The 56,137-nt window shown below is 64.2% G+C and carries 51 protein-coding genes, 1 rRNA gene, 1 pseudogene and 1 riboswitch (1 of these 54 running past the window's edge); of the genes and pseudogenes, 29 read left to right on the top strand and 24 right to left on the bottom strand.

What is annotated here, in order from left to right:
• The first annotated feature begins 58 nt into the window (after positions 1-58).
• The 5 genes from YUA_RS0110450 to YUA_RS0110430 are packed head-to-tail and all read left to right on the top strand — an operon-like array spanning position 59 to position 5,681.
• Positions 59-1,849 (top strand): peptide ABC transporter substrate-binding protein, encoded by a 1,791-nt coding sequence (locus YUA_RS0110450; RefSeq protein WP_027530635.1) that lies wholly within the window; start codon positions 59-61, stop codon positions 1,847-1,849.
• Positions 1,850-1,878: 29 nt separating this feature from the next.
• A complete protein-coding gene (locus YUA_RS0110445; protein ID WP_027530634.1) occupies positions 1,879-2,838 on the top strand; it encodes an ABC transporter permease in 960 nt (319 codons plus the stop codon).
• Positions 2,804-3,721, top strand: coding sequence for an ABC transporter permease (locus tag YUA_RS0110440; protein WP_027530633.1), 918 nt, complete (start codon positions 2,804-2,806; stop codon positions 3,719-3,721). Before YUA_RS0110445 ends, YUA_RS0110440 begins: the two co-directional genes overlap by 35 nt.
• Entirely contained in the window at positions 3,721-4,716 is a 996-nt protein-coding gene (locus tag YUA_RS0110435) for an ABC transporter ATP-binding protein (protein ID WP_027530632.1), read from the top strand. The genes YUA_RS0110440 and YUA_RS0110435 overlap by 1 nt, the downstream gene beginning before the upstream one ends.
• Entirely contained in the window at positions 4,713-5,681 is a 969-nt protein-coding gene (locus tag YUA_RS0110430) for an ABC transporter ATP-binding protein (RefSeq protein WP_027530631.1), read from the top strand. Before YUA_RS0110435 ends, YUA_RS0110430 begins: the two co-directional genes overlap by 4 nt.
• 66 nt (positions 5,682-5,747) lie before the next feature.
• Here the strand turns inward: YUA_RS0110430 and YUA_RS0110425 are convergent, their stop codons facing one another.
• The 3 genes from YUA_RS0110425 to YUA_RS0110415 form a co-directional block, all read right to left on the bottom strand.
• A complete protein-coding gene (locus YUA_RS0110425) occupies positions 5,748-7,655 on the bottom strand; it encodes a diguanylate cyclase domain-containing protein (RefSeq protein WP_027530630.1) in 1,908 nt (635 codons plus the stop codon).
• Between the two features lie 175 nt (positions 7,656-7,830).
• Positions 7,831-8,052: a dodecin gene (locus tag YUA_RS0110420; RefSeq protein WP_027530629.1), complete on the bottom strand. Its 222-nt coding sequence runs from the start codon at positions 8,050-8,052 to the stop codon at positions 7,831-7,833.
• Between the two features lie 148 nt (positions 8,053-8,200).
• Positions 8,201-9,451, bottom strand: a complete 1,251-nt coding sequence (locus tag YUA_RS0110415) for a glycosyltransferase family 87 protein (protein ID WP_027530628.1) — start codon at positions 9,449-9,451, stop codon at positions 8,201-8,203.
• Between the two features lie 551 nt (positions 9,452-10,002).
• Between YUA_RS0110415 and YUA_RS0110410 the strand changes: the two genes are divergently transcribed.
• Positions 10,003-10,407, top strand: coding sequence for a hypothetical protein (locus tag YUA_RS0110410; RefSeq protein WP_027530627.1), 405 nt, complete (start codon positions 10,003-10,005; stop codon positions 10,405-10,407).
• A gap of 28 nt (positions 10,408-10,435) precedes the next feature.
• Here the strand turns inward: YUA_RS0110410 and YUA_RS0110405 are convergent, their stop codons facing one another.
• From YUA_RS0110405 to YUA_RS0110390, 5 genes and pseudogenes are all read right to left on the bottom strand, one after another.
• On the bottom strand, positions 10,436-10,993 hold the full coding sequence (locus tag YUA_RS0110405; RefSeq protein ID WP_018316280.1) for an HNH endonuclease: 558 nt from the start codon (positions 10,991-10,993) through the stop codon (positions 10,436-10,438).
• Positions 10,994-11,232: 239 nt separating this feature from the next.
• Complete coding sequence (locus YUA_RS0110400) at positions 11,233-12,195, bottom strand: peptidyl-alpha-hydroxyglycine alpha-amidating lyase family protein (RefSeq protein ID WP_027530626.1); 963 nt, start codon at positions 12,193-12,195, stop codon at positions 11,233-11,235.
• 39 nt (positions 12,196-12,234) lie between these two features.
• Positions 12,235-12,501: pseudogene (locus YUA_RS48045) on the bottom strand (monooxygenase); the annotation flags it as partial.
• 221 nt (positions 12,502-12,722) lie between these two features.
• Positions 12,723-13,808, bottom strand: a complete 1,086-nt coding sequence (locus tag YUA_RS0110395) for a DUF2855 family protein (RefSeq protein WP_027530625.1) — start codon at positions 13,806-13,808, stop codon at positions 12,723-12,725.
• 76 nt (positions 13,809-13,884) lie between these two features.
• The gene (locus tag YUA_RS0110390) at positions 13,885-14,550 is read right to left on the bottom strand and encodes a DNA-3-methyladenine glycosylase (protein WP_027530624.1); all 666 of its coding nucleotides are present in this window, start codon (positions 14,548-14,550) and stop codon (positions 13,885-13,887) included.
• A 228-nt stretch (positions 14,551-14,778) separates the two neighbouring features.
• Between YUA_RS0110390 and gluQRS the strand changes: the two genes are divergently transcribed.
• A complete protein-coding gene (gene gluQRS, locus YUA_RS0110385) occupies positions 14,779-15,651 on the top strand; it encodes a tRNA glutamyl-Q(34) synthetase GluQRS (RefSeq protein WP_027530623.1) in 873 nt (290 codons plus the stop codon).
• Between the two features lie 104 nt (positions 15,652-15,755).
• Positions 15,756-17,027: an ATP-binding protein gene (locus YUA_RS0110380; protein WP_027530622.1), complete on the top strand. Its 1,272-nt coding sequence runs from the start codon at positions 15,756-15,758 to the stop codon at positions 17,025-17,027.
• Here the strand turns inward: YUA_RS0110380 and YUA_RS0110375 are convergent.
• Positions 16,954-17,847, bottom strand: coding sequence for a YihY/virulence factor BrkB family protein (locus tag YUA_RS0110375; RefSeq protein ID WP_027530621.1), 894 nt, complete (start codon positions 17,845-17,847; stop codon positions 16,954-16,956). The two genes, YUA_RS0110380 and YUA_RS0110375, sit on opposite strands and share 74 nt — an antisense overlap.
• A 164-nt stretch (positions 17,848-18,011) precedes the next feature.
• On the opposite strand from YUA_RS0110375, the gene YUA_RS0110370 reads away from it, so the two are divergent.
• The 6 genes from YUA_RS0110370 (at position 18,012) to YUA_RS0110345 (ending at position 22,011) form a co-directional block, all read left to right on the top strand.
• Entirely contained in the window at positions 18,012-18,206 is a 195-nt protein-coding gene (locus tag YUA_RS0110370) for a twin transmembrane helix small protein (protein ID WP_027530620.1), read from the top strand.
• 67 nt (positions 18,207-18,273) lie between these two features.
• Positions 18,274-18,855, top strand: a complete 582-nt coding sequence (locus YUA_RS0110365) for a cob(I)yrinic acid a,c-diamide adenosyltransferase (RefSeq protein WP_027530619.1) — start codon at positions 18,274-18,276, stop codon at positions 18,853-18,855.
• A 125-nt stretch (positions 18,856-18,980) separates the two neighbouring features.
• Positions 18,981-19,730 carry an electron transfer flavoprotein subunit beta/FixA family protein gene (locus tag YUA_RS0110360; RefSeq protein WP_027530618.1) on the top strand — a complete coding sequence of 250 codons (750 nt, stop codon included), beginning with the start codon at positions 18,981-18,983 and terminating at the stop codon, positions 19,728-19,730.
• Positions 19,730-20,680: an electron transfer flavoprotein subunit alpha/FixB family protein gene (locus YUA_RS0110355; protein WP_027530617.1), complete on the top strand. Its 951-nt coding sequence runs from the start codon at positions 19,730-19,732 to the stop codon at positions 20,678-20,680. Before YUA_RS0110360 ends, YUA_RS0110355 begins: the two co-directional genes overlap by 1 nt.
• Before the next feature lie 178 nt (positions 20,681-20,858).
• Entirely contained in the window at positions 20,859-21,740 is an 882-nt protein-coding gene (locus YUA_RS0110350; RefSeq protein ID WP_027530616.1) for a 3-hydroxybutyryl-CoA dehydrogenase, read from the top strand.
• 76 nt (positions 21,741-21,816) lie between these two features.
• Entirely contained in the window at positions 21,817-22,011 is a 195-nt protein-coding gene (locus YUA_RS0110345; protein WP_027530615.1) for a hypothetical protein, read from the top strand.
• Here the strand turns inward: YUA_RS0110345 and YUA_RS0110340 are convergent.
• A complete protein-coding gene (locus YUA_RS0110340) occupies positions 22,008-22,673 on the bottom strand; it encodes a TlpA disulfide reductase family protein (protein ID WP_027530614.1) in 666 nt (221 codons plus the stop codon). The two genes, YUA_RS0110345 and YUA_RS0110340, sit on opposite strands and share 4 nt — an antisense overlap.
• A gap of 100 nt (positions 22,674-22,773) precedes the next feature.
• On the opposite strand from YUA_RS0110340, the gene argH reads away from it, so the two are divergent.
• The 3 genes from argH to lysA all read left to right on the top strand — a co-directional run bounded on the left by argH (position 22,774) and on the right by lysA (position 25,844).
• Complete coding sequence (gene argH, locus YUA_RS0110335; protein ID WP_027530613.1) at positions 22,774-24,171, top strand: argininosuccinate lyase; 1,398 nt, start codon at positions 22,774-22,776, stop codon at positions 24,169-24,171.
• Positions 24,172-24,264: 93 nt separating this feature from the next.
• The gene (locus YUA_RS0110330; protein ID WP_027530612.1) at positions 24,265-24,555 is read left to right on the top strand and encodes a lipoprotein; all 291 of its coding nucleotides are present in this window, start codon (positions 24,265-24,267) and stop codon (positions 24,553-24,555) included.
• A gap of 23 nt (positions 24,556-24,578) precedes the next feature.
• Entirely contained in the window at positions 24,579-25,844 is a 1,266-nt protein-coding gene (gene lysA, locus YUA_RS0110325; protein ID WP_027530611.1) for a diaminopimelate decarboxylase, read from the top strand.
• Positions 25,845-25,883: 39 nt separating this feature from the next.
• Here the strand turns inward: lysA and YUA_RS43770 are convergent, their stop codons facing one another.
• The 3 genes from YUA_RS43770 to YUA_RS0110310 all read right to left on the bottom strand — a co-directional run bounded on the left by YUA_RS43770 (position 25,884) and on the right by YUA_RS0110310 (position 29,378).
• The gene (locus tag YUA_RS43770) at positions 25,884-27,632 is read right to left on the bottom strand and encodes a tannase/feruloyl esterase family alpha/beta hydrolase (RefSeq protein ID WP_198029396.1); all 1,749 of its coding nucleotides are present in this window, start codon (positions 27,630-27,632) and stop codon (positions 25,884-25,886) included.
• 219 nt (positions 27,633-27,851) lie between these two features.
• Entirely contained in the window at positions 27,852-28,760 is a 909-nt protein-coding gene (locus YUA_RS0110315; protein WP_027530610.1) for an NAD(P)-dependent oxidoreductase, read from the bottom strand.
• A 234-nt stretch (positions 28,761-28,994) separates the two neighbouring features.
• Entirely contained in the window at positions 28,995-29,378 is a 384-nt protein-coding gene (locus YUA_RS0110310) for a carboxymuconolactone decarboxylase family protein (protein WP_027530609.1), read from the bottom strand.
• A gap of 178 nt (positions 29,379-29,556) precedes the next feature.
• On the opposite strand from YUA_RS0110310, the gene YUA_RS0110305 reads away from it, so the two are divergent.
• Positions 29,557-32,157, top strand: coding sequence for a TIGR02302 family protein (locus YUA_RS0110305; RefSeq protein WP_027530608.1), 2,601 nt, complete (start codon positions 29,557-29,559; stop codon positions 32,155-32,157).
• Between the two features lie 227 nt (positions 32,158-32,384).
• Here the strand turns inward: YUA_RS0110305 and YUA_RS0110300 are convergent, their stop codons facing one another.
• Positions 32,385-32,759, bottom strand: coding sequence for a response regulator (locus YUA_RS0110300; protein ID WP_027530607.1), 375 nt, complete (start codon positions 32,757-32,759; stop codon positions 32,385-32,387).
• A 47-nt stretch (positions 32,760-32,806) separates the two neighbouring features.
• Positions 32,807-33,685: an MJ0042-type zinc finger domain-containing protein gene (locus tag YUA_RS0110295; protein WP_027530606.1), complete on the bottom strand. Its 879-nt coding sequence runs from the start codon at positions 33,683-33,685 to the stop codon at positions 32,807-32,809.
• A gap of 203 nt (positions 33,686-33,888) precedes the next feature.
• Here YUA_RS0110295 and ftsE point away from each other — a divergent pair, with 203 nt between their 5' ends.
• The 4 genes from ftsE (at position 33,889) to YUA_RS0110270 (ending at position 37,071) form a co-directional block, all read left to right on the top strand.
• Positions 33,889-34,548 (top strand): cell division ATP-binding protein FtsE, encoded by a 660-nt coding sequence (gene ftsE, locus YUA_RS0110285; protein WP_027530605.1) that lies wholly within the window; start codon positions 33,889-33,891, stop codon positions 34,546-34,548.
• A complete protein-coding gene (locus YUA_RS0110280) occupies positions 34,541-35,509 on the top strand; it encodes an ABC transporter permease (protein WP_027530604.1) in 969 nt (322 codons plus the stop codon). The genes ftsE and YUA_RS0110280 overlap by 8 nt, the downstream gene beginning before the upstream one ends.
• 72 nt (positions 35,510-35,581) lie before the next feature.
• Positions 35,582-36,286 carry a YdcF family protein gene (locus tag YUA_RS0110275; protein ID WP_027530603.1) on the top strand — a complete coding sequence of 235 codons (705 nt, stop codon included), beginning with the start codon at positions 35,582-35,584 and terminating at the stop codon, positions 36,284-36,286.
• An 11-nt stretch (positions 36,287-36,297) separates the two neighbouring features.
• A complete protein-coding gene (locus tag YUA_RS0110270) occupies positions 36,298-37,071 on the top strand; it encodes a 1-acyl-sn-glycerol-3-phosphate acyltransferase (RefSeq protein ID WP_027530602.1) in 774 nt (257 codons plus the stop codon).
• Here YUA_RS0110270 and YUA_RS0110265 read toward each other — a convergent pair.
• A complete protein-coding gene (locus tag YUA_RS0110265) occupies positions 37,068-37,679 on the bottom strand; it encodes a gamma-glutamylcyclotransferase (RefSeq protein ID WP_027530601.1) in 612 nt (203 codons plus the stop codon). The two genes, YUA_RS0110270 and YUA_RS0110265, sit on opposite strands and share 4 nt — an antisense overlap.
• A gap of 110 nt (positions 37,680-37,789) precedes the next feature.
• Between YUA_RS0110265 and YUA_RS0110260 the strand changes: the two genes are divergently transcribed.
• Complete coding sequence (locus tag YUA_RS0110260) at positions 37,790-38,974, top strand: DUF2125 domain-containing protein (RefSeq protein ID WP_027530600.1); 1,185 nt, start codon at positions 37,790-37,792, stop codon at positions 38,972-38,974.
• A 68-nt stretch (positions 38,975-39,042) separates the two neighbouring features.
• Here YUA_RS0110260 and YUA_RS0110255 read toward each other — a convergent pair whose 3' ends face one another.
• Genes YUA_RS0110255 through YUA_RS0110245 form a run of 3 tightly spaced genes read right to left on the bottom strand, consistent with a single transcriptional unit; the run spans position 39,043 to position 41,952 of the window.
• Positions 39,043-39,978, bottom strand: coding sequence for a prephenate/arogenate dehydrogenase family protein (locus YUA_RS0110255; RefSeq protein ID WP_027530599.1), 936 nt, complete (start codon positions 39,976-39,978; stop codon positions 39,043-39,045).
• Positions 39,975-41,069: a histidinol-phosphate transaminase gene (gene hisC, locus YUA_RS0110250; protein ID WP_027530598.1), complete on the bottom strand. Its 1,095-nt coding sequence runs from the start codon at positions 41,067-41,069 to the stop codon at positions 39,975-39,977. Before hisC ends, YUA_RS0110255 begins: the two co-directional genes overlap by 4 nt.
• Positions 41,070-41,103: 34 nt before the next feature.
• Positions 41,104-41,952: a chorismate mutase gene (locus YUA_RS0110245; RefSeq protein ID WP_027530597.1), complete on the bottom strand. Its 849-nt coding sequence runs from the start codon at positions 41,950-41,952 to the stop codon at positions 41,104-41,106.
• 205 nt (positions 41,953-42,157) lie between these two features.
• Positions 42,158-42,237, top strand: a riboswitch (SAM riboswitch).
• Between the two features lie 93 nt (positions 42,238-42,330).
• Here YUA_RS0110245 and YUA_RS0110240 point away from each other — a divergent pair.
• Entirely contained in the window at positions 42,331-43,533 is a 1,203-nt protein-coding gene (locus YUA_RS0110240) for a homoserine O-acetyltransferase (protein WP_027530596.1), read from the top strand.
• Positions 43,534-43,548: 15 nt separating this feature from the next.
• Positions 43,549-44,211, top strand: a complete 663-nt coding sequence (gene metW, locus YUA_RS0110235) for a methionine biosynthesis protein MetW (protein ID WP_027530595.1) — start codon at positions 43,549-43,551, stop codon at positions 44,209-44,211.
• A gap of 115 nt (positions 44,212-44,326) precedes the next feature.
• Here metW and YUA_RS0110230 read toward each other — a convergent pair whose 3' ends face one another.
• Positions 44,327-45,190: an alpha/beta fold hydrolase gene (locus YUA_RS0110230; protein ID WP_027530594.1), complete on the bottom strand. Its 864-nt coding sequence runs from the start codon at positions 45,188-45,190 to the stop codon at positions 44,327-44,329.
• Positions 45,191-45,404: 214 nt separating this feature from the next.
• On the opposite strand from YUA_RS0110230, the gene YUA_RS0110225 reads away from it, so the two are divergent.
• The gene (locus YUA_RS0110225; protein ID WP_027530593.1) at positions 45,405-46,073 is read left to right on the top strand and encodes a TIGR02594 family protein; all 669 of its coding nucleotides are present in this window, start codon (positions 45,405-45,407) and stop codon (positions 46,071-46,073) included.
• A 176-nt stretch (positions 46,074-46,249) separates the two neighbouring features.
• On the opposite strand, the gene YUA_RS0110220 is transcribed toward YUA_RS0110225, so the two are convergent.
• On the bottom strand, positions 46,250-47,038 hold the full coding sequence (locus YUA_RS0110220) for an MOSC domain-containing protein (protein WP_027530592.1): 789 nt from the start codon (positions 47,036-47,038) through the stop codon (positions 46,250-46,252).
• Between the two features lie 243 nt (positions 47,039-47,281).
• Here YUA_RS0110220 and clpB point away from each other — a divergent pair, with 243 nt between their 5' ends.
• Entirely contained in the window at positions 47,282-49,921 is a 2,640-nt protein-coding gene (gene clpB, locus YUA_RS0110215; protein WP_027530591.1) for an ATP-dependent chaperone ClpB, read from the top strand.
• Between the two features lie 80 nt (positions 49,922-50,001).
• Here the strand turns inward: clpB and YUA_RS0110210 are convergent, their stop codons facing one another.
• Positions 50,002-50,268 carry a hypothetical protein gene (locus tag YUA_RS0110210; protein WP_027530590.1) on the bottom strand — a complete coding sequence of 89 codons (267 nt, stop codon included), beginning with the start codon at positions 50,266-50,268 and terminating at the stop codon, positions 50,002-50,004.
• Positions 50,269-50,524: 256 nt separating this feature from the next.
• Between YUA_RS0110210 and YUA_RS0110205 the strand changes: the two genes are divergently transcribed.
• A complete protein-coding gene (locus YUA_RS0110205) occupies positions 50,525-50,938 on the top strand; it encodes a hypothetical protein (RefSeq protein WP_027530589.1) in 414 nt (137 codons plus the stop codon).
• 221 nt (positions 50,939-51,159) lie between these two features.
• Here YUA_RS0110205 and YUA_RS0110200 read toward each other — a convergent pair whose 3' ends face one another.
• Both YUA_RS0110200 and YUA_RS0110195 read right to left on the bottom strand, forming a co-directional pair.
• The gene (locus YUA_RS0110200; RefSeq protein WP_027530588.1) at positions 51,160-51,522 is read right to left on the bottom strand and encodes an SPW repeat protein; all 363 of its coding nucleotides are present in this window, start codon (positions 51,520-51,522) and stop codon (positions 51,160-51,162) included.
• A 127-nt stretch (positions 51,523-51,649) separates the two neighbouring features.
• On the bottom strand, positions 51,650-53,713 hold the full coding sequence (locus tag YUA_RS0110195) for a M23 family metallopeptidase (protein ID WP_027530587.1): 2,064 nt from the start codon (positions 53,711-53,713) through the stop codon (positions 51,650-51,652).
• A 1,011-nt stretch (positions 53,714-54,724) separates the two neighbouring features.
• Here YUA_RS0110195 and YUA_RS0110190 point away from each other — a divergent pair.
• A 16S ribosomal RNA gene (locus tag YUA_RS0110190) occupies positions 54,725-56,137 on the top strand (it continues 76 nt past the right edge of the window).

Below are 56,137 nucleotides of genomic sequence, written 5' to 3'. Positions count from 1 at the left end.
AACCCGGCGGCCGTCCCGCGGCCGCCTGCATCCATACGGGAACCAGACGGGGACAACCATGCTGGATAAAGAACTGCGTTCGATGATTGGTGACGTGAAGGACGGGCGGATGGATCGCCGCGCCTTCATCCAGCGCCTGGCCGCCGTCGGCCTCACCGCGCCCATGGCAAACCAGATCCTCGCCATCGGCGGCGTCGCCATGGCGCAGAGCCCGAATCCGTATCCTCCGACCAAGCGCGGCGGCGGCGGTCCGCTGAAGCTGTTGTGGTGGCAGGGGCCGACTTTGCTCAATCCGCATTTCGCCACCGGCACCAAGGATCAGGACGGCTCGCGCATCTTCTACGAGCCGCTCGCGAGCTGGGATGTTAACGGCCATCTCAATCCGATCCTCGCCGCTGAAATTCCGTCGATCAAGAATGGCGGCCTTTCGGAAGACGCCAAATCGGTCGTCTGGAAACTCAAGCCCGGCGTCAAATGGCACGACGGAAAGCCGGTTACCGCCGACGATCTCGTCTTCACCTGGGAATATGCCAGCGACCCCGCCACGGCATGCGTCTCGATCAGCACCTATAGCGGCCTCACCGTCGAGAAGGTCGACGACCTTACCATCCGCATCAAGTTCAACGACCCGACCCCGTTTTGGGCGAATGCCTTTGTCGGGGCCTACGGCTGCATCATCCCGAAACATCTGTTCGCCGAATATAAGGGTGGCAAGTCCCGCGAGGCCCCGAACAACCTGAAGCCGGTCGGCACCGGCCCCTACAAGTTCGTCGAGTTCAAGCCGGGCGACCTGGTGCGCGGCGAGATCAATCCCGACTACCACATGGCCAATCGGCCGTATTTCGACAGCGTTGAAATGAAGGGTGGCGGTGACGCGGTCTCGGCGGCGCGCGCCGTCATCCAGACCGGCGAATATGATTTCGCCTGGAACATGCAGGTGGAGGACGAAGTTCTGCTGCGCCTGGAAAAGGGCGGCAAGGGCAAGACTCTCTACGCCGTCGGCGGCGACATCGAGTTCATCGCCATCAACTTCACCGATCCCAACACCGAGATCGACGGCGAACGCTCCTCATTGAAGACCAGGCATCCGATCCTGTCGGACCCCAGGGTGCGCCAGGCGCTCGCGCTTTTGGTTGATCGCGATTCCGTCAAGAAGGCGATCTACGGCCGCGCCGGCCGCACCACCGCGAACTACCTCAATGGCCCCGAGGAGTTCGTGTCCAAGAACACCAAATGGGAATTCAGCGTCGAGAAGGCGAGCGCACTGCTCGATGAGGCCGGATGGAAAACCGGCGCAGACGGCGTCCGCGAAAAGGACGGCAAGAAGCTGAAGCTCCTGTTCCAGACCTCGATCAACGGTCCGCGCCAGAAGACCCAGGCGATCATCAAGCAGGCCTGCCAGAAGGCCGGCATCGACGTCGAGCTGAAATCGGTCGTGGCCTCGGTGTTCTTCTCCTCCGACGTCGCCAACCCCGACACTTATTCCAAGTTCTTCGCCGACATCGAGATGTTCCAGATTCCGATGACGCAGCCGGATCCGGCCCTGCACATGCGCCGCTACCATTCGCGCAACGTGGCCACCAAGGAGAACAAATGGCAGGGGCCGAACTTCCCGCGCTGGATCAACAAGGACTTCGACGCGGCGATCGACGCTGCCGAGACGGAGACCGACCCGGTCAAGCGGGCAGGCCTTTACATCAAGTGCAACGATTTGATCTGGCAGGACACGGCCTTCATTCCCGTGATGCACCGTCTCGCCGTGGAGGCCAGCAGCAACACCCTTCGGCCGGCGCTGTCCGGCTGGGCCAACCAAACCGACAATCTCCAGGATTGGTACCGAGAGGGCTGAGTACGGGCGTCTAGGCGGATTATTCGCTCATGAGTCAGTACGTCCTGCGTCGTCTGATGATCGCGATTCCGAGCCTGCTCGGAATCTCGCTCGTCCTGTTCGTCGTCCTGGCGCTTGCGCCAGGCGACCCCTTCAGCGAGCTTGCGACCAACCCGAATGTGCCGCCTGAAGTGCAAGCCGCGCTTCGGGCCAGGTTCGGTCTCGACGATCCGATCTACCTTCGCTATTTGCACTGGCTCAACGCCATGCTGCATGGCGACTGGGGCTTTTCCTTTGTTAGCCGGATGAACGTCGATACGCTCATCCTTCAGCGCCTGCCGACCACGCTCTACGTGATCGGCTCGGCGCAGATCCTGGCGCTCCTGATCGCGATTCCCGTCGGCGTTTATGCGGCGACGAAGCCCTATTCGCTGTTCGACCGAATCGCGAACACGCTCGCCTTCGTCGGCTTTTCGCTGCCGACCTTCTTCACTGGCATCCTGTTCATCCTGATCTTCTCGGTCACGCTGGATTGGCTGCCCTTCGTCTACACCACCGACATCAGGGCCACCGGCATCCGCTATGTGCTGGAAATGATCCGGCAGGCGATCATGCCGGTGGCGGTGCTCGGCCTGTTCCAGGCGGCGTCGATGACGCGCTTCGTGCGCTCGGCGATGCTCGATGTGATCCGGCTCGACTACGTCACCACGGCGCGCGCCAAGGGTCTCGGCCAGGCCAAGGTCATCGTCAAGCATGTGATGCGCAACGCCATGATCCCGGTCGTTACGCTGATCGCGCTGCAGTTGCCTGCCGTGTTCGGCGGCGCCATCGTCACCGAGCAGATCTTCCGTATCCCGGGCATCGGCTCGCTCTTGATCTCCTCCATCCTTTCCAACGACACGCCCGTGGTGATGGCCGTCACCTTCGTCTTCGCGTGCCTCGTGGTGCTGTTCAATCTCATCGCGGACGTCCTTTATGGCTGGCTTGACCCTCGCATCTCCCTCCGCTGAGCGGCGCGTCTACTCGCCCTGGCGCGAGACGTGGCGGCGCTTCAGCCGCCACAAGCTTGCCGTGGTTAGTGCGTTCCTGCTCCTCATCTTGATTCTGGCGGTGGTGGCCGGCCCCTTCATCTGGCGGGTCAAGATCGACGACATCGATATCGTTGCGGGCCTGCAGGGGCCGTCGCTCGCCCATCCCTTCGGCACCGACGATCTTGGGCAGGACATCCTCGCCCGCATGATCTATGGCGGCCGCATCTCGCTCGCGGTCGGGCTCGCCGCGATGCTGGTCTCGGTGTTCATCGGCACGCTGATTGGTTCGCTCGCCGGCATGTCGCGCGGCGCGCTCGGGCACGGATTGATGTGGCTCACCGATCTCTTTTTGTCGCTGCCGCAACTGCCGCTGCTCCTGTTGCTGATCTATCTCTTCCGCGACGGGCTGAAGCAGGTGTTCGGCCCCGAGGGCGGCATCTTCATCCTGATCGTGCTCGTGATCGGCGGCTTGCGCTGGATGCCGGTGGCGCGCCTCGTGCGTGCGCAGTTCCTGTCGATCCGCGAAAAGGAATTCGTCGAGGCCGCGCGTGCGCTCGGTGCGAGCCCGGCGCGGCAGGTGGTGAAGCACATCCTGCCCAATGCGCTCGGTCCGGTGATCATCGCCGGCACCATCGACGTTGCCGCCGCGATCATCGCGGAATCGACGCTGTCCTTCCTCGGCCTCGGCTTTCCGCCCGATACCCCGACCTGGGGCCGGCTGCTGTACGATGCCAAGGACTTCCTCGACATCGGCCCGCACTGGGCCTTGTTTCCGGGCGGCGCGATCTTCATCGCGGTGGTCGCCATCAACTTCATCGGCGACGGTCTGCGTGACGCGCTCGATGCGCGACGGGTGATCTGATGGCGCCGCTGCTCGAGATCAAGGGACTCAAGACCCACTTCTCCACCGATGACGGCATCCTGCAGGCCGTCGACGGCGTCGACATCACCATCAACAGGGGCGAGACGCTCTGCGTCGTCGGCGAGTCCGGCTGCGGCAAGACCGTCACCGCGATGTCGATCCTGAAGCTGATCGCAATGCCGCCGGGCCGCATCGCGGCCGGCGAGATCATCTTCGAGGGCCGCGATCTGGTGCCGCTGACGAGCGATCAACTCGACGAGATCCGCGCCAAGGAGATCGGCTTCATCTTCCAGGAGCCGATGACATCGCTCAATCCGGTGCTCACGGTCGGCGAGCAGATCGCCGAGAGCCTGCGTCGGCACGAGGCTGTGACCAGGAAGCAGGCGCTCGAGCGCACCATCGAGATGCTGAAGCTGGTGCAGATCCCGAACGCCGAAGGCCGTGTGCACAACTATCCGCACCAGTTCTCCGGCGGCATGCGCCAGCGCGTGATGATCGCGATGGCGCTGGCCTGCAAGCCCAAGCTGATCATCGCCGACGAGCCGACCACCGCCCTCGATGTCACCATCCAGGCGCAGATCCTCGACCTGCTCCAAGACATGAAGGAGCGCTTCGGCATGGCGGTGATGTTGATCACCCATGCCATGGGCGTCGTAGCCGAAACCGCGCAGCGTGTCGTCGTAATGTATGCGGGCAAGGTGGTGGAGGAGGCGGATGTCGACGCTCTCTTCGCCGATCCGGGTCATCCCTACACGCAAGGCCTGATCCGTTCGATCCCGCGCATCGATCTCGACAGCGAGCACAAGACGCGGCTCGAGGCGATCGGCGGCTCGGTGCCGATCCTGATCAATCCGCCGATCGGCTGCCGCTTCGCGCCGCGCTGCAAGTTTGCCATGAACGTCTGCACCGAGAAGGAGCCGCTGCTGCGCGAGATCGCGCCCGGCCACCGCATGGCCTGTCATCTGGGAGATACGCAGTTGGGAGACGCGGCATGAGCGAGCCCCTGCTCCGCGTCAGCGGCCTGAAGAAATATTTCCCCGTGCTCGGCGGCCTGTTGTCGCGCCAGGTCGGCAGTGTTTACGCGGTCGATGGCGTGTCGTTCTCGGTCAATCGTGGTGAGACGCTTGGTCTCGTCGGCGAATCCGGCTGCGGCAAGTCGACGACCGGGCGCTGCGTGCTGCGCCTGATCGAGCCGACCGACGGCGAAGTCATGTTCGACGGCCAGGACGTCGGCAAGCTCGGCGGCAACGATCTGCGCGCGATGCGGCGGAACATGCAGCTCGTGTTCCAGGATCCGTTCGCCTCACTCAATCCACGCATGACGGTCGGCTCCATCCTTGGCGAGGCCTTCACGATCCACAATCTCGCATCCAACACCAAGGAGCGCGAGGAGCGCGTCGCAGGCCTGCTGGTCAAGGTCGGCCTCAAGGCCGAGCATATGCGCCGCTATCCGCACGAATTCTCCGGCGGCCAGCGTCAGCGCATCGTGATCGCACGTGCGCTCGCGGTCGAACCAAAACTGATCGTCTGCGACGAGCCGGTGTCCGCGCTCGACGTCTCGATCCAGGCCCAGGTCATCAACCTCCTGGAAGATCTCCAGGCGGAGCTGAACCTCACCTATCTCTTCGTCGCGCACGACCTCTCGGTGGTCGAGCACATCTCGGACCGCGTCGCGGTGATGTATCTCGGCCGCATCGTCGAGCTGGCGAAGGCGAGCGACCTCTATCGCAATCCGCAGCATCCCTATACCAAGGCACTGCTCTCCGCGGTGCCGGTGCCGGATCCCAGGCTCAAGCGCAACCGCATCCGCCTCAAGGGCGACGTGCCGAGTCCGATGAAGCCGCCGTCGGGCTGCCACTTCCACACCCGTTGCCCGATCGCCCAGCCGCGCTGCGCGGAAAGCGCGCCGGAGCTGAAGGAAGGCGCCGGCGAGCACTTCGTGGCGTGCCATCTGGCCTGACACTGCAAGTTCGAGGGCGAATTTCGGAGGTCACGCGCAGCTACGCCTGGTGAGCGGCTGATCTCCTCACGCGCGTTTCGCGGGCCACGGCACGATCTGGCCCGACATCGCCAGCCGGTCGCGTCCGCCGTCCTTGGCGGCGTAAAGCGCGCGATCGGCCGCCGCCACCAGCGCGTTGCAGTCGGTCGTAACCTGCGATGGCATCCCGGTGGCGCCGCCAAGGCTGACCGTTACCAGGCGGGATGGCGGGTTCTGTGCGTGCAGCATTGCAAGCTCACGCATCGCCTCGCGGACGCGTTCGCCGATCTCGGCGCAGCCGTTCGCATCGGTGCTCGGCAACAGCAGGGCAAATTCCTCGCCGCCATATCGTGCCGCCAGGTCAGCAGGGCGCTTGGCCTGCGCGGACAGGACCCTTCCCAGCGCGCGCAAGCATCCGTCGCCGGCCTGATGGCCATAATGGTCGTTGAACTTCTTGAATTGATCGACATCGATCAGCAGCAGCGAGAGCGGTGTGTCGTCGCGTCTGGCGCGGGCCCATTCTTCCGCAAGGCGCTCATCGAAATGCCGCCGGTTGGCGAGTCCCGTCAGTCCGTCGGTGGTCGCCTGCGAGGCGAGCTTGTCCTGCAAGTCCTTCTGCTCGGTCATGTCGCGCAGGACTGCCACGACGCCGTCGATCTCGCCCGTATCGGACGCCCTGGTCACGTGCAGGGTCGACTCGGCCCAGATGTCCCCCTTTTCGCGATGGCGTTGGCGATACACGAACCTGGCCTCCTCGGCCTCGCCGTTTCTCAGAGCCGCCATCGTCTGCTCGACCCGCTCCAGGTCGTCTGGATGGACGCCGGCCACCGCCGACGTGCCCAACAGCTCATCGGGACTCCAGCCGATGATGCGCGCGCACGATGGAGACACGTAGAGCAGCCGGTTATCGCGCCCGACCCGGGTCACCATATCGCTGGACTGTTCGGCGAGCAGGCGGAAATGAGCCTCACTGGCGGCCAGCGCCGCCGCCATACGTTGCCGCTGGAACAACTGCCGCACGAGGTAGAAGCCGATCACAGCGATCACGCAGGTCAGGCCGACGACGTAGGCCATGCGCGTGACGGCCGCCCGCCGCCACGGCGCGAGTACCTCGTCCTCCGCCTTGGTCGCGACCACCATGAGCGGATAGCGGCTGCTGCGCTGATAATAGCTTAGCCGCTGCACGCCATCGAGCGGCGACGTGAAATAGTAGACCGCAGCGGCGGGCCGGCTGTTCCATTCTCTGTACAACGGCGCATTGGACAGGTCGCGTCCGACGAAGGTGCCGTTCTGGTCGTGGCTGCGCGCCAGCATGATGCCGTCATTGTTCAGCAGCGACGCCGAGCCGTTCGGCCCGACGTCGAACCGTCCGTAGAATTTGACGAAATAGGCGGCGTCGATCGTGACCAGGGCAACCCCGGCAAAGCTGCCGTCGGGGTGGTTGATCCGGCGCGACGCCGTGATGATCCATTGGCCGCCGGCGCGACTCCTGACCGGCCGTCCGATCAACGTGTTGCGATCCGGCGAGTCGCGATGGCGCTGGAAATATTCGCGGTCGCTGTTGTTGAGCTTCGAAAAATCAACCGGCTCGGTTGCGGCAAGCCATCGGCCGGCCTCATCATAAACGAAGATGCCACGGATGCGGTCCGATGATTTGCGGGTCGGCAGATAGATCTGGAGCTTTGCGACCGCGTCCGGGCCCATCCCATCGAGCTCGAGCCGATTGACCAGCCCGACCAGGATCGTATCGACGAGCTCGAACGTATCGTCCGCGTGCTGCACCAGCGAGTGGGCGAGATTGGTCACGTCCACTTCGGCATTCTTCAATTCGGTGGCGCGTGTTTCCCATTCGCGCCAGCCGGCCAGGGCCATGATCGCGACGCACGCCAGCGCAACGAATCCTGCGGCCCACAAAGGGAGGCGGGTTTTGCCGATGTCACTGCGGCTCGTGACCATGCCGGCTTGCTCCAATTTGGGGCAAACCTCTCATTTTCGCCTTAACGGCACATTGCAATTTCCGCGCTGATTGAGCGGAGTTCTCGTTCCGCGCGGAAAATCCGTAGTCATCACGGATATGTCGCGGATTGTCCGTGCCGAGTTGTTAACCACGACATGGCGCCGATCCGAACCTCTAGGCCTCCAGCGTGAAGCCGACGCGCAGCGTCACCTGGTAGTGGCGCACGGCGTTGTTCTCGATATGGCCACGAGTCTGCACCACCTCGAACCATTTCATCTCGCGAACGGTTTTCGCGGAGCGGCTGATCGCGTTCTTGATCGCATCTTCGATAGAGGTCTCGGACGATCCGACCAGTTCCAGGATCTTGTAGACGTGATCTTTCTCGGCTGTGGGCATGGCGAGCCTCCGTCGGTTGCGCTGCCGCGTTCGCGGTCGCATGGGCTTCCCATCTGAACGGACGGCAGCCCTTCCAGTTCCGTCGGTCGCCATGGCCTGGCTGCGCCAACCGCGCAATCATTCCATGACATGCGTGCCGGACGCGAAGCTACGCGGGCTCGCCGTGCAGGTGGACGGCGGCAGGCCTGGCGTCGCGCAGCAGGCACCGCAGCAGTATCGCGAGCACCGCCATGAGAGCAAAGCCTCCAACGGCCGGAGCCGCGTAATCTTGCAGGTCACTCACGGTGACGTTCTCTGCGGACAGCCGCGCCGACTGCAGCAGTCCATAGGCGTTGGCCAGCAGGAGCAGGGCGTAGATCGCGCTGCGTTCGCGTGGGCTCGCCAGGCTGGCAAAGTCCGGAAGCAGCAGTGCAAGCCCGATCCCCACGATCGGCAGGTCATAGTCATAGGCGTAGGGGCTGATCATCACGGAGACGACCGCGACGATGCCGAGCGCGAAGCGGGGAGACGGTCCGCGAGCAACTGCGAGCGCGACGGCGACCAGCGCGAGCGCTGCCATGGCCATCTGCCCCCAGAACGCTCCAGCGGCGGAGAGGCCGGCCTTGTACAGGGCCGCATAGACCGAGATCATCCGAAACAGCTGGTAGCGGCCTTCCTCCAGAAAGCCTGCGGCTTCCCGGATGCTGCCGAGCCAGGCGACCCAGATTTGCGGACCGAAGGCGAGCGTGCAGACGAGCGAGCTTGCGACCACCACGATCGCGGCGGTCAGCACCGCCGGCCAGTGACGCGTCAACAGCATGTAGATGCCGGCCGCAACGGCCAGATGAGGCTTGATGACCATCAGGCCGAGTGCGATGCCGGCAAGCACCGGGCGCCGTTCCGCGTTGATGCAGACCAGCCCGATCAGGGCGCCGGTCAACAGGCCATTCTGGCCGATCGCAATCGTGATCGCGATGGCCGGGAAAAACACGACGAGCACGAGCGCGAAGTTGCTTCCGGCGACGGTGCGGAGCGCCATCAGATAGGCCGCCAGCGTGACCGCCGTGAAGAGAAAATAGGCGGCCCAGCCGGGAAGGAACGCGAGGGGCGCAAGCAGCAGGTCGAATTGCGGCGGGTAAGTCCAGGGCATGACGTCAGCCGCGCCACCGGCTGCCGCGAGCTGCATCTTCGTGAACGACGCGAATTGGTAGGTCGGGTCGAGATCCCCGAGCCAGATCCGTTGCGCGACGATATGGAAGGCGGTGAAGTCGGGTGTCTGGCTGCCGTACCAGAGGCCGCCTTCGAAGAACCGGAACGCCTTGAAGACGAGGATGGCTGCCAGCAGCGCAACAATGACGCAGACATAGATCGTCCGCCTCCGCGGCGAGGCCTGGATCTGCTCCAACGTTGCGGTGAGCATGGATGACGACCTTGCGACGAGACGGTGCGGCTGCACTTTGCAGCTCAGATTGCCGAGCGAGCCTTAAGAGACGGTAACGAACGGGAAAGGATTCCGGCTTTCAATCGCAATTTGCAATCCGAATTCGCCGCTCGCCATCGTTAACGACAGGCTGGCACGAACGGTTGGATCCGATAGCCCGGGAAATCACCGACTAAAGTCTTTGCAATATTGGGTGGGGCGAACTGGTCCTCGCACGGACTGCAACCCTGATCGCGAGGGTGTTTGTGACGGTCACTGCCAACGATTTCGACCGCTCGAACGGATTGTTTGCAGGCGCGGACATCGGCGCTTCGCCGCCGCTGCGGCGCTGGTCATCATGCTTGGTCTGTTGGGCTATGGCGCGCTGATGGTCTCGCGCGGCCGGCCGCTCCTGCCGAGCTCGGTGCTGTTGAAGGGGTACCTCGCAAACATCGATCAGAGCGCGAGCGGCTTGCCTGCCATCGTCCGCAATCTGCTGCGGAGCGTGACGAGCGCCTACGGCCTGCGGCTCATACGAGCAGCACTACCAGATGGGCCGTTTCGCCCGTTCGTTCTACCGGCGTGCGGTCGGGGTCAACGATCTCGGTCTTGTCGCCTCCGGCAATGCCAATTACGTGCTCGACCTCTGGGGCCTTGGGTCGGAAGATATCCGCTTGGCAAGGACCGCGGGGGAGTACGGTCCCGCGGGGATGGCGGCACTTGCCGATGCGCACGGCGTCGGGCTGGTGATGATCTATGACGCCTGGTTTCCGAAAGGGATACCCTCGGGCTGGACCAAGGTCGCTGTGCTCGAGACCAGGACCGCAACCCTGTCGCAAAGAAACATCACATTCTACTGCACACCACTTGCCGATGCGGCTGAAGTGAGTTCAGCGCTGAATGCATTCAGAACGACGCTGCCGCCACGGGATGCGCTGCACATCGTCGCGCCCTGACATCGTCGCCGCGCGCGACGAGCGCGCGCTACGGATCCAGCTCCGTATCCCAGTAGAGATAGTCCAGCCAGCTGTCGTGCAGATAGTTCGGCGGAAACAGGCGGCCGTTGCGGTGGAGCTGGTGCACGGTTGGGGCGAAGGCGTGCTGGCGCGGAAACATCTTGGCTTGCACCGGCGTGAGATTACCCTTGCGCAGATTACAGGGCGAGCACGCCGCGACCACGTTCTCCCAGGTGGTCTGGCCGCCTTTGCTGCGCGGGATGATGTGATCGAAGGTGAGGTCTTCGGGCGAGCCGCAATATTGGCAGGCGAAACGATCGCGCAGGAAGACGTTGAACCGCGTGAAGGCGGGATGAGTGGTCGGCTTGACGAAGGATTTGAGCGAAACCACGCTCGGCAGCTGCATTTGCAGCGTGGGGCTGTGAACTGCCTGATCGTAATGCGCGACGATATTGACGCGATCGAGAAACACCGCCTTGATCGCGTCCTGCCACGACCACAGAGACAGTGGGTAGTAACTCAGCGGCCGGAAGTCCGCATTGAGGACCAGCACCGGCCAACTGCCTTGCGAGACATGTGCGTTCAAGTAACGCTCCCGGCCTCCAATATACGCTGCGAAGCAGCATGTATTGACATACTACATGCAGCGTGACGGGATTGTGAAGCCCGTTGAGCGACTTATTCAGGCGCAAGCAATACGGCGGCGGGGTGGCGAAGCGCTTAAAACCGCCGTGATTTGGCGGATTCGAGCGGGGTGGGCTCGGAACCATCTGTGCTGTCTACAGTCCCCGCACCCCGGCGCGTCATTCTGCGGCGCCGCCGGCATCACCCTCGCACCCGCTCCAGCTTCTGCAAGCACCGTGTCGCGCGCACCGTGGCCGGGACCTCTTCGTCCGGAAAACTCGTCTTCCAGTCGGTGATGCCGACTTCGCCGACGTAGATATCGCCCTTCGAATCCAGCGCGATACCGTGGGGTGCCAGAAACTTTCCGCTGGCGACACCCGGGCCCTCCTCGCCGCCGAGCCGCGCGATGCGCTTGCCTTTGGCGTCTACGATCGACAGGCGCGGGCCGAGATTGGGCACCTTGCGGTTGACGGCCATGCCAGGGCCGAGCTCGCCGATCACGAAGGTCGGGTTCTTGCCGCCGCCGCAACAGCACAGCGCGCAAGGGCGGTGCAGATTATTCCACTGGGTCTCGTATTTTCCCTCGCCATTAAACACCTGCACGCGATGGTTCTCGCGGTCGGCGACGTAGACCCAGCCGTCGGCATCGGTGGCGATGTTGTGCACGATGTTGAACTGGCCGGGATCGGTGCCGGGCTCGCCCCAGCTTTTGATGAGCTTGCCGTCCGGCGTGTATTTGTGCACGCGCGCATTGCCATAGATCTCGCCCTTCGGTGACAGCGCGGTGTGGGTGCAGCGGTGGAAGGGCTCACCGCTCATGAACGGCGCAGGCTTCGCCGGGATGCCGATCGTCAGCAGCACCTTGCCGTCGGTGGTGCATTTGCGCACAGTGTGGTCGCCGTCATCGGTGCAATAGAGATTGTCGTTGGCGTCGATGTGCAGGCCGTGGGCGCGGCAGAACAGGCCTTCGCCCCAACTTCGAAGAAAATTGCCCTCGCGGTCGAGCACCACCATCGGATGGGCGCCGCGGTTGAAGACGTAGACGCGGTCCTTGCTGTCGACAGCCACAGAGGCGACGTCGGTGAGCTGCCAGCCATCGGGAAGCTTTGCGAAATTTTCGACGACGCGGTAGCGGTGCTCGCCGGTGCCGAGAATGGCTGGCATTGGTGGTCCCCTCTCTCTGTCGCCCTCGTTTGCCGCGGCTCGCGGCAAAATCCCTTCCTCGATCGCCTTGATCTGCAGCGCGAGAAATTTCGAGTTGATCCGGCACTGCGCGAGGCTGCCGGCGATGAACCACAGGCCGGGTTGCCCCGTGCGCGCATACATGTTGCGCAGCTCAAAACCGCTGCCAAAGCCCCAGACCGGGCCGATGCGGCCGGCGACGCCGTCGCCGAACAGATTTCGCACCAGGTATTGCTGCGGCTTGTAGCCGGTCGAGAGCACGATGAGATCGGCTGGAACGGCCGTGCCGCCAGCGCCAGCACATCGCGCCAAAAACTGTCGGCGAGAAAAAGCCGGTCGAATGCTGCGCCATCAGGTTTGCCAAGTGCACGCCCGAATTCATCGAGCCAGGCTTGCGCGGAGACGGCAATATCCTTCGTCCGATCCAGCATGCGCGACCTCGTGGCCGTCTTCGCGGCGTTTCCTCGAGATCAAACGCTATACTGGATCTAGGCCATGTCAAAAGCGCTTTACCCGAGCAGTGACAGCATGTGCCCCTGCTCAGGCGGAATGCGCCCCTTCAGCGTGTCGAGGTAGACCCGCTGCACCGCCTCGGGCCCGCGGCTTTCGACTACGCTCAGGCATCGCTCCAGCATCGGTGCGAAACCGGACCATGCCGGGCCGAAGCGCTGCTCGATTCCGCCCGGGCCCCACTCCTTGGCGCGCTTGCGGATCGTGTCGGGTGCGGAGAACCAGCGCGGCTTTGCGCCGGGCAGTTCGCCCTCGTCGGGCTCGGTGGCGCGATGCGTCAAACCGACGCGCACGGAGCATTTCATCTGGTCGCGGAAGTGTCGGTGCAACTCGGTTCGCAGCGCGCTGTTGCCGGCCATGTCGATGAAGGCAACCGGCGTTTCTGATGGCAACGACGTCACCCGGTCATAGGTGACGATTTCGTCATAGCAGCCGAGCGACGTGGCGAAGCCGGTATTGCCGGCCGAGGTCAGGCCGATCACCTTGCGGCCGCGCGTATGCAGGAGATGGCCGAGCCCGAATGCGGTCTTGCTCGATGCGCTCGAGAGCAGCACGCGGCGCGCGCCGAAATCGTCGTTTTCGGTCAGGAAATCATCGACCAGGAACGACAGCATGAACAACGGCCGCAGCAGCGCCTGGTAGTCGCCCTGCTTGCCAGCATAGGCGGGATCGCCGCTGACGCGCGCATAGGCATTGTAGACGGGCGCCACGCCTTGCCGGTGTGCGGCGCCGTCGCGTAAGCCGCGCTTGCTGACGTCGGCCGCTTCGATAACGAGATGCGTCGCCATCGGGAAATAGCCGAACAGGCGCTCACCCACGGGCACGTTCGGATGTTTCGAGGCGATCACGTCGCCAAAGCCCCACACCGGAATGTTGCCGAAGCCCGCGGGTGCGGGAAACAGCTGCCAATATTTCAGCGCGTCGCCGAGCACGGCATAGGTGATATTGTTCGCGGTCAGCGCAAAGCGATCGACCTTCACCAGCAGCGCATCCTGCGGCAATGTGTCGATCTCAGGGAGCGTGGTTGCGATCGTCTGGCACGTTTCGAAATCGTCGCGCGCAACGATGAAGTCGGTGGCTGTCATGATGTCAGATCCCGGCTTGTGCCTGTGCCGGCATCTCATCGATCACGGGCGCGCCGTTTGCAACAGCAACATAGTTTTAAACGTTGTTCGGTGACTTACCCGGGATCACGCCTTCGCGGTTCTTGATCGCGCGATAGTAGCTCCACCACAGATGTGCCGCGGCCCCGCGCAGCGGCCGCCATGGTTCTGCAAGCGGCGCCATCTGTTTTTCGGTCGGCCGCGCCTTCAGCCCCAGGCCAACCTTGATCCCCTCCTGCACAGCGATGTCGCCGGCTGGCCAGGCATCGCCATGGCCGAGGCAGAACAGCAGATAAACATCGGCCGTCCATGGCCCGATGCCGGGCAGCGCAATCAGCGTGTGGTGCGCGGCCTCGGCGTCTTCTTCCGCAAGCACGTCGAGGTTCAGCCGCTGCGCGATGATCTCGCGCGCGAGATGTTTCAGCGTCTTGATCTTGGCCGCGGACAGGCCAAGCCGCCCCAGCCGGTCAGTGCGGGCACGGCGCACGGCCTCATGATCGAACGGATCGAAGGCGGCCGACAGCCGTCCCCAGATCGCCGCAGCGCTCGCGGTCGAGAGCTGCTGCCCGCAGACGATGTGAGCAAGCCCAGCAAAACCCGGCTCGCGCCGCCGCAACGCCGGCATGCCGGCGATCTCGAGCACGGGCTTGAGACGCGGGTCGCGCTTGACCAGCGCGTGGACGGCTTCTTCGAGATCGGACTGGGTTTCGAGGTGGATGGTCATGGCAATTTGGCAAACTCTCTCCGGCGTCATGGCCGGGCTTGACCCGGTCATCCACGTCTCTCTAACCACTGAGTATGTCTAGCATGGACGACTCTGTTCGTATCTGTCCCTGACCTTGGCACGGTCGCCGTGTGACACCGAAGAACGTGGATGGCCGGGACATAGGCGACCGGAAGCGACGCCGTCCCTTCGGACGGCTATGCCCCGGCCATGACGAGATCTTTGCACATGGCGCCACCCGTTTTCCGATTTGCCCCCAGCCCGAACGGCCACTTGCATCTCGGCCACGCCTATTCGGCGCTGCTCAATTTCGATCGCGCGCGCGAAGCCGGCGGACGGCTTCTGCTGCGGATCGAGGACATCGACGCGACGCGCTGCCGGCCGGAGTTCGAGACGGCGATCTACGAGGACCTCGCCTGGCTGGGGATTGCCTGGGAGACACCGGTGCGGCGGCAGTCGGATCATCTCGCCGATTATCGCGCTGCGCTGGAAAAACTCGCCGCGCTCGGCCTCGTCTATCCCGCCTTCGAAAGCCGTGCCGAAATCGCCAAGCTCGTGGCTGCGCGCGAGGCCGATGGACCATGGCCGCGCGATCCTGACGGCGCGCCGCTCTATCCCGGCGACGCGAAATCGCTGACGGCCGGCGAGCGGTCGCGTCTGACCGATACGGGTGCGCCTTACGCGTTGCGGCTCGACATGGTGGCCGCCTGCCGGCAGGTCTCCGGCCTGACCTGGAGCGAGCTGGGCGAAGGCCCCGATGGCGAGCGCGGCACGGTCGCCGCGCGGCCCGAGGCGTGGGGCGACGTGATCCTGGCCCGCAAGGAGACGCCGACCAGCTACCATCTGTCCGTGGTGGTCGACGACGCGCTCCAGGGCGTGAGCGAGATCGTGCGTGGCCAGGACCTGTTTCACGCCACCTCGGTCCACCGCCTGCTCCAGGCTCTGCTCGGCCTGCCCGAGCCCGCCTACCGCCACCACGCCCTGATTCGCGACGCCGACGGGCGGAAGCTGTCGAAATCGGGCCGCTCGACCGGCCTGCGGGAGTTGCGCGCAGACGGCATCTCGCCCGCCGGTATCCGCCTGTCCGTGGGATTAGGCTAAGTTTCTCTGGGGGTTAGCAAAACGCCGCCGTGACTCCGGGGGTTCCGCTGTGCGATGCTTAGCCGATAGTCCGGGGTTCGAAGGGGATACTTCGAAGGGGATTTATGGCGGCGAAAACGCGCGCAGCGCGCACCACGCGAAAGTCCAGGCAACCGCCTCGGAAGCGGTCCGGGGCGGCCGGGAGGTCACGCAAGCGCAGCGCCGGGGACGTCGGGCCTGACGTGATCCAGGCGGCGCTCGCTGCGTTTGCCCACGAGGTCCGCACGCCCCTGACCGGTATTCTCGCGATCAGCGACCTGCTTTCGACCTCCGATCTCGGCGAGCGCGAGCGGCGTTGGGCCGACACCATCAAGGCCGGTGCCGAGCATCTGGCGAACCTCGCCACGCTGTTCGTCGATGCCGCCAAGAGCGGCAAGGGCGCGGGCGGCAGCACGCTGCGGCAGGATTTGTTCGATCTGCGGGCGCTCGCCCGCAGCACCGGCGATTCGCTTGCCGGCCGCGCCGCCGCCAAGGGGCTCCAGGCCGAGGTCGAGATCTCCGACAAGCTGGCGGGGCTCGTGGTCGGCGATCCCGTCCGCCTCCGCGCCGCACTCGAGAACTTGATCGACAATGCGGTCAAATTCACCGAGCAGGGCGGCGTGGCGATCTCGGCTGTGCCCTGGCGCCCCGCCAAGGGCAAGGCAGGCGGCAAAGCCAAGGACAAGCGCCGGGTTGGTGTCGCCTTCTCGGTGTCCGACAGCGGCATCGGCCTCACCATGGCCGAGATCAAGCGGCTGTTCCGCCCGTTCACCCAGGCCAACGTCACCATCGCCTCGCGCTTCGGCGGCGCCGGGCTCGGTCTGTCCTCGGTGAAGCAGCTCGCGCTCGCGATGGGCGGCGACATCACGGTCGCGCCGCGGCGCGGTGGCGGCGCCACTTTCACGCTGACCGTCACGCTCGATGCGGCGGGGCCGGCGAAGTCGCGTAAGGTGGACGGCGACGAGGCGGATGCGCTGGCAACGCTGCGCGTGCTCAGTGTCGAGGACAATCCATTCGGCCGCGTCGTGCTCAACACGATTCTGACCGAGCTCGGCCATCATGCCGAGTTCATCGGGCGCGGCGAGGATGCGGTGAACCGGCTCGCGCAGGGCGGCTTCGATGCGGTGCTGATGGACATGGTGTTGCCGGGCATCGACGGCGTCGAAGCGATCCGGCGGATACGTACGATGCAGGCGCCGCTGGCTCAGATCCCGATCATCGGCGTGTCCGGCCGCGGCGAGGACGAGGCGGCGTCGCGCGAGGCCGGCGCCAACGCCTTCCTGGTCAAGCCTGTGTCTCCGCGGGCTTTAGCGACTGCGCTGCTTGAAGCGAGACGCCGTGAGGAAGCCGCGACTTGATGATCGCAGCGTTGAGCTCGCCGCCAAAGACGAAGATCGCGGCGATGAAATACAGAAACACCAGCGCGATGATCACCGAGGCGAGCCCCGCATACATCGTGACGTAATTGTTGGCGAAGCGCGCCAGATATTGGCCGAACACGATGCCCGAGATCAGCGACGCCACCATCGTAAAGACGATGCCGGGCAGAATCTGGAAGAAGCTGCGCCGTCCCGCCGGCAGCCAGGCGTGCAGGATGAACAGCGCCACCACCAGCGCGCCGATGGTGATGCCGTAGCGCAGCCAGGTGAGGATGCTTTCGTTGGATTCGACGAACAGCGGAATGTGGCGCCGTGCCGCTTCGATGAAGAGCGGGCCGAGCACGATCAGGAATGCCATGGCGAGCGCGGTGAAGGCCGCAACCAGCGTGTAGCCGATCGATTCCAGCCGCAGCCAGTACCAGCGCCGCATCTCCACCACCGCATAGGCGCGGTTCAGTGCGACCCTGAGCGCTTCGACGCCGTTCGAGGCGAAATAGACCGACAGAACCGCACCGATCGTCAGCACGCCGGTGCGGGTAGTCGTGAGCACGTCGTGGATCTCGCCCGATAGTGAATCCGCCACCTGCTTCGGCCAGACCTCGAGCATCAGCCCGGCCGCCTGGTCGGCGAGCTCCTTGGAGCCGAAGAAGCCGGCCAGCGACGTCAGCACGATCAGGAACGGGAACAGCGCCATCAGTGTCGACAGCGCGATGTGGCTCGCGATCGCCCAGCCGTCGTCGGCCAGGAACGTGTAGAAGGCGTCCTCCACGACGGCATAGATCGTGCGGATTGCCTTCACAGCGTGCCCCGTAGTGCTCCCTCTCCCCACAAGGCTGGAGAGGTGAAGACGGCAGGCCATGCGCGCAAATCGGAAATCATCCAGCCAGCTTCTGACATTATTGGCCTAAAAGCCAGATTGGGAACGCCATGGCGGAGCGTCGCACACGGTGTTATCACCCCCAAATGGCATCTCTCCTGAGTACTTTCATCCTGCCGGTGGCAGCCGGCGCCGTGGCGATCGTGTTGCTGCTCGGGCTCGTCAACATGATGCGCGGCGGCTCGCCCAACACCTCGCAGAAATTGATGCGCTGGCGCGTGCTGCTTCAGTTCATCGCGATCGTCATCGCCATGATCGCGGTCTGGGCGATGGGGCGGTAGGGCATGATCCGGAAAAGTGTGAAGCGGTTTTCCGATAAGATCATGCCCCGAGAATAAGAAGGCCATCATGGTTGTCCTGAACCGCATCTATACGAAGACCGGTGACGACGGCACGACAGCGCTCGGAACCGGCGAGCGCCGTCCGAAATACGATCTGCGCATCGCAGCCTATGGCACCGTCGATGAGACCAATGCCGCAATCGGCGTGGTGCGCCTTCACACCAAGGATGCACCGGAGCTCGATGCGATGCTCGGCCGCATCCAGAACGATCTGTTCGATCTCGGCGCCGATCTTGCGGTACCCGAGCGCGAAGGCAAAGGAACTAAAGCGGAGCGGTTGCGGGTGGTGGCAAGTCAGGTCGAGCGGCTCGAGCGCGACATCGATGCGCTCAACGACAAGCTCGCGCCGCTCACCTCCTTCGTGCTCCCGGGTGGTACGCCGGCCGCCGCCTACCTCCATGTCGCCCGCACGATTTGCCGCAGGGCGGAACGTGTGATGGTGGAACTGGCGGCCCAGCCCGGAGAGCCGGTCGGTGCAGCTGGCATCCAATATATGAACCGCCTGTCGGACTTCCTGTTCGTGGCCAGCCGCGCCGCTAACGATAACGGCGCCGGCGACGTGCTCTGGGTTCCGGGCCAGAATCGCTGACCCATTGAGCAGCGCATTTGTAAGGTCTAGAATTTGGCCTTGTCGCGCGTTGACCGGGCCGGATCAGGCCTTTAGGTTCCGCGCCAGTTGAATAACCCCCTCCCAAATTGAGTGAAAGAGGATCGATGAAGGTCTTAGTGCCGGTAAAGCGGGTGGTCGATTACAACGTCAAGGTCCGCGTCAAGAGCGATGGATCGGGCGTTGAACTCGCCAACGTGAAGATGTCGATGAACCCGTTCGACGAAATCGCGGTTGAGGAAGCGCTGCGCCTGAAGGAAGCCGGCAAGGCGACCGAAGTCGTGGTCGTCTCTATCGGACCGGCGCAGGCGTCGGAGACGATCCGCACGGGTCTTGCCATGGGCGCCGATCGCGGCATCTTGGTGAAGGCTGAGGGTACCGTCGAGCCGCTTGCCGTCGCCAAGATCCTGAAGAAGGTTGCTGAAGAAGAGCAGCCCGGCCTGATCATCCTGGGCAAGCAGGCGATTGACGACGACAGCAATCAGACCGGCCAGATGCTGGCCGCGCTGCTCGGCTGGTCGCAGGCGACGTTCGCCTCGAAGCTCGAGGTCGAAGGCTCTGACTTCACGGTCACCCGCGAAGTCGACGGCGGCCTGCAGACCGTCAAGCTCAAGGGACCGGCGATCGTCACCACCGATCTGCGTCTCAATGAGCCGCGCTATGCCTCGCTGCCCAACATCATGAAGGCCAAGAAGAAGCCGATCGCGGACAAATCCGTCGCCGATTATGGTGTCGACGTCACTGCGCGCCTCGAAGTTCTGAAGACGGCTGAGCCCGCGGGCCGCAAGGCCGGCGTCAAGGTGAAGGACGTCGCCGAGCTGGTGTCGAAGCTCAAGAACGAAGCTGGGGTGCTCTGATGACCACGTTGTTGATTGCTGAACACGAACACGAAGTCCTCAAGGACTCCACCAACAAGGCGCTGACCGCAGCCTCCCAGCTCGGCGGCGACGTTCACGTGCTGGTCGCCGGTGGCGGGCAGGGCACCAAGGCTGCGGCCGAGGCCGCCTCGAAGCTTGCTGGCGTCGCCAAGGTGCTGGTCGCCGAAGGCGAGCCCTACGCGCACGATCTCGCCGAGCCGCTGGCCGCGCTGATCGTCTCGCTGGCCCCGTCCTATGACGCGATCGTCGCGCCCGCGACCTCGCGCTTCAAGAACGTGATGCCGCGCGTCGCCGCTCTCCTCGACGTCATGCAGGTCTCGGAAATCACCAAGGTCGTCGCCCCCGACACCTATGAGCGTCCGATCTATGCCGGCAACGCCATCCAGACAGTGAAGTCCAAGGACGCCAAGAAGGTCATCACGGTCCGCACCTCGACCTTCGCCGCCGCAGCTGCCGGCGGCAGCGCGCCGGTTGAGAGCGTGGCGGCTGCGGCCGATCCGGACCTGTCGTCCTTCGTCGGCGAGGAAGTCGCCAAGAGCGACCGTCCCGAGCTGACCTCGGCCAAGATCATCGTCTCCGGTGGTCGCGCCATGCAGAGCCGCGAGAACTTCGCCAAGTACATTGAGCCGCTCGCCGACAAGCTCGGCGCCGGTGTCGGCGCCTCGCGCGCGGCGGTGGACGCCGGCTATGCGCCGAACGACTGGCAGGTCGGCCAGACCGGCAAGGTCGTGGCCCCCGAGCTCTATGTCGCGGTGGGCATTTCCGGCGCGATCCAGCATCTGGCCGGCATGAAGGACTCCAAGGTGATCGTCGCGATCAACAAGGACGAGGACGCGCCGATCTTCCAGGTGGCCGATTACGGCCTGGTCGCCGACCTCTACCAGGCGGTTCCTGAGCTCACCGACGCGCTCGCCAAGCTCGGCAAGTGAAAACGCGGTAAAAACACCGGCCGGAGTGGTACACTCCGGCCGGTGTTTCGTTTTCGAGGCGTTTTCTTTGGCGTGGGGCACGCCGGGAAGGCGATCCAATCTAGGTTTCGAGCCCGGGTTCTGATTAAATCGGACCTCAGGCAGGCGCGACATGCGCGCCGTTCCGGTGGATGACATTATGGCGGCAGTAATCAAGAAGGTCGGCGTGATCGGCGCGGGTCAGATGGGCAATGGCATCGCGCATGTAGCGGCCCTGGCCGGCTTCGACGTGGTGCTCAACGACATCTCGGCCGACCGCCTCAAATCAGGCATGGCCACCATCAACGGCAATCTGGCGCGCCAGGTCTCCAAGAAGGGCGTGACCGAGGACGACAAGGCCAAGGCGGTTGGGCGTATCAAGCTCGCCGAGAAGCTCGACGACCTCGCGGACTGCGATCTCGTGATCGAGACCGCGGTCGAGAAGGAAGAGGTCAAGCGCAAGATATTCCATGAGCTCTGCGCGGTGTTGAAGCCGGAGGCGATCGTTGCTTCCGACACGTCGTCGATCTCGATCACGCGGCTCGCCGCTGCCACCGACCGGCCCGAGCGCTTCATCGGCATTCACTTCATGAATCCGGTGCCGCTGATGGAGCTGGTGGAGCTGATCCGCGGCATTGCCACCGACGATTCGACCTTCGAGGCGTCCAAGGAATTCGTCGCCAAGCTCGGTAAGCAGGTCGCGGTCTCCGAGGATTTCCCGGCTTTCATCGTCAACCGTATCCTGTTGCCGATGATCAACGAGGCGATCTACACGCTGTATGAAGGCGTCGGCAATGTCGAGGCGATCGACGCGGCGATGAAGCTCGGCGCGCATCATCCGATGGGCCCGCTGGAGCTCGCCGATTTCATCGGCCTCGATACCTGTCTGTCCATCATGCAGGTGCTGCACGAGGGCTTGGCCGATTCCAAGTACCGGCCGTGCCCGCTGCTGGTGAAATACGTCGAGGCCGGCTGGCTCGGCCGCAAGACCCAGCGTGGCTTCTACGACTACCGCGGCGCCAAGCCGGTTCCGACAAGGTAATCCGATCCGCTTCGTGACAATTCATGTCGCGTTAACGCCTCGCGTCTAGGTTACGGCCGGTAAAAGGGTTCGCGTAATGGACATGATGGCGATGGTCAGCACCATGCTGGCCTCTCAGCAAGGCGCGCTGCAGTCGAACATCTCGGCGACGCTGATGAAGCAGAACGCGGACGCGGAGAAATCCACCGTCCTGACATTGCTCGGCGCCGGTCAGCCTTCGCTTGCCAATGTCGGCGCGGGCGTTGGCGGCAACCTCAACATCTCCGTTTAAAGCGACGCAGCGGCCGGTCGTAGCGCGGCCCGGATCAGCTTGAGCGCATCGTCGCTCGCCCATTCCGCCGGCCCTGCGATGGTCGCGATCTCGCAGCCCTGCGGGTCGACCAGCACCGAGGTCGGCATGCCCAAGGCCCGGCCTATCGACTTAAGGTCCTGGAAAACCTTGGCTTTCTGATCGGTGAAATAGCCGAGCCTGGTCAGATTGGCGTCTTTCAGGAAGTTTTTCGGCTTCTCGGCGTCGCGGGTGTCGATATTGATCGCCACCACCTCGAAATTCGGACCCGACAGCTTGGCCTGGAGCTGGTCCAGCGCTGGCATTTCCTTGCGGCAGGGCACGCACCAGGTGGCCCAGAGGTTGACCAGCAGCGTCTTGCCGCGGAAATCCGAGAGCTTCTTCGGCTTGCCCTCGGCGTCTTCGAAGGCCAGGTCGGGCAGCTTCAGGGGCGCGCTCGCCATGGTTAGCGCCGCCACCTCGCCATGGGCCAGCGGGGCGATCTTTTGGGCCGTGGCCACCGCCGCCCGGCAGGCCGGATCGCCTGACGGGGCCCGGCTCAGGCCGAGCCCATACAGCGCGGCGAAGCCGGCCAGCCCGCCGACCGCCACGGTGGCGATGACGATGGGGATCCGGCGCGTGGCGGAGGGCTTCTGGTCGAGCATATCGTTTGTCATCCGGTCGCAGATATGGCTATCAGGGGCCTCTTAATACGGCTGGCCTCCGCCAGCAAACGTGCGGCAAAGCAAGCGTGAGCAGGGGATCATGAGCAACAAGATGTGGGGCGGCCGGTTCTCGGAACGTCCCGATGAGATCATGGAAGAGATCAACGTCTCCATCGACGTCGATCGTCACCTCTTTGCCCAGGACATTGCCGCGTCCAAGGCCCACGCCGCGATGCTTGCCAGCCAGGGCATCATCACGGCCTCTGATGCGAAAAATATCGGCAAGGGTCTAGACACGATTTTGTCAGAGATCGGCAGGGGCGGCTTCGAATTCAAGCGCGCGCTCGAGGACATTCACATGAATGTCGAGAGCCGCCTGTCGGAGCTGATCGGGCCCGCCGCCGGCCGCCTGCACACCGCGCGCTCCCGCAACGACCAGGTCGCGACCGACTTCCGTCTCTATGTCCGCGACATCGTTGACGAGACCGATGCTGCGCTCGCCGCGTTCCAGCAGGCGCTGGTGGAACGCGCACTCGAGCATGCCGGCACCGTCATGCCCGGCTTCACGCATCTGCAGACCGCGCAGCCCGTGACCTTCGGCCACCATCTGCTCGCCTATGTCGAGATGGCCGCGCGCGACCGCGGCCGTTTCCAGGATGCGCGCAAGCGGCTCAATGAATCCCCGCTGGGCGCAGCCGCGCTCGCCGGCACCTCGTTTCCGATCGACCGTCATGCCACCGCGAAGGCGCTGGCCTTCGACCGTCCGATGGCGAACTCGCTCGATGCGGTCTCCGATCGCGATTTCGTGCTGGAGACGCTGTCGGCCGCCTCGATCTGCGCCGTGCACATGTCGCGCTTCGCCGAGGAGATCGTGATCTGGACCTCGCCTCTGGTCGGCATGATCCGCCTCAGCGACAAGTTCACCACCGGCTCCTCGATCATGCCGCAGAAACGCAATCCGGACGCCGCCGAGCTCGTGCGTGCCAAGACCGGCCGCGTCATCGGTGCGCTCAACGGCCTCCTGATCGTGATGAAGGGCCTGCCGCTCGCCTATCAAAAGGACATGCAGGAGGACAAGCAGGGCGCGATGGAGGGCTTTGCCGCGCTGTCGCTGGCGATCCGCGCCATGACCGGCATGGTCCGCGACCTCGTGCCTGACGAGGCCAAGATGAGGCTTGCTGCCGGCGAGGGCTATGCCACCGCGACCGATCTCGCCGACTGGCTGGTGCGGACGCTGAAGATGCCGTTCCGCGAGGCCCATCACGTCACCGGCCGTATCGTCGCCAAGGCCGCCGAGGGTGGCGTGGCGCTGCACGAGCTGCCGCTGAAGGAGATGCAGGCGATCGAGCCGAAGATCACCAAGGACGTGCTTGGCGTGCTCTCGGTCGAATCGTCGGTGAAGAGCCGCACCAGCTTCGGCGGGACCGCGCCCAAGAACGTGACGTCGCAGGCCAAGGCCTGGGCGAAGCGGCTGGAAAAAGAGCGAAAATTGGGCTGAAGGCAAAATTTCGCTTATGTTTCATGGTCATCCGGCTCTCGCCAGAGCGCGCCAATCTCTGTATGGTGCGCCCCGCGTAGTGGGGATTTCGTCGTGACGTCAAAGTTTCGCCCGGCCGGCTCGGGGTGGGCCATCATTGTCTTGAGCCTGAGCGCGCTTGCGCTCGCTGGCTGCGGCCGCAAGGGCCCGCTCGACTTGCCGCCGACCGCCTCCAACGCGTCCACGGCCAACATCGCCGCGCCGACCGACACCGAGACCGAAGCCCAGAAAACGCCGAGCGTGTTCAATCCGACCTATGGCGCGGATGCCCCACCGGCGGCGACCAAGGGCAAGAAGAAACCGTTCATTCTCGACCCGCTTCTGGACGAAAATCCCAGCCGATAGGCTGGGGCAACTGAGCCAACGCCATGAACCATTTCGACTATCGCAACGGCGTGCTGCACGCCGAGGCGGTGAACCTGTCCGAGCTGGCCGCAACAATCGGCACGCCATTCTATTGCTATTCGACCGCGACGCTGGAGCGGCATTACCGCGTCTTCGCCGATGCCTTTGCCGGCGAGAAGGTGCTGGTCTGCTACGCCATGAAGGCGAACTCCAACCAGTCGGTGCTGCGCACGCTGGCGAAGCTTGGTGCCGGCGCTGACGTCGTCTCCGGCGGCGAGCTTAAGCGCGCGCTGGCCGCCGGCATTCCCGCTAGCAAGATCCTGTTCTCCGGTGTCGGCAAGACCGAGACCGAGCTGCGCGCCGCGCTCGCCGCCGACATTCTCTGTCTCAATGTGGAATCCGAGCCCGAGCTCGAACTGCTGTCGCGCCTTGCGACCGAGACGGGCAAGACCGCGCGGATCTCCATCCGCGTCAATCCGGACGTCGATGCCGGCACGCACGCCAAGATTTCGACCGGCAGGTCCGAGAACAAGTTCGGCATCCCGATCGCCCACGCCCGCGAGGTCTATGCGCGTGCCGCGAAGCTGCCGGGCATCGAGGTCACCGGCACCGACGTGCATATCGGCAGCCAGATCACCGATCTCTCCAAGATGGAGACCGCGTTCCGCATCCTGTCCGAATTCGTGCAGACGCTGCGTTCCGACGGCCACAACATCAGCCACGTCGATTTCGGCGGCGGGCTTGGCATTCCCTATTACATGGACCGCGAGCCGCCGCCGGCGCCGGATGCCTATGCCGCGATGGTCAAGCGCGTCAGCCACAATCTCGGCTGCACGCTGATGTTCGAGCCGGGCCGCATGATCGTAGGTAACGCCGGCATCCTTGTCGCCAAGGTGATCTATGTGAAGCGCGGCGACGGCAAGAACTTCGTCATCATCGACGCCGCGATGAACGACCTCATCCGTCCGACGCTGTATGAGGCTCATCACGACATCCTGCCGGTGGCGCAGCCGGCGAAGGGCGCGGCAACCATCATGACCGACGTCGTCGGTCCGGTCTGCGAGACCGGCGACTATCTTGCCCTCGATCGTACGCTGCCGACGCCGAAGCCGGGCGATCTCATCGCCATCATGACCGCAGGCGCCTATGGCGCGGTGCAGGCCGGCACCTACAACACGCGGCCGCTGGTGCCGGAGGTGCTGGTGAACGGCGATCAATACGCCGTGGTGCGTCCGCGCATCGAGGTCGAGCAGCTCATCGCGATGGATACGCCGGCGCCGTGGCTGTGAGGACGCCGGCGAGATGGACTCGCCGGCGCGGCGTATTTGTCACGGCCCGTATTTCGGAGCCGGCTTCTGGTTGAAATCGTTCTCGTCGGCGACGCAGGTGAAGCTCGCTGCGTTGTTGGCGTCGCCGCTGCCATTGTACTTCGCGACCTTGGGGAAGACGCAGAGCGGCCGGGTCATCTGAACCGCAGGCGGCGTATCAGCCACGAACTTCGTGGCGAGGATCGTGTCCGGCGCGACACCCGCCTCGACCCATTTGACCAGCGGTGTGAGTGCATCGAACGTGTTGGGACCGGGTCCACCGGAGCAGTGGTACAGCCCGGGCACCATGAACAGACGCGCGTAGCTCTGGGTCCGCCGCAGTGCCGGGTTGCCAGGTCCGTTGCCATGGTCGAAGAAGCCGACCGGTTGGGGCCCCTGGCCTTCATTCCCCACCAGGGCCAGGAAGTAGTTGATGCTGCTCTGTGACGGGATCAGCGGGTCGGCCCAGCCGTGGTACATCAGCAGCTTCCCGCCATGCGCGCGGAAGTCGCCGAGATCGGAGCTGGTCGCGTTGAGCACCGCCGCGAGTTGGTCATCCACCTTGGCGATGTCGTGGTGGAAATCGAAATTGGCAAAGTTGGTCGCGCTTGCCGGATAGCCGAAGCTCGGGCCGAACACCCAATAAAACAGGCCGTCGAAGGCCGGCTCGGGCAGTCGCTCCTGGAACGCGAGGCCCAGCGCAAGGATGTCGTCGGTCTCGTTGCCGCGCTGGGAGCCCGGATTGACGACCTGTCCGTTCACCGGGTCGATCGTGCCGGCGTAGTAACGCTGCATGGTCGTGACCTGATCGGAGGTCAGGCATGCCGGTGGCGCGTTGCCGCCGGTGCAGAGCAGAACCTTCGGATCGAAATGACAGTCGCGCGGATCGGTCAGGAACTGGTCGGTCTTGGCGCCGCCATCCTGCCCGACGCATTGCTTGAGCACGGCCTGGTTGATCAGCGTCATCTGACCGGCCTGGATGAACCGGCCGGGGCTCGCATGCGTGTTCTGCCAGCCATAGAGCCCCGCCATGTGCAGGTGGGTACGGTTGAATGCGGCCGCACCGGCAAGGATGCCGTCATAATCGTTGGGGAAGCGCTGCGCCTCCATCAGCGCGTTCTGGCCGCCGGTGGAGCAGCCGGCGAAATAGGCCCGTTGCGATCGATGGCCGTAGAACGCGCTGACGATCTCCTTGCCCCGCTCGGTCATCAGATGGATCGCGCGGTAGCCGAAATCCTTGATCCGCTCGGGATGCCCGAACAGGCCCGTTGACGGTGCCGTGGGATCGCCGAAGTCGATGGCGAGGGGATTGCCCATGTTGCCGGCCGAACCGCAGAACAGCGGATTGCATCCCGACGATCCCGTGCCGAGATCGCTGTTGGTCGCGGCAAAGCCGCCCTGGATGCCAAGGGCGAGCTCGTTGTAGGTGATCGTGCCCTGGAAGCCGCCGCCGCCGGTGCCGAGGAACCTGCCGTTCCACGTGGTCTCAGGCAGCCAGACCTCGATCTTGATGCTGGAGTCCGAGCTGGGGATCAGGGTTGCGGTGACGCGACAGAACGCGGGAAGGCCGGTGATCGTGGTCGGCGGGCTCGAGCCGGGGACCATGAAGGTGCCGGTCGTGTTGTCGTCCGCCGAATTGATCACCGTGTGCTGCAGTTGCAAGGATCGAAGATTGGTGCACGCCGTCGCCATTGCGGGCGAGGTGCCGAGTGCGACACAGGCAAACAGGGCCGTGGTCGCACCGACAAGTAAGTGTCGATGACGCTTCATTGCGTCCTCCCTGATTTTTTTGCAGTCGTAGAGCGGACAGGATAACGCACAAAGACTACAACTCAAGGATGAACGGTGCGTCGCGAGAAAATCGCAAGCTCGCGTCTTGGTTGTGAGTGAGTAGCCCCGATGGAGCGCAGCGCAATCCGGGAATCGCGGCATCACGCAACAATCCCGGATTACGCTGCGCTCCATCCGGGCTGCGCAACCGGGCAGCAGCTATTTCCCCGCCAATCCGCCGGTCTTGCCACCGACCACGACGCCGGCCTTCCTCTCGATCGGCTTGATCGCTGCGGTGAAATCGGACTCGGCGCCTTCCGCGCTGATCACCGTCTCCCAGAGACGTCCGACGGCATCCGCGACCTCCATCGACAGGCCGAGCTGCTTCATCTCCTCCAGCGCCAGCCGCACGTCCTTCACCATCAGTCCCGTGGCGAAGCCGAAGTCGAAGGTTCGCGGCAGCACCGAGCGCGGAAACTTGTCGCGGCTCGCGGTGTTCATGCCCGAGCCTGAATTGATGACGTCGATCATCACGGCGGGATCGAGCCCGGCCTTGACGCCCATCACCACCGCTTCCGACGTCGCCACGATCGCGGTCGCCGAGAGGAAATTGTTGGCGAGCTTCATGGTCTGCGCCGCGCCGGGCTTCTCGCCGATGAAGAACACCTTTCCGATCACGTCCAGCGCGGGCTTGAGCAGTTCGAACTCCGCCTTCGGTCCTGAAACCATCACCGCCAGCGTGCCCTTCTCGGCGCCACCGACGCCGCCGGACACGGGGCAATCGATCTGCACGATGTTGCGCTTGGCCAGAAGGCCGTGAATCTTCGACGCCATCTGCGAGCCGACGGTCGAGAGATCGATGAAGCGTTTTGCGCGGCTCCCCTCGATCACGCCGTTCGCGCCCGTGGCGACCTCGAGCGAGGCCTGCAGCGACGGCAGGCTCGCCATCACTGTCTCGACCTTGTCGGCAACGTCCTTTGGCGACGTCGCGGCGATCGCGCCGCGCGCGACCAGCTTGTCGACGACCTCCTTGCGGGTGTCGAACACGACGAGCTTGTGGCCGGCCTCGACCAGCCGCCGCGCCATCGGGAAACCCATATTTCCGAGGCCGATGAATCCGATGTCCATGGTGTTTCCTTGTTAGCTATTCGTTGTTGGACGAGCCGCGCGCCACATCCTCCGCTGTCGTCCCGGCGAAGGCCGGGACCCATACCGCGTGATCCCTGTGGGGCGGGTGGTGCAGATACCGGCGAAAGTCAGACCATGTATAGTCTTCGCCAAACAGCTCCCTGTGGTTATGGGTCCCGGCCCCCCGTGCGCAATTGCGCACTAGGCCGGGACGACGTGGAGGGGTCTTGCCCTTCACGCCTTCCCGTCGATCTCCGCGAACACCTCGCGCGCGATGCGAAAACTGTCGACGGCGGCGGGCATGCCGCCATAGATCGCGACCTGCATCAGGATCTCGCGGATCTCGTCGCGGGTGACGCCGTTGGTCAGCGCGCCCTTCAGATGCGCGCGGAACTCGTGCTGGCGGTTGAGGATCGCGATCATCGCGATGTTGAGCATGCTGCGGGTCTTGCGCGGCAGCTCCTCGCGGCCCCACACCGTCCCCCAGCAATATTCGTTGAGCATCTCCTGGAACGGACGGTTGAAGTCGTCGACGTTCTTCAGCGCGTTGTTGACATAGGCCTCGCCCAGCACCGCTTTGCGGATGTCCAAACCCTTGTCGTGCATCTTCTTGTCCATGACGTTTCCTCTACTTCCCTTGCATCCCTTGGGATGGCGCCGCGGAAATTACGGGGTTGCGCCGGGCCAGTCACGTCCTCGTGTTATGCGGGAAAAGGAGTGTCTCCCGTACAGGAACGGATGCCTCAGTGCTGCCGTTGTGGTACGCTTCACTCTGCCGGGTAACTTGGAGAGTTGATTGAAAGGCGTCACCCCCGACCCGTCAGATCCGATCCGCGACGGCGACGCTCTGTCGCGGTTAAAGCTGGCGCAGGCCCTCGAGCGGGCCACTTATGCCATCGCGTGGGAGCGTGCCTGGCCCGGTTTGGCGCGTGTCCTCACCGTTGTCGGCCTGTTTCTGGTGGTGTCCTGGGCCGGTCTCTGGCTGGCTCTTCCCTCTGTCGCCCGTGCCATCGGCCTCGTCATTTTCGCAGGCCTCGCGGCTGCTGTCCTGTTCCCGCTGATTCGGTTTCGCTGGCCGAGCCGCGAGGAGGCGCTCGCCCGGCTCGACCGCGGTTCGGGCATCCGTCACCGCCCTGCGACCACGCTCACGGACACGCTGACCTCGCAGGATCCGGTTGCGCAGGCGCTCTGGCAGGCCCAACGCGAGCGCACGCTGGCCTCGCTCAAGCGCATCCGCGCCGGTTTGCCGCACCCGCGCCTCGCCATCCACGACCCCTGGGCGCTGCGCGCGCTGGTCATGGTGATGCTGGTCGCGACCTTCTTCGCCGCTGGCGACGAGCGCGGATTGCGGCTGGGCGCGGCCTTCGACTGGAACGGCGTGCTGACGCCGACCAATATCCGCGTCGACGCCTGGGTCACGCCGCCGCTCTATACCGGCAAGCCACCGGTGATCCTGTCGGCCGCCAACAAGGAGGCCGCGGTGCTTCCAGCCTCCGGCCCGCTCGGCGTGCCCGCCGGTTCGACCCTGATCGTGCGCTCCTCCGGCGGCAGCCTGGACGTCGTGGTGTCCGGCGGCCTCAAGGAAGTCGCGCCCACCGAAGCCACGCCCAAGGGCACCAACGAGAGGCATTTCACCATCACCGCCGACGGCACCGCGCATGTCCGCGCGCCCTCGGGCCAGCCGCAATGGGCCTTCGCGGCGACGCCGGACCGTCCGCCGACGATCGCGCTCGCCAAGGATCCGGAGCGCCAGGCGCGCGGCGCGCTCCAACTCGTCTACAAGATCGAGGACGATTACGGCGTCACCGGCGCCGAAGCGCGGGTCGCTCCGCGTTCCGCCGATGCCGGCAAGGACGGTGACAGCAAGACCGCGGCGCGGCCGCTGTTCCAGCCGCCGCAATTTCCGCTGGTGCTGCCGAACGCGCGCACCCGTAACGGCGTCGGTCAGACGGTGAAGGATCTCAGCGAGGATCCCTATGCCGGCGCCGATGTCACGCTGACGCTCACCGCCAAGGACGAGGCCGGTAACGAGGCGACGAGCGAACCGTTCAACATGCGCTTGCCCGAGCGTCTGTTCACCAAGCCGCTGGCGCGCGCGCTGATCGAGCAGCGCCGTATCCTGGCGCTCGATGCCAACAGGAATTCCGACGTCTACGCCGCGCTCGACGCGCTGATGATCGCGCCTGAGCTGTTCACGCAGGAGGCCGGGCAATATCTCGGCCTCTACAGTGTCGCGCGCCAGCTCGAGGCAGCGCGCACGGATGATTCATTGCGCGAGGTCGTGGCGAGCCTCTGGGCGCTCGCGGTGACGATCGAGGACGGCAACATCTCCGACGTCGAGAAGGCGCTGCGCGCGGCGCAGGATGCGCTGAAGCAGGCGCTGGAACGCGGCGCCAGCGACGAGGAGATCAAGAAGCTGACGCAGGATTTGCGGGCGGCGCTCGACAATTTCATGCGCCAGCTCGCCGAGCAGTTCCGCAACAACAAGGACGCCCAGCAGCTCGCGCGTCCGCTTGATCCCAACACCAAGGTCCTGCGCCAGCAGGACCTTCAGAACATGATCGACCGCATGGAGCGCCTGTCGCGCTCCGGCGACAAGGACGCGGCCAAGCAGCTGCTCGATCAGCTCCAGCAGATGCTGGAGGGCCTTCAGATGGCGCAGCCGGGACAGTCCGGCGAGAGTGACATGGAGCAGGCGCTCAACGAGCTCGGCGACATGATCCGCAAGCAGCAGCAATTGCGCGACAGGACCTACAAGCAGGGCCAGGACTCCCGGCGCGACCGCATGCGCGGCAAGCAGCAGCCGGGCGACCAGTCGATGTCGGACCTGCAGCAGGACCAGCAGGGGCTGCGCGACCGCTTGAAGAAGCTCCAGGACGAAATGGCCAAGCGCGGCCTCTCGCAGAAGGGCCAGAAAGGTCAGCAGGGACAGCAAGGCGACCAGGGGCAGCCCGGGCAGGACGGCGATCAGGACGCCGACCAGGGCGATGATGACGGCGGGCTCGATTCCGCCGACAGCGCCATGGGCGATGCGGGCTCAAAACTCGGTGACGGCAATGCCGACGGTGCCGTGGACTCCCAGGGCAAGGCGCTGGATGCGATGCGCAAGGGTGCGCAGAAGATGGCCGAGGCGATGCAGCAGGGCGACGGCGACGGCCAGGGCGATGGTCCCGGCAATCGCGCCGGGCGCCAGCAAAGCGGCGGCACCCAGACCGACCCGCTCGGCCGTCCGCTGCACGGCCGCGAATTCGGCGACGATTACACGGTTAAGATTCCCGGCGAGATCGACGTGCAACGCGTCCGCCGCATCCTCGAAGAACTCCGCCGCCGCCTCGGCGACCCCTCGCGCCCGCAGATCGAGCTCGATTATATCGAGCGGCTGCTGAAGGATTTTTGAGGGGCGGCTGTCTCCCCGATGTCGTCCCGGCGAAGGCCGGGACCCATAACCACGAAAAGGTGTTTGGCGAACGTTGCCAATGACCATCTCATGTCAAACTTCTCCCTGGGGGTATGGGTCCCGGCCTTCGCCGGGACGACACTGAGTGTGTCGAACGATCATCGCATCAAAACGGCAGTGCCCGCATAAGCGAAGCAATATACGAGCTACAAGAGTTCGCCCGCCCGCTACCCCTTCTTCGCCGCAAGTGCATCCGCGACCGCTGTGCGGATATCCGCGACCGAGAACGGCTTGGTCACGACGTCATGAACGAGCGCATTCAAATTCGACGCGCGCTCGCGCTGGTCGGCAAAACCCGTCATCAGCAAGATGGTCAATTGGGGAAAATCGCGCGCGGCGGAGAGGGCGAGCGCGATGCCGTCCATGACCGGCATCTGGATGTCGGTAAGCAACAGATCGAACGCGCCGTCCTCGCGGGTCAGGATTTCCAGCGCCTCGGCGCCGTCCTGTGCGGTGACGGTCTCGTGGCCGTCCATGGCGATGGCACGCGCCACCAACTGGCGCATCGAATCCTCGTCATCGGCGATCAAAACTTTGGGCATGAGACGAACCTTGGGACCAACCTCCCGTGCGGACTCTGCAAGCCTGATTACACGCTGCCGCCGGCAATGTCGCGCCGGTTGAAGAAGCGAACATCGATATTGCGGCCTTCCGGCGGCGGCGAGGCCAGGCGCGAGCGGAAGAAAGCGCGCTCGCCGGGTTGCAGCACGGTCTGCTCCAGCACCGAATTCCAGGCGTAGATCTCCGCGCCCTGCGCGTCGCGCACGGCAAAGCGCAAGCGCGGGATGTCGAGCGGCTTCTTGCCCTGGCCGACGATCACGCCTTCGATCACCAGCACCTGCTTACCGTCGACGGTTTCGCTCGAGAGCTTGACGTCCTTGAAGGCGAGCCCGCGCAGGTTCACTTCGAGGCCGACCATTTTGTAGAAGGCCGCCGTCTGCGGCAGCAGGCGGACCATGTCGCCGCGCCAGATCACCAGTGCCAGCACCAGCGCGCCCATGGCCGCGCAGGCGGTCGGCAGGCCGTAATAGGATTTCCGCCGAACCACGACAGGGGCAGGGCGGCTCACCTTTGCCCCGCGGCGGCTGAACAGGCCGCTGAACCAGGATTGGTGCTGCGCGCCGACGACTTCCTCTTCGGCGGCCCGAGCTGCCGCTGACCATTCATCCTCGGGCTCGGCGGAGTCCTCGGTCGGCCAGTCGCTGGCAATCGAGGGGCTTTCGACCACAGGGGTCTCGGCGGCGCTATCGTCCTTGGCGTAGGAGTTCCACTGCTCGGCGAGGTCGGACTGGTCGTCGGCTTGGCTGGCTGCGGCCATGGCCGGCATGGCCGCCTCCTCGATGGCGTCTTCGGGATGCGCCATCCAGGTCTCCTTGCAGCGGGAGCAGCGGACCGTCCGCCCATTGGCCCCAAGGCTTGCAAGCTTGATCGCGTAGGATGTCGTACAATGGGGGCAGACGATATGCATGGACGGCCTCGACGATAACCTTGTCGCGCGGAACCGGGCGCCAGTGGTACTCCTAAGAAGGATACTTCTAAGGATGCTGCCTGCGATGCTACAGGGCGACCGTTAACGAACCGGAAACCATAACGGTCGCACAACCCCTTGATCGCATGCGGCGAAACCGCGCTGGCCGCGTGCGCCGCGTCACCTCTCGAACGGAGCTGAGCTTGGTTCGGTTCGAAAATGTCGGATTACGTTACGGTCTGGGACCGGAGATCCTGCGCGACCTCAGTTTCCAGATCCCGGCGCACTCCTTCCAGTTCCTCACCGGCCCGTCCGGCGCCGGCAAGACGTCGCTGCTGCGCCTGTTGTTCCTGTCGCATCGGCCGACGCGCGGCCTCGTCAATCTGTTCGGCCACGACATCTCCCAGCTCGGCAAGGACGAGATCGCCGATTTGCGCAAGCGCATCGGTATTGTGCTCCAGGATTTCCGTCTGCTCGACCACATGACGACTTACGAGAACGTGGCGCTGCCGTTCCGCGTCATGGGCCGCAGCGAATCGAGCTATCGCAAGGAGGTCATCGACCTGCTGCGCTGGGTCGGGCTCGGCGAGCGCATGGATGCGCTGCCGCCGATCCTGTCGGGCGGCGAGAAACAGCGCGCGGCGATCGCGCGCGCGGTGATCTCGCGGCCGCAACTGCTGCTCGCGGACGAGCCGACCGGCAGCGTCGATCCGACGCTCGGGCGACGATTGCTGCGGCTCTTCATCGAGCTCAACAAGTCGGGCACGGCCGTCATCATCGCAACCCACGACATCGCCTTGATGGATCAGTACGAAGCGCGCCGCTTCGTGCTGCATCAGGGACGACTGCACGTCTATGAATAGGACCGACGAGCGCGGCGTATTGGTCGACCTCGGGCAGGAGCGTCCGCAGCTTCCGGCCAGGGCGCGCAACATGTCGCCGATCGTGCCGCGCGCCTCGATCCACGGCCGCGCGCTGGTCGCCGTCGTCGCCATCATGACCTTCCTCGCCTCGATGACGACGGGCACGGTGCTGCTGGTGAGCGCTTCGGCCGCGGAATGGCAGTCGGATGTCGCGAGCGAGATCACCATCCAGGTCCGCCCGCAATCCGGACGCGACATCGAGCGCGACACTTCTGCGGTCACCGAGGCGATGCGCGCGCAGGCCGGCATCGTCGAGGTTAAGCCGTTTACCAAGGAGGAGAGCGGCAAGCTGCTCGAGCCCTGGCTCGGCACCGGGCTGTCGATGGACGATCTGCCGGTGCCGCGCATGATCATCGCGCGCGTGCAGCCGGGCACGGCGCTCGATCTCGGCGCCTTGCGCGCCCGTGTCACGCAAGTGGCGCCGAGCGCCAGCGTCGACGATCATCGCGCCTGGATCGAGCGGATGCGCTCGATGACCAACGCCACCGTGCTTGCCGGCATCGGCATCCTCGCACTCGTCATCATCGCAACCATCATCTCGGTCTCGTTCGCGACCCGCGGCGCGATGGCGGCCAACCGCCCGATCGTCGAAGTGCTGCATTTCGTCGGCGCCGGCGACCGCTACATCGCCAATCACTTCCTGCGGCATTTCCTCAGGCTCGGCCTCGAAGGCGGCGTCATCGGCGGCGGCGTCGCCATGCTGCTGTTCGGCTTCTCCGAGTCGATCGCCGGCTGGTTCTCCGGCACCCCGGTCGGCGACCAGTTCGCGGCCCTGCTCGGCACCTTTTCGCTGCGGCCGTCCGGCTATGCCGTGCTCGCGGTGCAGGCCGTCCTGATCGGCGCGATCACCGCGGTCGCCTCGCGCCAGACCCTGTTCGCGACATTGAACGACGTCGATTGAGCCCGCTAAACCGGACTCCACTTCGCCTCAAAACGTCCTAAAATAATCCGGGGAAGGGATCACCGACATCACATGACCTCGCCGACCGACGATCGATCGCCGAAACTGCCGCGCGGTTGGCTCCGCGCGACCGTCGTCTCGACGATTGCGTTCGTCTTTGTCGGTGCGGCAGCGGGCTTCGTCGCGTTCCTGTCGCAATTGCGCGGCGCCGAGATCGCGCCGGACCGCAAGGCTGACGGCATCGTGGTCCTGACCGGCGGCTCTTCGCGGGTGTCGGATGCGATGGAGCTGCTGGCAGCGGGCTACGGCAAGCGGCTCTTGATCTCGGGCGTGCACCCGACCTCGAGGGCGAGCGACATCTCCCGGACGCTTCCGGAGAACCAGTCCTTCATGACCTGCTGCGTCGATCTCGACCGCACCGCGCTCACGACCCGCGGCAACGCGGCGGAGGCGCGGCGCTGGGCCGAGGGGCGCGGCTTCAAATCGCTGATCGTGGTCACCTCGAACTACCACATGCCGCGCGCGCTGGTGGAATTCTCGCATGCGATGCCGGAGACCGCGCTGATCCCGTTCGTCGTGGTCGGCGACAAATGGCGCGAGGAGCCGTGGTGGACCTCGGCCTCGACGCTGCGGCTGTTGTTGTCCGAATATGTCAAGTACGTCGCCGCCGAGCTCAGGGTGCGCCTGGAAGATTTCGGGATTGACCTTTCCCCCGAAGTGTCGGAGCAGCCTGCTGGCCTGCAGTCCAAGCGGCCTGCCACTGCGCAGGCCAATTGATCGGATTTTCGATGTTCCTGATTTTCCTGCGCTCGCTGCTGTTCAACGTGCTGTTCTACGCGGTGCTGGTCTGCCTGGCGATCGTGGCGCTGCCGACCTTCGCCTTGCCGCCGCGCGCCATGCTGACGATCGCGAAATGGTGGGCAAAGGCGACGGTTTTCCTGATGCGCGTGGTCTGCAACATCAAGGTGGAATTCCGTGGTGTCGAGAAGATCCCGCAGGGACCGCTGGTGATCGTCGCAAAACACCAGTCGTTCTGGGAGACCTTCGTGCTGCCGGGCTTCTTCAATCGCCCGATTTTCATCCTCAAGCGTCAGTTGATGCAGATTCCGGTGTTCGGTCAGTTCCTGGTCAAGACCGGAATGATCGCGATCGACCGCAAGGCCGGTGTGAAGGCGCTGCTGGACATGACGCGCCGCGCGCGCGAGGCGGTGCGTGGTGGTGGCCAGCTCGTCATCTTTCCGGAAGGTACGCGCCGTGCGCCGGGGGCTCGGCCGGACTACAAGACCGGCTTTGCACAGATCTACTCGTCCTGCGGCGTGCAGTGCCTGCCGATCGCACTCAATTCCGGCCTGTTCTGGCCGCGCCGAACTTTCATGCGCTATCCCGGCACGCTGGTCGTGGAATTCCTCGATCCGTTGCCGCCGGGCCTGCCCAAGGATGAATTTCTCACGCGCGTACAGACTGCGATCGAGGATTCGACTGCTCGCATCGTCGAAGCGGGCCGCAAGGAGCAGGAGCAGTTGATCGGCAGCGCGCCGAGCTATGCTCCGTCGGAGAGCTAGCGGCTGTCCCTGTTTTCGTCGGGAGCCGGTGCGTGCAGCGAATGCGCGTCGGCGTGCAGCATGGTCGCGAGCTGATGCAATTGCGTGTCGCGAAAGCCTTCGGCCTCGATCGCCTTCACGGTTGCCGTCACATAGTCCCGGTTGGCGCCGGACTGGCCGTGACCTTGCAGCACATGGCGGTGCTGGTCGGCGAGCGACAGGCGGCCGGCATATTGCACATGGCCGCGGTCGACGACATAGGCGAGCGCCGAGACGCGCTCACGCGCTTCGTTCTCCAGCCACACCGAGCGCATCACCTCGCGATAGACCGACGTCACCTGCTCGCGCGCGCGCAGATAGGCGACGACGTCGGTGCGGTTCTTTTCAGCGACGCGGAAAGCGATACCGCGGCAGGCGCCGCCGCGATCGAGCCCCAGCACCAGGCCCGGCTGTTCAGGCGTGCCGCGATGCACGAAGGAATAGACGCAGAGCGCACGGTGCTCGCCGACCAGCCGCGCCGGGACGCGCTCCTCGAATTCGAAGCCCGGCCGCCACATCAGCGAGCCGTAGCCGAACACCCAGAGGTCGCCCTTGGCTGATGTGACGGAGGGGAGGATGATTTCCGACATTTCGGGCACGGCTACCAGAACTGGGCCTCCAAACGAAGCGATTTCTCCGCCTTTCGTCGGAGGCCAGCCTCGCTTACATTTGACAAAATCTGGGGTCAAAGGGTCGCCGCATGTCCGATATGACCGTTGCCGCAGGCCGGCGCTCCCGTTGGGGGCTCTTCATTGCTCCCGTCCTCCTCCTGATCCTTGCGGCCGCCTGGAGCGGCTTCTGGTTCTATGCGGCCTCGCAGGCCGAGGTCGCCGCCGATGCCTGGCGCGCGCAGGAGGCCAGGTCCGGCCGCATCTACGACTGCGCCAAGCGTTCGATCGCGGGCTTCCCGTTCCGCTTCGAGGTCCAGTGCTCCGGCGCCAGCGTCGCCCTGGTCTCGCAGAATGCGAGCAAGACGCCGTTCACGGCCAAGCTCGACAACATTCTGGTTCTGGCTCAGGTCTATGACCCCAAGCACGTCATTGCTGAATTCTCGGCGCCTGCAACACTCGTCGATGGCGTCACGCAAAACACCTTCGTGGTGAACTGGAGCAAGGGCCGCAGCAGCGTGGTCGGCCTGCCCGCTATCCCGGAACGCGCCTCCATCGTGTTCGACGATCCCAGCGTCAACCGGGTCGACGGCTCGGTACAGGTGCCGCTCGCGCGCGCCAAGCAGATTGAACTGCACGGGCGCATCGCGGACGGATCGCCGGCCGATCATCCTGTCATCGAGACCGTGCTCCAGATCGCGCAGGGCAGCATCCAGGGCGTGCACCCGCTGCTCGCCGAGCCGTTCGAAGCCGACACGCGTGCGAAGATCACGGGGCTCTCCGATCTCACCCCAAAACCCTGGCCGCAGCGCTTCCGCGAGATCCAGGCCGCCGGCGGTCACATCGAGATCGTGCAGTCGCGGATCCAGCAGGGCGAGATGATCGCGGTCGCGGCCGGCACGCTGGGCCTCTCGGCCAATGGCCGACTGGATGGCGAATTGCAGATGACCGTGGCCGGTCTCGAACGCGTCATCCCGGCGCTCGGCATCGAGAAGATGCTGGAAGAGGGCGTGCCGCAGGCAACGCTCGATCGCGTCGCGCCCGGCGTGAAGTCAAAGGACCTCAACAGTCTCTTTGGTGCGCTCGACCGTGCCGTCCCCGGCCTCGGCAAGGTCATCAAGCAGAACGCCAACGCCGGCGTTGCCGCCGGCATCAACTCGATCGGCACCGAGAGCACGCTCGAGGGCAAGAAGGCCCGCAGCTTCCCGCTGAAGTTCGTCGACGGTGACGTGCTGCTCGGCCCGGTCAAGGTCGGCCAGATTCCGCCGCTGTATTGAAGACGTACCTCGTGAGCCTCGTCATTCCGGCGCGATGCGTAGCATCGAAGCCGGAATGACACGTGGAGCTACGGCTGCTTCAGCTGCCCATGCTGACGGCCGAAATCTGCAGCCGCCGAATCCTGGCCGATCTCGACGATACCGCGGCGGATGGCGCGAGTGCGGGTGAAGTGATCGAACAGCGCCTCGCCGTCGCCGCGGCGGATCGCGCGGGTGAGCTTGGCGAGATCCTCGGTGAAGGTGCCGAGCATCTCCAGAACGGCGTCCTTGTTGGCGAGGAAGACGTCGCGCCACATCGTCGGATCGGAGGCCGCGATGCGGGTGAAGTCGCGGAAGCCGCCGGCGGAGAACTTGATGACTTCCGATTCCGTCACCTGCTGCAATTCGTCGGCGGTGCCGACGATGGTGTAGGCGATGAGATGCGGCAGATGGCTGGTGATCGCGAGCACGAGATCATGATGATCCGGCGTCATCACCTCGACCTTGGCGCCCATCGCCGCCCAGAACGCGCGCAGATGCGCGGTGGCCGCGGCGTCGGTGCCTTCCGGCGGCGTGAGAATGCACCAGCGATTGATGAAGAGCTCGGCGAAGCCGGAATCCGGCCCCGAGTGCTCGGTGCCCGCGACCGGGTGCGCCGGCACGAAATGGACATTCTTCGGCAGATGCGGCGCCATGTCCTTGACGATCGCGCCCTTGACCGAGCCGACGTCGGAGATAATAGCGCCGGGCTTGAGATGCGCCGCGATCTCCTGCGCCACCGGCCCGCAGGCGCCGACGGGAATGCAGAGGATGACGAGATCGGCATCCTTCACGGCTTCCGCATTGGTCGCCACGACATGGTCGACGATGCCGAGCTCCATCACCCGCGCGCGCGTCTTCTCCGAACGCGCGGTGGTGACGATCTCGGAAGCCAAGCCCTGGAGCTTCGCGGCGCGCGCGATCGAGCCGCCGATCAGACCGAAGCCGATCAGCGCGACGCGCTGGAAGTGCGGGTCCACGCTCATTTGCCGCCCATGAAGTCGCGCAAGGCCTCGACGACGAGGCGGTTGGCCTCCTCGGTGCCGATGGTCATGCGCAGCGCATGGTGCAGCCCGTAGTTCTTCAGCGCGCGCAGCACCAGGCCACGCTTGGTGAGGTAGGCATCGGCCGCGTACGAGGTCTTGCCTTCTTGCGGGAAATGGATCAGCACGAAATTGGCGACGCCCGGCGTCACCTTCAGCCCGAGCTTGGTGATCTCCTCGGTGAGCCAGTTGCGCCAGGTCTCGGTGAACTGCTTCGACATCGCCTGGTGCGCGGTATCCTCGATCGCGGCGACGGCGGCGTACATCGCCGGCGTCGACACGTTGAAGGGACCGCGGATGCGGTTGACCGCGTCGATGATGTGCTCGGGACCGAACATCCAGCCGATGCGCAGCGCGGCGAGGCCGTGGATCTTGGAGAAGGTGTGCGTCACCACCGTATTCTCGGTGGTGGCGACGAGCTCGATCCCCATCTCGTAGTCGTTGCGCGAGACGTAGTCGCAATAGGCGGCGTCCAGCACCAGCAGCACGTGCGAGGGCAGGCCGGCGCGCAGGCGCTTGACCTCGTCGAACGGGATATAGGTGCCGGTCGGATTGTTGGGGTTGGCGAGCCAGACCAGCTTGGTCCGCGGCGTCACCGCCTTGAGGATGGCGTCGACGTCGCAGGTCAGGTTCTTCTCCGCCGCGACCACGTTCTTGGCGCCGACCGCCATGGTCGCGATCGGGTAGACCAGGAAGCCATGCGTGGTCGAGATCGCCTCGTCGCCATGGCTGAGATAGGTGTGGGCGAGCAGATTGAGGATCTCGTCCGAGCCGGCGCCGCAGATGATTCGGTTGGGATCGAGCCCGAAAGAACGGCCGATCGCCTCGCGCAGCACGCGCGAGGTTCCCTCCGGATAGTCCTCCAAATGATCCGCGACGCGCTTGAAGGCCTCGATCGCCTTGGGCGAGGGTCCGAACGGCGTCTCGTTGGCCGAGAGCTTGAACACCTTGCGGCCCGGCTCGGCGACCGGGCTCTTGCCGGGCGTGTAGGGCGCAATATCGAGAATGCCGGGATTCGGCACGGGGCGGGACATCTTCAACTCCGGATAGGCTTTAGCGGTTCGCGACTTACGATTTCGACCCGGTCGGGGGCACCGTATAGCGCGTTGCGTGGCTGCCGACGAGGGCCGTGGAGCGCACCGAGGCCCCCGCGTCGATCAGGGCAGCCTTGATCGTGTCGATGCTGGTGGCGCTCGTGACCGAGACCAGCAGCGCCGCGCCGTCAAATGCGGTATCGGGCACCGCCACGATCTCGGTGAGCGGCGACAGCGCCCGCGCGACCTCGGCGTTCCACCCGGACACGCGCACGCTGAAGGTCTCGACCTCCGTCACCACGGCGCTGTCGGCGACGCGAGAGACGGCGAACACGGGCAGCGCGGCCGGATGATCGGCGCGCTCGACGAAGGGCAGCCGCGCGATGATCTTCGGCGCGCCGTCTGCTTCCAGCTCCAGCCACCATGGCGTGCGGCTCGAGGTCGCCGAGACCAGCGCCAGATCGCCTTTGGACTTCGCCACCGCCTCGACCGCGGCCTGCGCGCTGAAATGCGCGACATAAGGCACCGTGAAGCCGAAATGGAAGCGCACGGAATCGCGCATCGCCGGCTCGCTCACCGAGATGTCGGCATGCACCGAGAACGGCGCCTGGACATAGGTGAAGGTGGAGATGATGACGCGCCAGATGCTCTCGACCGTGTCGAGCGGCAGGATGCCGCGATGGCGCTGCACGATGTCACGCATCATCGAGGCCTCGCGCGCCGGGCGGAACGCCGAGCCGACCTCCTGGGTCTGCTTCACCTGGATCAGGCGGTCGATGATGTCGCCGCGCTGCATCAACAGGCGGTGCATGCCCTCGTCGATCGCGTCGATCTCCTTGCGCAATTCCTGGAGCGATGGTGGCGCGGGCGGACGTTGGGACATATCTGGCAAGGCTGTTGAGAGGCATTCCAATGCGGATCGGGCAAGGAGACTGGTAAGGCCGGATCCGCTGCGGTCAATGTCCTGATTAGGCAGTCAGGGCGGCGAAAGCAAAGAGAAATGACGGCCCATTGGGGCGCCAGGCGAGAGGCTATTTTGGTCAATCCGGACCGCGACTTGACGAAAACCGCCCAAGCCGGTAGGTTTTTGTCTGTTCCGTGGTCATTTGAGCCGGCCGGCTTGCAGCCACGTTAAAAAATTCGCTAAACAGGCCGGGGACGCTTTCGATCCCGGCCGAACCTATCGTTCAGGCCGGGTTTTTTATGGCCTGATGTCAGTCGCGATCTGAAGTCCGATCGCAAACGAGGTCGATGGTCAGAGATGGTTGGCGTCAAGTCTGTCCCCAGTCCCGCGATCAGTGCCGACGATCGGTCGCACGAGGTCGATCATCCGAGTTCAGAAGTCGCGCAGTTCGGCGCCGACCAGCCGCTGCGGCTCGATTGCGGCATCGATCTCACCCCGTTCCAGATCGCCTACAAGACCTATGGCAAGCTCAACGCCGATCGCTCCAACGCCATTCTGATCTGCCATGCGTTGACGCTCGATCAGCACGTCGCCAATGTGCATCCGCTGACCGGCAAGCCGGGTTGGTGGGAAATCATGGTTGGCCCCGGCCGCCCGCTCGATACCGACAAGTACTTCATCATCTGCTCGAACGTGATCGGCGGCTGTATGGGTTCGACCGGCCCGGCCTCGACCAATCCGGCGACCGGCAAGGTGTGGGGGCTGGATTTCCCGGTCATTACCATCCCCGACATGGTGCGGGCGCAGGCCATGCTGCTCGACCGCCTCGGCATCGACACGCTGCTCTGTGTTGTCGGGGGCTCGATGGGCGGCATGCAGGTGTTGCAATGGACCGCGGCTTATCCGGAACGCGTGTTCTCCGCGCTCCCGACCGCGTGCAGCACTCGCCACTCGGCGCAGAATATCGCTTTCCACGAACTCGGTCGGCAGGCGGTCATGGCCGATCCGGATTGGCACGGCGGTCGCTATGTCGATCAAGGGACGCAACCGCATCGCGGCCTTGCGGTGGCGCGGATGGCCGGGCATATCACCTATCTCTCGGACGCCGCGCTGCATCGCAAATTTGGCCGCCGCATGCAGGACCGCGAGCTGCCGACCTTCTCGTTCGACGCCGACTTCCAGGTCGAGTCCTATCTGCGCTACCAGGGCTCGTCCTTCGTCGAGCGCTTCGACGCCAACAGCTATCTTTATCTGACCCGCGCAATGGACTACTTCGATCTCGCGGCCGACCACGGCGGCGTGCTGGCAAAGGCGTTCGCCGGAGTCCAGACGCGTTTCTGCGTGGTCTCCTTTACCAGCGACTGGCTGTTTCCGACCTCGGAATCGCGCGCGCTGGTGCACGCGCTGAACGCGTCGAGCGCGCGGGTGTCGTTCGCCGAGATCGAGACCGATCGCGGCCACGATGCTTTCCTGCTCGACGTGCCCGAGTTCTTCGACATCTCGCGCGCCTTCCTGCAATCGGCAGGCAAGGCGCGCGGGCTCACGGGCAAGAATGACTGACAAGGACGGCTAGCGATGTCTGTACAGGAAGTGCTGCCGCTCAATGGCTTCGCTGCGGAGCAGTCCGGCCCATTTCGCGCCGATCATCTGTTGGTCGCCGAGATGGTCAAGCCGGGCTCGAAAGTGCTCGACGTCGGTTGCGGTGAGGGCGATCTGCTTCAGCTCTTGGAGACCCGCGGCATCGACGGCCGCGGCATCGAGCTGTCACGCGAGGGCGTCAACCGCTGCGTGGCAAAGGGCCTCGCGGTGGTGCAGGGCGATGCCGACACCGATCTCGTGAATTATCCGGACGATGCTTTCGACTACGTGATCCTGTCGCAGACACTGCAGGCAACGCGTCAGCCGAAGGTCGTGCTGGAGAATCTCCTGCGCATCGGCCGCCGTGCCATCGTGTCATTCCCGAATTTCGGCTTCTGGCGGATGCGGCTGCAGCTCCTGGTCGGCGGCCATATGCCGCGCACGGAGAATCTGCCGGCAAGCTGGTACGACACCGCCAACATCCATTTCTGCACCATCAAGGACTTCGTCGAGCTCTGCGACGCAATCCACGTCAAGATGGAGCGTGCCGAGGCGCTCGACCTCTACGGCCGCCCGCTGCGGCTGAGGCTGCCATGGTGGGTGTGGAATCTGTTCGGCGAGCAGGGCGTGTTTTTGCTGAGCCGCGGGCAGGGGAAGTAGTAGACCTCCGTCATTCCGGGGCGCGCGAGGCGCGAGCCCGGAATCCATCGTGCCGCAGCGTTTGTCGTGCAATGGATTCCGGGCCTGCGCCTATCGGGGCATCCCGGAATGACAGTCAATGCACCGCTAGCGACCGCGGATCGCGCACCGGCCAGCGGCCGGCTTCCACCAGCGTGACGAACCGCTCGACCGTCTCGTTGAACAGCGCGGGCTCCTCGAGGTTGAGTACGTGGCCCGACTTCGGAAACATCGCGAGGCCCGCTGCTGGAAGATGCTTCTTCAGAAACAGGCTCGCTCCGATACATGGATCGTCCTCGTCGCCGCAGATGATCAGTGCGGGCGTGGCCACGCCTCTGATCGCGTCCGTCATGGTGTAGATGGAGGGGCGGCCGCCCTGAAACCCGCGCATCGTGTTGGCTGAGCCTTTGGCGTCGTGCCGTGCCAGCGCGGCGTAGAAATCGGCGTCGCCGCGCGGGTCCTTGACCAGGAAGGGAATCCGGCTCGGCGCCTCGCGCGTGAATTTTGCGACTTCTGCTGATCCGAGCGTCTCGAATTGCTCGGCATTGGCGCGGCACTGCTTGCGCCAATTGTCGAGGTTCTCGATCTCCGAGCCCGAGCCGACGCCGGCGAGTGTCATCGACAGTGCGCGCTGCGGTGCGTTCAATCCGATCTGAAGCGAAGAGTAAGCGCCCATCGAGAGACCGACGAGATGCGCGTGCTCGATCTTGAGATGATCGAGCACCGCGAGCGCGTCGGTGTAGAAATGCTTGTAGGTGTAGACCTCGCCATCAGGCACGTCAGATGGCGTGTAGCCGCGCGCCGAGTAAGTGATGCAGCGGTGGCCGTGCGAGAAATAGCGCATCTGCGGCTCCCAATTGGTGTAGTCGGCCGCGAACTCGTGCAGAAAAAGTATCGGCGTTCCCTGACCCGCCTCTTCGAAATAGATGCGGACGTCGTCCCTGGTCGTGGCGTGGGGCATTTACCGTTTCCCTCTCTTCAAGCCGCATTCCGAGGATCGCAGTTAATGCTGTTGTCCGCAATGCGGCAGCTTCACACCAGCACTGACGCAAGATCATCGCAGCCATTCGCTGCTGCTGCGTCTTTTTCTCGCCACATCGGGCGGCTTAACGGCCTTATCGATGTCGGCCGTGCACGGGCCGACTGGGAAGTGGGGTGTCAACGAAGGATGAAGAATGTTCGAGTTGTTTGCGTCTCGCCTGTCGCGTTGTCTTGTCGCGCTGGCGATCTTCTTCGCGGCGGTTGCCGCGTTCGTTTCTCCGGCCTCAGCGCGGCCGCATCATCGTCATAGCGCAGAGCGGCACGCTTACGTGCATCACGCCAGACATCATCATTACCGTCACTATCGGCACCATGCCCGCAGCTCGCGCTTCGAGCGCAGCGCGGCGCAGTTACAGGCGAGCGGCTTTGCCGACACCCAGGCCAGCTACAATCCGAACGCCAATGTCGGCGGCATGGCCAACAACGGCATGGCCGCCAGCGGCGGCTTCGGTGGTGGGTCGGGCCTCGTGTCCGAGGCGCGCCGTTATATCGGCGGCAATCCGACGGGACGCGGCAGCCTGTGGTGCGCGCGCTTCATGAACATGGTGCTCCAACATACCGGCCATCAGGGCACGGGATCGGACATGGCGAGCTCGTTCGCGCGTTACGGCACGCGTGTCTCCGGCCCGCAGGTCGGCGCCATCGCGGTGATGTCGCGCGGCCGCCGCGGCGGTCATGTCGGCATCATCACCGGCATCGATGCGCAGGGGAATCCGATCATGATCTCCGGCAACAACGGCAACCGCGTCCGCGAGGCGCCGATCTCGCGCGGCCGGATCTATGCGTATGTGATGCCGAATTGAGGGAGTGACGGTACCGTAGGGTGGGCAAAGGCGCGCAAGCGTCGTGCCCACCAGCGGTGCGTCAACGTTCGAGAACCGAAATGGTGGGCACGCTATCGCTTTGCCCACCCTACGGCAGCTCAGCCTCGTCGCGAGCGAAGCGAAGCAATGACGGCGTGTGTCGAGCCGACGCCCGCTCACGCCAGCGTCGGCTCTTCCACCGCGACTGCATCACCCACGCCGATCTCGCCGTCCGCCACGACCTCGGCATAGATGCCGCAATCCATGTGGCCGAGATGGCGCGACAGCGTCGGGGGTATCTCGAGATCGCGCTGCGCAGTGTCCGGATCGACATTGGTGGCCGGGCAGCGCTTGATGCGCTTGACCACTTTCAGGCGTGCCTGTCCGATCGCGAGCGTCTGGCCGACCAGGTCGAGTTCGGACCAGGCCGGCCAGCCCTTCACGTAGAGATTGGCGCGGAAGCGCAGGGGATTGACGGCAACGCCACCGAGCATTGTCTCGATGGCGCGGACGCTGTTGAGATTGATGATCGACACGACCTTGCGGGCGACGTCGGAAAAGCTGTGGCCCGGGCCGGACAGGACTTTTGGCGGGCCCTTCAGCTCCGGCTGAAAATTCTCCCTGAAGTAGCCCTCGATCGCGGCGCGCCCCGCCGCGGTCTCGAGATCGCCGCTGGCGACGATCTGGCCGTCCTTGCGAATGGTGAGGCTGTTGGTCGCGTCCTCGAAACGGCTGTCGAGGGAGGCCAGCCGCTCATTGCGGGCCAGCATCAGAAACTGGATTTTCGGCTTCCACTCCGGAGCCTCGGGATCGAATCCGCTCGGGCCGTTCTCGATGGCGTAGCGGCGGTCGGCGGGGAGGGTCTCGCCTCGCCGTACGGGGACCCGCGCCAGGGGTTCCGGCGTCAGGCCCTTGATGGGGTAGCGGTAGAGGTCGGTGATTTCGGCGGTCTGGCTGGCTGTCATGCCGCTAATTAAGGGATTCGGCTGGCCCGTGCCAAGCAGGCCGTTCAGCGCACGAAATTGTGAACGCGCCTCTTCCGATCCGAAGGCGCGCTTCCCACATCTGGGTCAGGCCGGCGCCAGCGTCGGCTGATAACGACCGCTTGATGCGTTGAGGAACGTCAACGTATCAAGCGGAAACCCAATGAAGATGCCGTTTGGGGTGCCTTAGAGGGCCCCAAGGGCAGGCCGAGGGAAAGAAAAGACATGAATATCGACAAATATACCGAACGCTCCAGGGGCTTCGTCCAGTCCGCGCAGTCACTTGCGGTGCGCGAGGGGCACCAGCAGTTTTCGACCCTGCACGTGCTGAAAGTGCTGTTGGACGACAATGAGGGCCTGGCGTCCGGTCTGATTGACCGCGCCGGCGGCAATTCCCGTGCGATTCTGAAGGCGACCGAGGACGCCCTTAACAAGGTGCCGAAAGTTTCTGGCGGCGGTGCCGGCCAGATATATCTGGCGCCCGAGCTCGCCCGCACCTTCGACACGGCCGAAAAGGCCGGCGAGAAGGCCGGCGACAGTTTCGTCACCGTTGAGCGGTTGCTGCTCGGTCTCACGCTGGAGAAGACCAGCGAGGCCGGCACGATCCTCGCCAAGGGCGGCGTCACCCCGCAAAATCTCAACGCCGCGATCGAGGCGCTGCGCAAGGGCCGCACCGCGGATTCCGCGACGGCCGAGAACGCCTATGACGCACTGAAGAAATATGCCCGCGACCTGACCCAGGCTGCGCGGGACGGCAAGCTCGACCCGGTCATCGGCCGCGACGAGGAGATCCGCCGCACGATCCAGGTGCTCTCGCGCCGGACCAAGAACAATCCCGTCCTGATCGGCGAGCCCGGCGTCGGCAAGACTGCCATCGCCGAGGGCCTCGCGCTGCGCATCGTCAATGGCGACGTGCCCGAGAGCCTCCAGGACAAGAAGCTGCTGTCGCTCGACCTGGGCGCACTGATTGCGGGTGCAAAATACCGCGGTGAGTTCGAGGAGCGGCTGAAGGCGGTGCTCCAGGAAGTCACCGCGAGCGACGGCAATTTCATCCTGTTCATCGACGAGATGCACACGCTGATTGGCGCCGGCAAGGGCGATGGCGCGATGGACGCCTCCAACCTGCTCAAGCCCGCGCTTGCGCGCGGCGAACTGCACTGCATCGGAGCGACCACGCTGGACGAGTACCGCAAGCATGTCGAGAAGGATGCGGCGCTGGCGCGGCGTTTCCAGCCGATCTTCGTCAGCGAGCCCTCGGTCGAGGACACCATCTCGATCCTGCGCGGCCTGAAGGACAAGTACGAACAGCACCACGGCGTGCGGATCACCGATTCCGCGCTCGTGGCAGCGACGACGCTGTCCAACCGCTACATCACCGACCGCTTCCTGCCCGACAAGGCGATCGACCTCATGGACGAGGCGGCTGCGCGGCTGAAGATGCAAGTCGATTCCAAGCCGGAAGAGCTGGATTCGCTCGACCGCGAGATCATACGGCTCAAGATCGAGCAGGAGGCCCTCAAGAAGGAAAGCGATCTCGGCTCCAAGACCCGTCTCGAGGCACTCCAGAAGGAGCTGGCCGAGCTCGAGGAGAAATCCGCGGCGCTCACCGCGCGCTGGAGCTCGGAAAAGAGCAAGCTCTCCGACGCCCAGAAGCTCAAATCCGAGCTCGACGCCTTGCGCGTCGATCTCGCCGATGCGCAGCGGCGCGGCGAATTCCAGAAGGCCGGCGAGCTGGCCTATGGCCGGATCCCGCAACTCGAGAAACAGCTTGCGGACATCGAGGCGCGTGAAGGCTCCGGCGAGATGATGGAGGAGGCGGTCACCGCCAACCACATCGCGCAGGTGGTCTCGCGCTGGACCGGCGTGCCCGTCGACAAGATGCTGGAGGGCGAGAAAGAGAAGCTCCTGAAGATGGAGGAGCAGCTCGGACAGCGCGTCGTCGGCCAGGCTGAGGCCGTGCGGGCGGTCGCGACCGCCGTGCGCCGTTCGCGCGCAGGCCTGCAGGACCCGAACCGGCCGACCGGCTCGTTCATGTTCCTGGGGCCGACCGGCGTCGGCAAGACCGAGCTGACCAAGGCGCTCGCCGAATATCTCTTCAACGACGAGACCGCGATGGTCCGCCTCGACATGTCCGAATACATGGAGAAGCATTCGGTCTCGCGGCTGATCGGCGCGCCTCCGGGCTATGTCGGTTATGACGAGGGCGGCGCGCTCACCGAAGCGGTGCGGCGCCGGCCTTACCAGGTCGTGCTGTTCGACGAGATCGAGAAAGCGCATCCGGATGTTTTCAACGTCCTGTTGCAGGTGCTCGACGACGGCCGGCTGACCGATGGCCAGGGCCGTACCGTCGATTTCCGCAACACGCTGATCATCATGACCTCGAACCTCGGTTCGGAATTCCTGGTGAATCAACCCGAGGGCGAAGACACTTCTGCCGTGCGTGAGCAGGTGATGGGGATGGTGCGCGGACATTTCCGCCCCGAATTCCTGAACCGCGTCGACGAGATCATCCTGTTCCACCGCTTGCAGAGGAGCGAGATGGGCCGGATCGTCGAGATCCAGTTCGCGCGGCTGCAGAAGCTGCTGACCGATCGCAAGATCGTTCTGACGCTCGACGCTTCGGGGCGCGACTGGCTCGCTGCCAAGGGTTGGGATCCCGCCTACGGCGCCCGCCCGTTGAAGCGGGTGGTCCAGCGCTATCTTCAGGATCCGCTCGCGGAGATGATCCTGGCCGGCGATGTCCGGGATGGCGACAATGTCGCGATCTCGTCTGAAGGCAATGTGCTGACCTTCAACGGCAAGGCGCCGCAGACCGCGGAAATCGCCCAATTCGAGGCGCCGTTGTCGAAGCGCAAGCTGAACTGATCATCGGCGTGCACCGCTAGATAAAATCGCCCCGGAGAGGTCATTCTCTCCGGGGCGAATTGTTTGGTCGGGCCTATTGGCTAGCTGACTAGAGAGACGGAGCCGGGGGATGCTGGCCCTTCCTCGTCGCCGTCCTGTTCGAGTTCCGACAGAATGTCCACGAGCTCGCGCACACGGCCACGCGCGAGCGGACGGAGATCGTTGATCATGGGCTCGTCATTGGCGAGCCAGGCCTGGGCTTCGGCGAGTTCCTCGACGGTCGCGCCGGTTCCGATGATCTGTGCAATCGTGACGTCGTCAGCTCCGCTGACGGCCTTGGTGACGTCGTCGCGTGAGAGGTGCGGCATGGTCGTTCTCCTCGTGGCGGACTCGCACCGATCAATCGTGAAGATCGCCTAACAGTTCCACCGGTCCAGCTGGCCATTTGTGCCATTCGATTTAATGAAACTGTCGCCATGAACCGGGATTGCCCCAATACATAGGTTCGCCGCCAAGTGCTGCAATTCAAGTGCTGCGATCAAGTGCTAAGATCCGTGGTGATTGATCAGTGCCAGCACAATCGTCGTCGGCGAAGCCTGCTCATAGCCAGCTCAGGATATCGCCATGAAACGAGATCTCGTCGCTCCCAAACATCCTGTCTTCGACGAGCTTCATCCCAAGATCTACGCGGCCGCAGCCGGCCTTGTCGCTTGGTTCGCGCTGATGGCCTGGGTGCTGTTCGACCGCAGCAGTGATGTCAGCCTGTCCCTCGGCTTGGTCACGTTGCTGTTCGTGGTCGCGATCCTGCTGCCGTGGACATTGTCGCGGGTCTGGAGGAGGTATCGGATGCCGTATGAACCGCACCTCCGGCCGATGTCGCTGCACGACTGGGAGGCTGGAGAATTCAAGGTTTGGGGCGCAAAACTTCGCGGTTCCCATGCTGCGATCGACGTCCTGTTGCCGCTGATGGCCGTATCGCTCGGCCTGACGGCGATCGGGATCGTCTTTGTGATCGTGCGGGCGTCGGTCCTCTCCTAAAGCATGATCCGGAAAAGTGTGAAGCGGTTTTCCCTCGCGACAAACGCGGAACGCGTTTGCGCGGGGATCATGCTCAAACAATAACCTAAAGCGCGATGACGATTCATCCTAATCTCATCGCGCTTTAGCGCTCCGCGATCAGTGGTTGCCGATCCGGGAGTGCCGAGGGAACATTCGCATCCCCGCCCCGGCCGCGCGTAGCGCGGACGGGGCGTCGTCTGCTATCGGCTTGCCGTCAGCCGCGGCGGGTTCTGCGACATCATCCAGAGTTCGACTGCAGCCAGCACGGCCACAAGGATGCCGACCACAACGTGCACCGTCATTGCCGTCTTGGCGCCGTGGAAGCCGAGCACCCAGGGTGCTACCAGCGTCCACAGACCGACGATCAGGTTGAGCCACTCTTCCCACACCGCGAAGGCTGCAAGCGCCGCGATCGCCAGCACGGCAATCACGATGCCTGCGATATACGCGTTCTGGGAGGCGGCTCCGGCGTCGAAACCGAATATCCAGGGCGACAGGAACAGAAACGCGCCGAGGATCAGGTTTGCGACGTCGCAGAATTTTGCGTTCGTCCAATTTTCCATGACAATCCTCCGTCAGGCCCCTGCCTCGTGACGAAACAACCGGGCCGCAGTCCGCTAGGTTCCCTGTGGTTCCAGGAAAATTGAATTGAAAAAGCAGGAAATTAGCCTGGGACGGGCGCGGCAGTCGCTACCGGTTGCTGACCTGGAGCGGGCCGCCGGTGGCGTCCGACATGCGGGCGATGGCGCCGTTGCGGCCGCTCATCATGCCGTCGAGGCGATCGCGCTCCTTCTCGAAGCCCGTCATCATCGGGCCTTCCAGCGAGCGGCCGCGCGGCAGCTTCACGCGCAGCGGATCGACGAAGCGGCCGTTGACCAGGATTTCATAGTGGACGTGCGGGCCGGTTGACGCGCCGGTCGAACCGACGAAGCCAATGACCTGGCCCTGCCGCACCTTCTTGCCGGCCTCCATGCCCTTGGCAAAGGCCGACAAATGGCCATAGCCCGTCTCGTAGCCGTTGTTATGCTTGATGCGGACATATTTGCCGTAACCGCCCTCGAGCTCGGCTTTCTCGATCACGCCGTTACCGGCGGCGAAGATCGGCGTGCCGTAGGCGGTGGCCCAATCGACGCCGGTGTGCATCCTCACATAACCGAGGATCGGATGGCGGCGACCGCCGAAACCGGAGCGCATGATGGCGGTGTTGACGGGCTTGCGCACCAGAAACTTCTTCGCGCTCTTGCCGGTCTCGTCATAGTAGTCGACGACGCCGTCGTCGGGGCTCAGGTAGCGATAGTATTTCTTGGTCTCGCCGCCGACCGTGAGCGAGGCAAACAGCACGTCGTTCTTTTCGGTCGCGGTCACGCCTTCGTCTTCGCCGGCGTAGAACACGTCGAAGGAATCGCCAGGCTGCACCTTGCGCTGGAAATCGACGTCGTAGGAGTAGATCTTGATCATGTCGTCGATGACAGGCATCGGCACTTTGTTGCGCATCGCGGTCTCGTAGATGCTCTGGTAGAGCCGCACGCCGGTGCCGTCGTCATCATCCTCGTCGTCGCTGTTGGCGTTTGCGGTCGCGTCGGCGACGGTGTTCATGCTGGAGACGTCGACCGCGACGTATTTGCCGATATCCGACAGCGCAGCGATGGCCTGCACCGTGGTGTCGTTGGCGACGACGACCCGGAACGGCTGGAGCCGTGCGCCGGGGCTTGCGGGCGCCATCAGGATGCGAAGCTTTTCGCCTTCCTTCAGTCCGCCGTCGCGGCCGCGCGGGCCGAGCGTCGCGGCGATCGCCTTGATCTCCTCCGGCGTGGCGCCGAGGTCGCGCAAGACGGAAGCGACGCTGTCGCCCTTCTTGACCAGGTGGACGCGCTCGCCGTTCGGATTGCCGCCGGTGATCTGCTCCTTGGTCTTGGGCAGCAGCGTGACGTTTTCCGGCACCACGCGGGTCTCGAAACCGGCATAGGGATCGGACGGCGACACTTCGGTGGCGTAGGCCATCTTCATGTCGGACGGGCCGGTCGCGCCGGAGACGTCGGCGGTGGCATTGGCGAGCGAAGCGTAGCGCACCCCGCCATTGCCGCGCCAATTGGCGGCATCGCGCACCCGCATCAGGATGTCGTCGAGCGCCACCACCGCGGAAATCTTGGCCTTCGGCAGCACCGGCGAGAGATCCTTGGTGACGAAGGAGACCTCGGCGTCGGGCTCGACAGCTTCAGGATTGTTCGGATCGTCGGCGGCAGTCTTCGGATCGGAGCCGACGTCGGTGAGCAGACGCTGCGCGTTGAACGGCGGGATTTTCGCCGACAGGTCGCTCGTCGTCATCGACAGATTGCCGGCGATCCGGATGAAGGGGCGCACGCGCATCACGTCGCGGTTGCCGACGCGGGCGACCGTCGAGACGCGCACGATGTTGCGTGAGGCGGTGGAGTCGTTCGGCGGCGGCAGCCGGTCGCTCTTGTGCAGCGTGGCGGCGCGATCGGCGGCGCCGAATGCACCGCGCAGCGCGCCTTCGACCCGCTCCGGCACCTTGGCGAAGGTCATTTCGCCGTCGAGAGATGCGAAAACGGCGCCGCCGATCAGGGCTGCGCCGCAGAGTCCGGTCAGAATTGTGCCGCTGAACCATTGCACCGAGACACGACGGCGGTCGATGACGGCGGCCTCGGAACCATCGACGGAAAGCGGCGGCTCGTGGCCGAGATCGATGATCCCGGTCTCATGCCCGTAAGCGCCGCGTGACGTCCTTTGGTTCAACCCAAGTCCCCCAATCAACGACCCGAGATCCCTTGCTTCGCGCCTTTCCCTGGTCGCCCTCTTGCAGGGGGATCGCGGAAAAAGCCGTGCCGCACAGGTGCTCGCGCTCAGAAGGCCCCGATCGGGGCCCGGCCGAAATTACGAACAGCAAGGCAGGTGAAGGTCTCTCGATGTCTTGCGAATGTCCGAAGAAGGCCGCGTCATCATCAGATCGCCTTCTCTGAACCCCATGAAAATCGCAGGCAGCCCCCACTGGCATCCCGCGATTCAAGCTTGTCTCATACCAGAACGCCGCGGGATTGTGGCTCTAGTACGGCGCCCTCTATGGAAAAAGTTTCCTGAACGGCCGGGCGCGAGGGTCTCAGGGAGAGGGGCGCCCCAAGCCGGTTCCGGGCCCCCTGCCGGGCCGGCTCCGGAGCCCCTCCCGAGCCCACTGGAGCCCAAACTTTTTTCAGATTTTTTACCCAGCGCCGTCGCCTCGCCGAACCCGCGGCTTTCTAATCGCCTGGAATCACTAGATTATTTTCGACAATCCACTGTGCGACGATTTGTTGACGATGGGCGTTGACAATCCCCGGCGGGGGGGCCTATAACCCGACCACTGAGCGCGGCGCCGCCGGGTCACTGACCAAGGCGAGCGAACGCGCCACTGATGCTCCTCACCTTGTTGAGTGCACAACAGCCGACACAAATCGGTTGGAGTTCATTCGTCGTCGGTAAGGGTGTCGGAACCCTTCCACTCTGGAAGGTTGGGGCCTCCTGGTCCCGGGCTGTTTGACAAGTGAAGATGAAGAAAGAGAAACGTGGACGGCGGAGTCCTTGCGGGTCTCGCTTCTGGAAAGCTTCGGCTTTTCTGATCGAGACCGGACGAAAGACTTCGGCGGTACACGTTTCAAAGGAAACACCATCGTTGCCAGCGATGTGAATCGCAGGCAGCACATCGATTTCGGTCGATGAAAAAATGGTGGGACCTCGTCAAACGTTGTGATCAGCCGGTTCAAAGTTCAAGTCCAACTTGAGAGTTTGATCCTGGCTCAGAGCGAACGCTGGCGGCAGGCTTAACACATGCAAGTCGAGCGGGCGTAGCAATACGTCAGCGGCAGACGGGTGAGTAACGCGTGGGAACATACCTTTTGGTTCGGAACAACACAGGGAAACTTGTGCTAATACCGGATAAGCCCTTACGGGGAAAGATTTATCGCCGAAAGATTGGCCCGCGTCTGATTAGCTAGTTGGTAGGGTAATGGCCTACCAAGGCGACGATCAGTAGCTGGTCTGAGAGGATGATCAGCCACATTGGGACTGAGACACGGCCCAAACTCCTACGGGAGGCAGCAGTGGGGAATATTGGACAATGGGGGCAACCCTGATCCAGCCATGCCGCGTGAGTGATGAAGGCCCTAGGGTTGTAAAGCTCTTTTGTGCGGGAAGATAATGACGGTACCGCAAGAATAAGCCCCGGCTAACTTCGTGCCAGCAGCCGCGGTAATACGAAGGGGGCTAGCGTTGCTCGGAATCACTGGGCGTAAAGGGTGCGTAGGCGGGTTTTTAAGTCAGGGGTGAAATCCTGGAGCTCAACTCCAGAACTGCCTTTGATACTGAAGATCTTGAGTCCGGGAGAGGTGAGTGGAACTGCGAGTGTAGAGGTGAAATTCGTAGATATTCGCAAGAACACCAGTGGCGAAGGCGGCTCACTGGCCCGGTACTGACGCTGAGGCACGAAAGCGTGGGGAGCAAACAGGATTAGATACCCTGGTAGTCCACGCCGTAAACGATGAATGCCAGCCGTTAGTGGGTTTACTCACTAGTGGCGCAGCTAACGCTTTAAGCATTCCGCCTGGGGAGTACGGTCGCAAGATTAAAACTCAAAGGAATTGACGGGGGCCCGCACAAGCGGTGGAGCATGTGGTTTAATTCGACGCAACGCGCAGAACCTTACCAGCCCTTGACATGTCCAGGACCGGTCGCAGAGATGTGACCTTCTCTTCGGAGCCTGGAACACAGGTGCTGCATGGCTGTCGTCAGCTCGTGTCGTGAGATGTTGGGTTAAGTCCCGCAACGAGCGCAACCCCCGTCCTTAGTTGCTACCATTTAGTTGAGCACTCTAAGGAGACTGCCGGTGATAAGCCGCGAGGAAGGTGGGGATGACGTCAAGTCCTCATGGCCCTTACGGGCTGGGCTACACACGTGCTACAATGGCGGTGACAATGGGATGCTAAGGGGCGACCCTTCGCAAATCTCAAAAAGCCGTCTCAGTTCGGATTGGGCTCTGCAACTCGAGCCCATGAAGTTGGAATCGCTAGTAATCGTGGATCAGCACGCCACGGTGAATACGTTCCCGGGCCTTGTACACACCGCCCGTCACACCATGGGAGTTGGTTTTACCTGAAGACGGTGCGCTAACCAGCAATGGAGGCAGCCGGC

The organism is Bradyrhizobium sp. WSM3983 (genome assembly GCF_000473045.1).
Lineage (GTDB): Bacteria > Pseudomonadota > Alphaproteobacteria > Rhizobiales > Xanthobacteraceae > Bradyrhizobium.
Note: the sequence above shows the minus strand (reverse complement) of the source record. Positions and strands in the feature narration are given on the sequence as shown.

Excerpts from the sequence above, each read along its gene's own strand:
- YUA_RS0110395 (WP_027530625.1), bottom strand. The coding sequence starts at position 13,808 with ATGACAGCCACCGACTTCATCGTTGCGCGCGACGATTTCGAAACGTGC.
- YUA_RS0110275 (WP_027530603.1), top strand. The coding sequence starts at position 35,582 with ATGACCTCGCCGACCGACGATCGATCGCCGAAACTGCCGCGCGGTTGG.
- YUA_RS0110440 (WP_027530633.1), top strand. The coding sequence starts at position 2,804 with ATGGCTGGCTTGACCCTCGCATCTCCCTCCGCTGAGCGGCGCGTCTAC.
- YUA_RS0110360 (WP_027530618.1), top strand. The coding sequence starts at position 18,981 with ATGAAGGTCTTAGTGCCGGTAAAGCGGGTGGTCGATTACAACGTCAAG.
- YUA_RS0110390 (WP_027530624.1), bottom strand. The coding sequence starts at position 14,550 with ATGACCATCCACCTCGAAACCCAGTCCGATCTCGAAGAAGCCGTCCAC.
- YUA_RS0110350 (WP_027530616.1), top strand. The coding sequence starts at position 20,859 with ATGGCGGCAGTAATCAAGAAGGTCGGCGTGATCGGCGCGGGTCAGATG.
- YUA_RS0110300 (WP_027530607.1), bottom strand. The coding sequence starts at position 32,759 with ATGCCCAAAGTTTTGATCGCCGATGACGAGGATTCGATGCGCCAGTTG.
- YUA_RS0110450 (WP_027530635.1), top strand. The coding sequence starts at position 59 with ATGCTGGATAAAGAACTGCGTTCGATGATTGGTGACGTGAAGGACGGG.
- YUA_RS0110200 (WP_027530588.1), bottom strand. The coding sequence starts at position 51,522 with ATGGAAAATTGGACGAACGCAAAATTCTGCGACGTCGCAAACCTGATC.
- YUA_RS0110225 (WP_027530593.1), top strand. The coding sequence starts at position 45,405 with ATGTTCGAGTTGTTTGCGTCTCGCCTGTCGCGTTGTCTTGTCGCGCTG.
- YUA_RS0110420 (WP_027530629.1), bottom strand. The coding sequence starts at position 8,052 with ATGCCCACAGCCGAGAAAGATCACGTCTACAAGATCCTGGAACTGGTC.
- argH (WP_027530613.1), top strand. The coding sequence starts at position 22,774 with ATGAGCAACAAGATGTGGGGCGGCCGGTTCTCGGAACGTCCCGATGAG.
- YUA_RS0110410 (WP_027530627.1), top strand. The coding sequence starts at position 10,003 with ATGGGCCGTTTCGCCCGTTCGTTCTACCGGCGTGCGGTCGGGGTCAAC.
- YUA_RS0110345 (WP_027530615.1), top strand. The coding sequence starts at position 21,817 with ATGGACATGATGGCGATGGTCAGCACCATGCTGGCCTCTCAGCAAGGC.
- YUA_RS0110240 (WP_027530596.1), top strand. The coding sequence starts at position 42,331 with ATGGTTGGCGTCAAGTCTGTCCCCAGTCCCGCGATCAGTGCCGACGAT.
- YUA_RS0110210 (WP_027530590.1), bottom strand. The coding sequence starts at position 50,268 with ATGCCGCACCTCTCACGCGACGACGTCACCAAGGCCGTCAGCGGAGCT.
- clpB (WP_027530591.1), top strand. The coding sequence starts at position 47,282 with ATGAATATCGACAAATATACCGAACGCTCCAGGGGCTTCGTCCAGTCC.
- YUA_RS0110365 (WP_027530619.1), top strand. The coding sequence starts at position 18,274 with ATGGTTGTCCTGAACCGCATCTATACGAAGACCGGTGACGACGGCACG.
- YUA_RS0110270 (WP_027530602.1), top strand. The coding sequence starts at position 36,298 with ATGTTCCTGATTTTCCTGCGCTCGCTGCTGTTCAACGTGCTGTTCTAC.
- YUA_RS0110280 (WP_027530604.1), top strand. The coding sequence starts at position 34,541 with ATGAATAGGACCGACGAGCGCGGCGTATTGGTCGACCTCGGGCAGGAG.
- YUA_RS0110340 (WP_027530614.1), bottom strand. The coding sequence starts at position 22,673 with ATGCTCGACCAGAAGCCCTCCGCCACGCGCCGGATCCCCATCGTCATC.
- YUA_RS0110425 (WP_027530630.1), bottom strand. The coding sequence starts at position 7,655 with ATGGTCACGAGCCGCAGTGACATCGGCAAAACCCGCCTCCCTTTGTGG.
- YUA_RS0110230 (WP_027530594.1), bottom strand. The coding sequence starts at position 45,190 with ATGCCCCACGCCACGACCAGGGACGACGTCCGCATCTATTTCGAAGAG.
- YUA_RS0110445 (WP_027530634.1), top strand. The coding sequence starts at position 1,879 with ATGAGTCAGTACGTCCTGCGTCGTCTGATGATCGCGATTCCGAGCCTG.
- YUA_RS0110260 (WP_027530600.1), top strand. The coding sequence starts at position 37,790 with ATGTCCGATATGACCGTTGCCGCAGGCCGGCGCTCCCGTTGGGGGCTC.
- YUA_RS0110400 (WP_027530626.1), bottom strand. The coding sequence starts at position 12,195 with ATGCCAGCCATTCTCGGCACCGGCGAGCACCGCTACCGCGTCGTCGAA.
- YUA_RS0110295 (WP_027530606.1), bottom strand. The coding sequence starts at position 33,685 with ATGCATATCGTCTGCCCCCATTGTACGACATCCTACGCGATCAAGCTT.
- YUA_RS0110255 (WP_027530599.1), bottom strand. The coding sequence starts at position 39,978 with ATGAGCGTGGACCCGCACTTCCAGCGCGTCGCGCTGATCGGCTTCGGT.
- gluQRS (WP_027530623.1), top strand. The coding sequence starts at position 14,779 with ATGGCGCCACCCGTTTTCCGATTTGCCCCCAGCCCGAACGGCCACTTG.
- YUA_RS43770 (WP_198029396.1), bottom strand. The coding sequence starts at position 27,632 with ATGAAGCGTCATCGACACTTACTTGTCGGTGCGACCACGGCCCTGTTT.
- YUA_RS0110220 (WP_027530592.1), bottom strand. The coding sequence starts at position 47,038 with ATGACAGCCAGCCAGACCGCCGAAATCACCGACCTCTACCGCTACCCC.
- YUA_RS0110310 (WP_027530609.1), bottom strand. The coding sequence starts at position 29,378 with ATGGACAAGAAGATGCACGACAAGGGTTTGGACATCCGCAAAGCGGTG.
- YUA_RS0110265 (WP_027530601.1), bottom strand. The coding sequence starts at position 37,679 with ATGTCGGAAATCATCCTCCCCTCCGTCACATCAGCCAAGGGCGACCTC.
- YUA_RS0110380 (WP_027530622.1), top strand. The coding sequence starts at position 15,756 with ATGGCGGCGAAAACGCGCGCAGCGCGCACCACGCGAAAGTCCAGGCAA.
- hisC (WP_027530598.1), bottom strand. The coding sequence starts at position 41,069 with ATGTCCCGCCCCGTGCCGAATCCCGGCATTCTCGATATTGCGCCCTAC.
- YUA_RS0110430 (WP_027530631.1), top strand. The coding sequence starts at position 4,713 with ATGAGCGAGCCCCTGCTCCGCGTCAGCGGCCTGAAGAAATATTTCCCC.
- metW (WP_027530595.1), top strand. The coding sequence starts at position 43,549 with ATGTCTGTACAGGAAGTGCTGCCGCTCAATGGCTTCGCTGCGGAGCAG.
- YUA_RS0110205 (WP_027530589.1), top strand. The coding sequence starts at position 50,525 with ATGAAACGAGATCTCGTCGCTCCCAAACATCCTGTCTTCGACGAGCTT.
- YUA_RS0110435 (WP_027530632.1), top strand. The coding sequence starts at position 3,721 with ATGGCGCCGCTGCTCGAGATCAAGGGACTCAAGACCCACTTCTCCACC.
- YUA_RS0110370 (WP_027530620.1), top strand. The coding sequence starts at position 18,012 with ATGGCATCTCTCCTGAGTACTTTCATCCTGCCGGTGGCAGCCGGCGCC.
- lysA (WP_027530611.1), top strand. The coding sequence starts at position 24,579 with ATGAACCATTTCGACTATCGCAACGGCGTGCTGCACGCCGAGGCGGTG.
- YUA_RS0110245 (WP_027530597.1), bottom strand. The coding sequence starts at position 41,952 with ATGTCCCAACGTCCGCCCGCGCCACCATCGCTCCAGGAATTGCGCAAG.
- YUA_RS0110355 (WP_027530617.1), top strand. The coding sequence starts at position 19,730 with ATGACCACGTTGTTGATTGCTGAACACGAACACGAAGTCCTCAAGGAC.
- YUA_RS0110415 (WP_027530628.1), bottom strand. The coding sequence starts at position 9,451 with ATGCTCACCGCAACGTTGGAGCAGATCCAGGCCTCGCCGCGGAGGCGG.
- YUA_RS0110315 (WP_027530610.1), bottom strand. The coding sequence starts at position 28,760 with ATGGACATCGGATTCATCGGCCTCGGAAATATGGGTTTCCCGATGGCG.